A 56,931-nucleotide genomic window follows, 5' to 3' on the forward strand; every position below is an offset into this window, starting at 1 on the left:
GGGCTGTGACAAAAGTTAAATTTTGTCACAGCCCCTTAGTGTTTGCTTACAATATTAAGAATCAACTTGGAATGCTGGTGCAATTAGATACTTAAAGTTTTGCTGATTTTTGACTAGCTTTTCAGATTTAATATTTTCTAAATAACTTATCGATTGTCGCATAAATGTGGATATGCTAGAATATTCTTAAGACTACGTGGAGGTGGCGCTATATATGTCAGAAGATACTCATAGGCGGGGCAAAACAATTGATGAGTTAGCCGAAGGTGATTCGCTGACCGTAAATGAAAGCATTTCTGATCGGGATATTATGCTGTATTTGGGAATGACAAACGATAACAATCCGCTGTATACTCAAGACGAGTATGCTAAAAGAATGGATTATGAAGGGGCAGTTGTACCACAAATCCTTCTGATGGGAATCATCACCAGTTCAATTTCAAAATTACTGCCGGGGCCAGGCAGTCAAGTTGTTAATTCATCAGTTAATTTTGTTTTACCGGTGTATCACAATGAAGATGTCACGTTTAACTTTGAAGTGATCAAGGTCGATACCATGAAGGAAGTTATTACACTTTCTGTAACTGGTGTTAAGGGGAGTGACGAACGTATTATTGACGCGGTCTTGATGGTCAAGCCGCCTAAAGAATTTTCAGTAGTCAACGAAACAAAAAAAATAGGGGTGAGTAGTTAATGAATAACGAACGAAAAATTATTAATCAAGAGCGTTCCGGCGTAAACAGTTTTTTAGCAAAAATGTATGCTTTTATGGCTGGCGCAGTTGGAATCTCAGCATTCGTTGCTTATTTAATCAACAATGTTTATTATGAACAAACAATGACGTTTATTGCGCAAAATCGCTTTATGCTCTTTGTGCTAATCGGCTTGCAGTTCTTTATTGCACTTTCAATGTCTTTTAAAGCCAACCGTGCTCCTGCTATCACAGGTCTCGGGTTAGTAGTATTTGCTGCAATTCAAGGGTTATTCTTTGGCATTGTGCTCTCAGTTTATACCGCGGCAGATGTTACGATGGCATTTGTTGCAGCAGCAGCGGTCTTCCTTTCGATGGCTACAATTGGTACCGTGACTAAACGTGACTTGTCTAAAATCGGCACACAGGCTTTGGCTGCTTTGATTGGTTTGGTAGTTGTTTCGGTTATCAACATTTTCTTGCAAAGCACAATGATCCAATTTGTATTTTCATTTTTCGGGGTGCTTATTTTTACAGCTTTAACAGCTTGGGATGCACAGAAATTCAAGCTTCTTTATCAGCAGACTGGGGCTCAGGTTTCGGCAACCAACTTGGCACTAATGGGAGCCTTGCAGCTGTATTTAGATTTTGTTAACTTGTTTATCAGTTTACTGAATATCTTTACTGGCTTTAACAACAAATAATAATTTGTTCTGGGTGTTATAATTGAGTTCAACTTGCTAGAACGGTCAATCTGGGTAATGGACACGAACCGGTTTAGTTTAACAATGAGAGCGACTTTATTCCGTTAGGAAAGAGGTCGCTTTTTTAGTTCGTAATTAGCTACAGTTCGATTAAGAATAATTTTCACCTTAAACAGATTTAGTTTTGTAATTTGGTGTTCGTGCACATAGCCTAACCGATACCTGTCGGCACTTCTATATAACGTGTTCCAGGTATCAGGCTGATGCGCCTAACCTCAAATTACGCATCGTCATAGCCCAACGATTTTGTAATTTGGTGTTCGTGCACACAACCTAACCGATACCTGTCGGCACTTCTAGCTAGTTCCTACCTTCCAAGTAAAATGTTTGGTAGAATAAAGCAAGGTAGACAATCGTTAAAAGGAGTTCGAAAAATGAATAATAAAAAAAAGCTTTTATTAATCGATGGCAACAGCGTCGCTTTTAGAGCGTTCTTTGCTCTGCACCAATCGTTAGAACGCTTCGTTAATCACAGTGGATTGCATACCAATGCAATTTATGGATTTAATACGATGCTCGATAACATTATAGAAAAAACAGCTCCCACACATGCATTAGTTGCATTTGATGCCGGCAAGCAAACTTTTCGAACTGCCAAGTTTTCAGATTATAAAGGTGGACGTTCCAAAACACCTACCGAACTTTCTGAACAACTCCCATACTTGCAAAAATTATTAACAGCTTATGGAATGAAAAGCTATGAACTAAAGGAATATGAGGCCGATGATATCATTGGAACACTGGCCAAGAGGGCCGAAGAAGACGGTTTTGAAGTTGTCATCGTGACTGGTGATCGTGATCTGACACAGCTAGCAACTCCTAAGACAACAGTTGCAGTGACACAAAAGGGAGTCAGTGAAGTTGAAAACTATACCCCTGAACATGTCTTAGAAAAATATGGAATTACTCCCGCACAAATTGTTGACATGAAGGGATTAGTGGGCGATTCATCTGATAATTATCCTGGAGTTGCCAAAGTGGGTGAAAAAACGGCGCTCAAACTTTTAAAACAGTTTGGTTCGTTGGAAGCATTGTACGAAAATCTCGATCAGTTAAAACCTTCGAAAATGAAGGAACACTTGGAAGAAGATCGTGAGACCGCCTTTTTATGTAAAGATTTGGCACGTATCCGGCAGAACGCACCGGTTAGTCTTGAACTCGCTGAGCTGGCATGGGCAGGGGAAAATGATGAACAGCTAACGTCTTTTTATGAAGAAATGGACTTTAAAAGTTTCTTACGTAAACGCGCGGCTAAAAATCCTGCAGAACAGCCAGAAAGAAGCATAAAAAAATTTGCTTACACAGTACTTGACGAGCAAACTATCACAAAGAGCAATTTTCAAGCGCAACAGGGCATTTCTTTTTACCTTGAAATGAGTGGCGCTAACTATCATCAAGCACCTTTGGTGGGGTTTGTACTCGTGTTGGGTGCTCAATACTTTGTTTCGCGAGACTGCAAATTATTACAGCATCCCAAGCTACGTCAATTACTGGCTGATCCCAAGGTGAAAGTGGACCTCTTTGATGGTAAGAGAACTTTTGTAGGGTTAGCACGGCTTGGAATTAATTTAACTGCAATTGATTTTGATCTTTTACTTGTTTCTTATCTTTTGAATACTAGTGAAAACAGTAATGATTTGGGTAAATTGGCACAGTTACATGGCTATGAAGACGTGCGCTCCGATGAAGAGATCTATGGGAAAGGAGCTAAGTATCAAATCCCGACAGATGATAAAATCTTTTTCGGTCATTTGTGCAGTAAGGCACACGCGATTACAACGCTAAAGGCACCCTTATTGCTGAAATTAAAAGAAAATCAGCAAGAAGAGCTCTATTTGAAGATGGAACGACCACTCTCACTAGTTCTAGGCGCGATGGAATTGGCAGGTATCAAAGTTGATCAGGCGCGGCTTGAACAAATGGGAAGTGAGTTCAAGGAAAGAATTAAAGAAGTTGAGCTGGAAATTTATAATGAAGCTGGTGAAGAGTTCAACTTGAATTCTCCAAAACAATTGGGAGTAATTCTGTTTGAGAAGCTGAAACTTCCGGTAATTAAAAAAACTAAGACCGGTTATTCAACTGCTGTCGGAGTACTTGAACAATTGCGGGGAATGGCACCGATTGTCGATAATATCTTAAAGTATCGTCAGATTGCTAAAATTCAGTCGACTTATGTGGAAGGCTTATTAAAATATATCTCACCTAAGGATAGTAAAGTGCATACAAGATATACACAAACTTTGACTGCAACTGGAAGATTATCGTCAGTTGATCCTAATTTGCAAAATATTCCGATTAGATTACCTGAAGGCAAGAAGATTAGACAGGTATTTGTGCCACGCAAAGCGGGCTGGGAAATCTTTTCTTCTGATTATTCGCAGATTGAGCTGCGCGTACTAGCGCATATTTCACATGACGAGAATATGCAAACGGCCTTTAAAGCTGGTGCTGATATTCATGCCAATACGGCAATGCAGATTTTCGGGTTAGATGCTCCCACACAGGTGACACCTAACATGCGGCGGCAAGCGAAGGCTGTTAATTTTGGAATTGTTTACGGAATCAGCGACTATGGTCTGGCACAAAATATTGGAATTACACGCAAACAAGCCAAGGCGTTTATTGAGAGATATTTTGAAATCTTTCCAGGAGTCCACGAGTACATGAAACGGATTGTTGAGCAGGCACATGCCAAAGGATACGTTGAAACACTTTTCAAACGGCGTCGCTATCTACCGGACATTAAGAGCAAGAACTATAATCTACGCTCTTTTTCAGAAAGAACAGCGATGAATACCCCAATTCAAGGAAGTGCGGCTGATATTATTAAAGTCGCAATGATTAATATGCAAAAAATGCTGCAGCAAGAAAAACTTCAGGCAGTCATGCTACTACAAGTGCATGATGAACTGATCTTTGAGGCGCCCGATGATGAGATTGAACGTTTGGAAAAACTTGTGCCGCAAGTGATGGATCAAGCTGTTTCGTTAGAAGTTCCGCTTAAAGTAGAGAGTTCTCATGGCAGCACGTGGTTTGATACTAAGTAAGATTGTGATGGAAGGAAGAAAAGCAGATGCCGGAATTGCCAGAAGTAGAAACGGTGCGTCGCGGGCTTGAAAAATTAGTACTTGGCGCCCAGATTGAGAATGTGAAAATTTATTACCCCAAAATTATCAATGGGGATCCCCAGAGCTTTCAACAAGAATTGCGTGGACGGACGATTGAAAGTATTACACGGCGCGGAAAATATTTGATCTTTAATTTCGATACTGGGATATCGTTTGTCTCCCATTTACGGATGGAAGGAAAGTACTTTGTTGAAAATCCTAAAACTCCACTTGAAAAACATACGCACATTGTTTTTACACTTTCTGATGGTCAGCAATTAAGATACAATGATGTGCGCAAATTTGGCAGGATGCATTTGGTGAAAACGGCGCAGGTCCAACAACTTCCAGGGTTAAAGAAGCTAGGTCCCGAGCCGACAGCAGCTTTATTTGACAAGCAACTTTTTTATGAAAGATTGAAACATAAGAAAAAAATGATTAAGCCTGCCTTACTAGATCAAACGATTGTTGCGGGGTTGGGAAATATTTATACAGACGAAGTTTTATGGTCTAGTAAAATAAATCCGCAGACACCTGCTGCACACCTCAGCAAAAGTGAGGCTGATCGCTTACATGATGAAATTATCACTGAGTTAGCACGAGCAACTAGCCAAGGAGGGACAACTGTCTTTACGTATACTGATACGTTTGGGCACGCAGGTTCTTTTCAAAAACAACTACATGCTTACGGCAGAAAAGGACAGCCTTGCGAACGCTGTGCAACACCACTGAAAAAAATAGTGGTCGGGCAGCGTGGGACCACCTTTTGCCCGCAATGTCAGAAGGTGAAATAATTGACATATGTTTTGGGGTTGACTGGCGGCATTGCAGCTGGCAAAACAACTGTCAGCGACTACCTAAAAAAAGCAGGTGCAGTCGTGATCGATGCAGATGTAATCGCACGCACGGTGGTATGTCCTGGAACTCCGGGCTTAAAGCAGATCGTGGCGGTCTTTGGCACGGAGATCCTCACCTCTAAGGGACAGTTAGCCCGTCAAAAATTGGGAAATCTTGTTTTTGCGGATCAGCATAAGCTGGCGAGCTTGAATCGCATTATGGGACCGTTGATTCACGCAGAGATTTATCGGCAACTAAAGGTTTATAAAGAAAAAAAAGTAAAGCTACTTGTGTTGGCAATTCCTTTATTATTTGAGGGCGGATATGCAAAATACTGTGATAGTGTAATGACGATTTCAAGCAGCAAAACATTGCAGCTTCAACGTTTAATGAACCGCGATGGATTAACGCAACAGCAGGCCAAGGAACGTCTTGAAGCACAAATGTCCGAAAAAGAGCGCAACCAACGTGCTGACATTGTGATTGATAATACTAAAGAAGTTGAAGAAACCCTGTCACAAGTGCTAAAATGGCTTATAACGAATGGGTTTGCAGAAAAAGCATAGTATTTTAACGAGGTGAAAAATATGAAATGTCCCCGCTGCCATCATAATGGTTCGCGCGTGGTTGATAGCCGACCTGCTGATGGCGGACATGTAATCAGGCGCCGACGCGAGTGTGAGGCCTGTGGGTTTCGCTTTACTACTTTTGAACGAGTTGAAGCGACACCGTTACTTGTCATTAAAAAGAATGGAACACGTGAGGAGTTTAACCGCGAGAAAATTCTACGTGGAATTGTCCGTGCTGCAGAAAAACGTCCGGTAGGTATGGATGAAATCACACGCATCGTTGATGACGTTGAAAATAAGGTCCGGTCATTAGGCGAAAATGAAGTTTCCAGTCAACTGATTGGTGAATATGTAATGGGCTTATTGGCGGATGTTGATGAAATTTCTTACATCCGTTTTGCGAGTGTTTATCGCCAATTTAAGGACATGAAAGTTTTCTTGAAAGAACTCAAGGAAATGATGGCACGTGATAAAAAAAATAAAAATAAAAATGAGAATGAATCCGATGATCAGTAAGGGGGAGTGACCAGCTTGACGATGGTTAACGATAGTTTTTCACCCAAAGATGGATTCATTGTTTTTTCTCGGCAGAAGTTGCTTGCAGGTGATCCTGAAATAGTCATTAAACTATATCAACCCCTGATTGGAGCAGCTTCATTCAGTCTTTATATGCTATTGCGCACGTTTGTTGCACAGAGGGTTTCGCTCTCTGAACGCAGAATGCACACAACTCTGTTAGAGCTATTGGATATGGGAGCAAATACGCTATATGAGGCACGGTGTAAGTTAGAAGCAATTGGACTGTTACGGACGTATGAACAAGAAGATGAATTGGGGAAAGTTGTTCTTTACGAATTACAGGCACCCCAACTTCCACGTGCATTTTTTGAAGATGATCTTTTGCGGACACTCTTGCTTGAGACTGTTGGAGAGCAGCAATTTAAAGCGCTGCAGCACTACTTTTTTAACCCGCTTTTTGAGCACCCACAAGCAGTTGAGACGACTAAACATTTCTTGGAAGTTTTCAATATTCAACCGCGCACACTGCAACAAAAGACTCGATTAGCAAGTCTTTTCGAGAGCTCTGCGACGAAAAAACCTGAGATGAGTTGGAAAGAGACTGGACTTGATCGTACTTTCGTAGTTGCGCTGCTTGAACATTCATTTATAGATACCAAGCAGGTGTTGGAGCATGAAAAAAAATTATTAGTAGCACACGTAGTTTATGGACTTGATGAGCTTACGCTAGTTAATCTTTTGGAGCAAGCCGCAAATGTAGCAACTAACAAAGTTGATTTTGCACTTTTTGAAAAGTTAGTACAACAGCAAAAACCACAAGGTGCGCTTACAAAACAGGTGAACCAGCCACAGGCTGAAGCTGTTACCAGCCAAGATGTTCCTCAGTTGCGACAAGAAGATCAAGGACTCTTAGATGCGTGTCGCGCCTATGCACCGGCAGACTTTCTGCGCGTCTTGAAAAAGGAAAAAGGGAGCTTTGCGACAGCTTCTGAATTGCATACTTTAGAATGGGTTGGACAAAAGAAACTTTTTCACCCTGCTGTGATTAATGTTTTGATTCATTACATGATGATTGACAGAGAAATGGCATTGTTGAATCGAAATTTTTTTGAAGCGGTGATTTCCGATTGGAGTCAAAAAAAGATCGCGACTCCTGAAGAAGCAATGCAGCAGGTACGCAGTTTCAATTCACTTAAGAAGCAACAAAAAACGCCGACTTCGAAAACACGACCGCGCAGACGCACGCAGGTAATTCAAAAAGAAAAGTTACCTGATTGGGCAAAGGATGGAGCACAGTTAACACCGCAATCTAAATTCAGCGAAGCAGACCGGCAGAAGTTAAAAGCGCGTCTTAGCAAATTTAAAAAGAAACAGTAAGAAGGGGGCGAAAAAATGAAGAACGTCGGTGATGAACTTGCGCAACAGTTAAAAAAGCACAACTGGACCAAAAATTATCAACAACTGATTCGACAAGCTTTTGCTGATCAAGAAGTTGCACGGTTTATTAAAGAAAATCAAACTGAGTTATCAAAAGAGGATCTCGTCCGCAGTGCAAGTAAGGTTTACGAATTTGTGACAATTAAAAAAAAGTTGGCAAATGGAGAAGAAGTTCCAGTACCAGGATATCGGCCCCAGCTGATTTTGAATAATCATCTAATTGAGGTTGCGTATGTCCCAAGTGAACAATTACTGCTTGCTAGAAAGCAACAGGCTGTGCGTGCACGTGTCCGTTCTTTGAATATGCCTAAAAGTGTTAAAGCTGCACAATTGTCGGATTATGATTTAGAAGGACGTGAAGAAGTTGCGGCTGCGGCTGGGAACTTTATTGAGCAATATATTGCGCAACCGCAAACATTTATTCCAGGGATGTATCTGGAAGGCAGCTTCGGTGTAGGTAAAACTTTCTTGCTAGGAGCGATTGCAAATGGCTTAGCCGAAGAAGGATACCAGTCGACGCTTCTTCATTTTCCTTCTTTTGCTGTTGAACTTAAAAATGCAATTAGTGGCGGCGGTACACTGGCAATGATTGAAAGTGTTAAAAAAGCTCCGATTTTAATGCTCGATGATTTAGGTGCTGATCAACTGTCAAGCTGGTTACGAGATGATGTCTTGGGCGTTATTTTACAATATCGAATGCAAGAAGAGTTGTCGACCTTTTTTAGTTCAAATCTATCAATGAAAGAGTTGCAGGAGCAGTATTTAACAATTAATAATCGCGGTGAGGCGGAGCCACTTAAGGCACGCCGTATCATGGAACGCATTCGCTTTTTAGCTCGAGAATACACAGTCATTGGGCGTAATAGAAGGCATTCTTAAAATCTAAAGTTAGTCTTGAATTAACAAAAAGATAGTGGTTTAATAATAGATGTTAACCGTGGAAGATAAAGAGCTTATCCTTGCAGGGATGGACGGTACTAACTGAAAACTGTCCAGTTGATATAGCTGACCACTTCCATTTGTTTTTCCAATGAAAAGTTGGAACGATTCGTTTCGTTAGCAACGTCTTGAGGAAGTTATGCTAAGCATGACTTTAAATTTTGGGTGGAACCGCGTTCTTAACGTCCCTAATGTGCAAGCGCACGTTAGGGGCTTTTTTTATTTATTTTTACGGGGAGGTATTGAGAATTATGGAAAAAATTAAGCTTGAATTTCCAGATGGAACGGTCAAAGAATTTGCAAAAGAAATAACAACGGAAGAGATTGCGAAGTCAATTAGTACTAGTTTAGCTAAAAAGGCAGTAGCTGGGCGTCTTAATGGTGAGCTGATTGACTACGAGTTTCCGCTTGTAGAAGACGGAAAAATTGAAATCATTACGAAAGAAACAGCAGAGGGTTTGCGGATCTTATGGCACACCGCAGCACTTGTTTTAGGTGCTGCACTGCAAGAACTTTATCCGACAATGAATTTTGGAGAAGTGCAGGAGACTGCGCACGGATTTTATCTTGATACTGATAATGCTCAGGGCCAGGTTGCTGAGACTGATTTTGAAAAAATTACGCAAAAGATGAAAGCAATTGTGAAACAAAATGTTCCGGTTAAAGCAGCCGTATTGTCACAAGCAGCGGCACTTAAATTAGTTGCAGATGATCCTTATACAACTGAACTTATTAAAGAAACAGGAAAAGATCAGGTACTCGTACATCGTTTGGGCGATTTTGTAGATGTTTCGCAAACACCGACACTTTCACAGACAAGTTCAATCAAGGTTTTCCAATTGCTGTCAGTCGCAGGTGCCTATTGGAAGGGTGCTTCAAGTAATCCAATGCTGCAACGTGTTTACGGAACTGCATTCTTTAAACAAAAAGAATTGGAAACAGAGCTGCAAAGAAGGCAAGAAGCCCGTGAACGCGACCATCGTGTGATTGGAAATGAACTTGATTTGTTCTTTGTTGATCCTAAAGTTGGTGCAGGATTACCTTACTGGATGCCTAAGGGTGCCACAATCCGCCGGACAATTGAACGTTATATTATTGATAAAGAAGTTTCGCGTGGTTATGAACATGTCTATACTCCTGTGTTAGCTAACCTTGATCTTTATAAGCAATCAGGTCATTGGGATCATTACCGTGAAGATATGTTTCCTCCAATGGATATGGGCGACGGTGAAATGTTGGAATTACGTCCAATGAACTGTCCATCGCATATTCAAATTTACAATCATCACATTCGTTCTTACCGCGACCTTCCTTTAAGGATTGCAGAACTTGGAATGATGCATCGCTATGAAAAATCGGGTGCTTTGACAGGACTTTCGCGTGTAAGGGAAATGACTTTGAATGACGGTCATACCTTTGTAGCACCTGATCAAATCGAAGAAGAGTTTAAGCAAACGTTGCAGTTAATGGTTTCTGTATATGCTGATTTTGATATCAAGGATTATCGTTTCCGGTTAAGCTATCGTGATCCTAAGAATACCCATAAGTATTTTGATGATGATGAAATGTGGGAAAAGTCACAAAAGATGCTGAAGTCGGCGATGGACGACCTTGGTCTTGATTACTTTGAAGCAGAAGGCGAAGCAGCGTTTTATGGTCCCAAACTTGATGTCCAGACCAAAACAGCACTCGGCGGTGAAGAAACACTTTCAACTATCCAACTTGATTTCTTATTGCCTGAGAAATTTGATCTGCACTACATTGGTGCTGACGGTGAAGAACATCGTCCTGTTATGATTCATCGTGGAATTGTTTCAACCATGGAACGATTCACTGCCTATTTGACAGAAATCTATAAGGGTGCGTTCCCAACATGGCTTGCACCACAGCAGGTCACGATAATCCCTGTTAAAAATGAATTGCATGAAGAATATTGCAAACAGTTGCGTGACCGTCTAGTTGCTCATCAAATTCGAATTGAAATTGATAGCAGAAATGAAAAGATGGGTTATAAAGTAAGACAGGCACAGGTTAACAAAGTACCTTATACTTTAGTAGTCGGTGATAAAGAAGTAGCAGAAAATGGAGTCTCTGTTCGTCGATATGGTGAAAAACAAATGACAAACGCAACTGCTGCCGGTTTTATCAATGAGATTTTAGCAGATATTGAAAGCTACAGTCGGCCTAACAAATAAAAATGGGCATTCATCCTTGACATGAAGCTTGATAGTTGCTACAATTAAACGGTTGAGAAAAGCAGAAGCACCCGCTTCTCGCCTAGCAAACGTGTTAGTTTACGGGCTATGAGTAATTAATTTCGAATTATGAAATAACGGTTTGCGGGTAGTTTTTGTTAACTACCCGCATTTTTTCTGTGTTTTCTCTTAATTTTAATGGAGGTGAAATACCATAGCAGTTGATAAAATGGTAAACGAAGGCATTCGTGCACGTGAAGTACGGTTGATTGCCAATGATGGTTCCCAGCTTGGGGTAAAAACCAAACAAGAAGCACTGCGGTTAGCAGAACAGGCTAATCTTGATCTCGTTTTAGTTGCACCAAAAGCGAAACCACCTGTTGCCAGGGTTATGGATTACGGAAAGTATCGTTTTGAACTGCAAAAGAAACAGCGTGAGGCCAGAAAGAACCAAAAGATTGTGAATGTTAAAGAAGTGCGTTTAAGTCCAACAATTGACGTCAATGACTTTAATACAAAAATGAAAAACGCGCGCAAGTTTCTTTCAAAAGGGGACAAAGTTAAAGTCTCTATTCGTTTCAAAGGACGAGCAATCACGCATAAAGAGATCGGCTATGATGTCTTAAATCGCTTTGCAAAGGAAACCGACGAAGTTGCGACTGTTGAATCCAGAGCAAAGATGGATGGACGCAGCATGTTTATGATGCTAGCACCTAAAGCTGAATAGCTAGTTTTTTTAACACTAGGAGGAAGAGTATTATGCCAAAACAAAAAACACATCGTGCATCAGCAAAACGTTTCAAACGGACAGGAAACGGCGGTTTAAAGCGTGCTAATGCTTTTACAAGCCATCGCTTTCATGGCAAGACGAAGAAGCAACGTCGTCAATTAAGCAAGCCATCTATGGTGTCAAGTTCTGATATGAAACGTATCAAACAAATGTTATCTCAAGTTAAATAATATTTGTCCGGGTTTCAATTAATTTTGATGAGGGTCTCAAGAAGACCTATATGCAGGTCAGCCTCAGATGAGAGCTGCTTGGATAAGATAAGGGAGGAATTTTCATGCCACGTGTTAAGGGTGGAACAGTTACGCGCCAACGCCGTAAGAGAATGATTAAATTAGCAAAAGGATATCGTGGAGCAAAGCATATCCAATTTAAAGTCGCAAAACAACAGGTAATGAAGTCTTACCAATATGCTTTTCGTGATCGCCGCAAGACGAAAACTAATTTCCGTAAATTGTGGATTGCACGTATTAACGCTGCAGCACGGATGAACGATATTAGTTACAGCAAATTGATGCATGGATTAAAGCTTGCGCAAATCGATGTTAACCGTAAGATGTTAGCTGACTTAGCAATCACTGACGGTGCAGCATTTACAGCAATTGTTGATGAAGCAAAAAAAGCATTAGCAAAATAGTTGTAGTAAAAAGCAAGAGGGTTGTGCCAAAAGTAGATTTTTGGCATAGCCCTTTTTTTAAAGTTAGGTGGACGTATTCAGGAAAAACGATCTGGGGCTCAGCCTGTGCCTAAGCCTAAATTACGCGTAACCAAATACGGGTTACTTTGTAATTCATTGCTTAGTCCATGGAGGTTAAGCGCTGATGGTCGCACTTTTGTTTTAATTTTTTGCCACCTAAGTGCTTTTTAGCATATAATTAACTGATTGATAAGTAAATTGTTAGGAGTTGTCATCAATGTTTACACGTTTCAAACCAACTTGGGCACTGAGTTCGATTTACGAACTGACTCCTGAAGAACTTAAAAAACACGGAATCAAGGTAATCTTGACTGATCTGGACAATACCTTGATTGCCTGGGACAACCCTGAAGGTACGCCTGAGCTGAGAAGTTGGCTTGATAGGATGCAAGCAGCGGCGGTTCCTGTCATTGTGGTTTCAAATAATAGTAAAAAAAGAGTGGCACATGCGGTTGCACCGTTAAATTTGCCTTTCATTGCGCGTGCCCTAAAGCCATTTTCTCGCGGAGTAAATCAGGCTAAAAGAATGTTAAACTTAAGTGACAGCGAATTGGTGTTAGTGGGTGATCAATTGGTCACAGACATAGCTGCGGCAAACGCAGCCCAAATTAGGAGTATTCTGGTGAAACCAATTGTTGAGACAGATGCATGGAATACTAAGATTAATCGCTTTTTTGAAGGAATAATTAAAAACTATCTTAAAAAAAACAATGAATTAAAGGCATGGGGGCATTCATTAGATGACTGAAACCGAAGAGTTATATTGTATAGGGTGCGGTGCTTTGCTGCAGAGTACAGATCGTGAAGGATTAGGTTTCGTACCTGCCGCATCACTACAGAACAGAGAGGATCATAAGGAATTATATTGCAGACGCTGTTTTCGTTTACGCCATTACAATGAACTAGCGACGGTGTCATTGACTGATGATGATTTTTTGCGGGTTTTGTCTAAGATTGGAGAAACAGATGCTTTGGTGGTCAACGTGGTCGATATTTTTGACTTCAGCGGATCACTTATTCCTGGGCTCCAGCGGTTTGTAGGCGATAATCCAATTTTGATGGTTGGCAACAAAGAAGATTTGCTGCCTAAATCTTTAAAACGTTCTAAACTAAAAGATTGGATGCGGCAAGAAGCTAACAAAGTGGGATTGCGCCCAGTAGCAGTTTCGCTGGTAAGTGCCAAAAAGAACCATGCTTTAGCTGACCTGATGACCACTATTGAAAAGTACAGCAAGGGAAGAGATGTTTACGTGGTTGGGGTTACAAATGTTGGTAAATCAACCTTGATTAATCAGATCATTAAGAAGCAATTAGGAGTCGCGGAATTGATTACAACTTCACGGTTTCCTGGTACGACGCTTGACAAGATTGAAATTCCTTTAGATGATGACCATTTTATGATTGACACACCGGGAATTATTCATGCCCAGCAAATGGCGCATTACTTGACTGGCAAAGATTTGGCGCTCGTCGCACCGCAAAAGGAGATTAAACCGAAAGTTTATCAGCTTACAGGAGGTCAAACTCTTTTTCTAGGAGCACTGGCACGCTTTGATTATCTTACCGGTGGAAAAAGCGGCGTTGTGGTGTATACCGATAATAACTTGCCGCTTCATAGAACCAAAACCGAAAATGCAGTTTCTTTCTATGAAAGACATGCGGGTGAACTTTTACAGCCACCGGCAAAAGAAAATTTGGAGCAGATCTTACCATGGGAACGCTTTGAATTTAAAACAGAACAAAAAAGTGATTTAGTTTTTGCAGGTTTAGGCTGGATTACCGTTCCGGCAGATGCGGTAGTTGCCGGGTGGGTTCCTCAAGGAGTAGGGGTCACACTCAGACGCACGATGATATAAGGAGAAAAAATGATAACTGGAAAACAAAAAAGATATTTGAAAGCACAGGCACATAGTATGCGCCCTGTTTTTCAGATTGGTAAAGAGGGCTTGACAGACGAATGGTTTGAACAAGTGGGACATGCCCTCGAAAAAAGAGAATTGTTAAAAGTCAACGTACTTCAAGGAGCAATGCTTGAGGCTAAAGAAGCTGCAGCAGCAATTACCGCTAACTCTGAAATTACAGTTGTGCAGGTAATCGGACATGTATTGGTGCTTTACCGTCAAGCTCAAGATCCAAAGAATCGACAAATTTCAACTTCACTCCAAAAGATTACACAGCACAAGAGGTGAAAAAGGTTGGCTGTTAAAACGCTTAAAGAAACAGATGTGCAGGTTATGCCTGAATTGAAGAGTAGTCATGAAAAGAAAAGGGTTGGGATTTTGGGAGGAACTTTTAATCCCCCTCACTTAGGTCATTTGATGATTGCCGAGCAAGTGGCGGATCAGCTTGGATTAAATAAAGTGTTTTTCATGCCTGATGCAAATCCGCCACATGTTGACCACAAAGACGCTATTGCCGCAGATCAGCGAAAAGCAATGGTGGAATTGAGCATTGCACATAATCCACTTTTTGAACTTGAGACTTGCGAACTTGACCGCGGTGGAATTAGTTACACATATGACACAATTAAAGAGTTGCGTCTGCGTCATCCAGATTGGGAATATTATTTCATTATTGGTGGAGATATGGTTGCGTATTTACCAAAATGGCATCGAATATCTGAACTAGTCAAATTGGTTCACTTTGTCGGAGTTGGACGTTCAGGCTACTCACGCAAAAGCCGTTTCCCCATTTTATGGGTTGATGTCCCCTTGATAGAAATTAGCTCGACTAACATTCGCTGGCGTGTACGCAACCACTGTTCCATCAAGTATCTTGTTACGGACAATGTTATGGATTACATTCGGGAAGAAGGGCTTTATCGTGAGTGAAATCGTATATCAAAAGCTGTATTATCCTAAAAGTAGGAAAAAGCTCTTAGCTGTTTTGAAAAAGAGTGTGTCTCCTAAGCGTTACCAACATTTGCTGGGAGTTGAACAAGCGGCATTGCGGCTGGCTGAGTTGAATCAGGTTGACCTTGAAAAAGCTAGTATAGCAGCACTTGTGCATGATTATGCGAAGGAAAGAAGTGCTGCAGACTTTCGGAGTGTTATTACTAAAAGCAACCTTGATCCAGATCTGTTGAATTGGAATAATGTGATTTGGCATGGGGTTGTTGGAGCACAAATGATTAAAGATGAACTTGGAATTCAAGATGAGGAGATTTTAGATGCTGTACGCAAACATACAGTGGGCGCTCCACAAATGACGCTACTTGATAAAATAATTTATGTTGCTGATTTTATTGAAGAAGGTAGAGTATTTCCAGATGCGCAGTTGGCACGAACCATTGCATATGCAGATCTTGACAGCGCAGTTGCGTTTGAGACCAAGCATACATTGCAATATTTAATGTCAGCAAATAAAGTCATTTATCCAGCAGCCATCTTAACATATAACAAATGGGTTGTAGAAAATTGAAATAAAGGAGAATTAGATGGAAAGTAAAGAAATTTTAAAAAATGTGGTTGAGGCTGCAGATAATAAAAAAGCAGAAGAAATCGTGGCACTTGATGTACATGAACTCAGCTACTTGGCAGATTATTTTGTAATTATGCAAGCCGATTCTGCGCGTCAGGTAAAAGCAATTGCTGATAACATTGAAGAAGCAGTTGAAGAGGCAGGAATTAAAATCAAACAGATTGAGGGTAAAAACAGTGGCAACTGGATTTTGATTGATCTGTATGATGTGGTAGTCCATGTCTTTAAAACAGAGACACGGCAATTTTACAATTTGGAAAAACTGTGGGCAGACGCACCACTGGTTGAACTTTCCAATTGGATTACGGAGTAGTCGATGATTTATGCAAGTTTTGCGGAACTCTATGATAAATTAATGGATCCGAGTATTTATGAAGATTGGGCCAATTTTATTATGCGGCTTGTTCCATCAAAGCGGCAGACAATTCTTGATTTGGCGTGTGGAACGGGACGGCTGGCGGTGAAGCTTGTGCAAGCTGGTTATGCAGTTAGCGGGGTAGATCTTTCGCCAGAAATGCTTTCTTTAGCAGAGTTGAATGCGCGTATGCAAAAAGTAACCCTTCCCTTGATACAGGCTGATATGACAGCTTTAGACGGTTTGGAACGCTTTGATGTTGTCGTGAGTTGTTTGGATTCACTGTGTTATTTGCAAAATCCTGCTGATTTAAAGAAAACTTTTGTGCAAGTAAGGGAACATTTAGAAGATGAGGGAACCTTTATCTTTGATGTGATTTCTCCATATCAGACGGATACTGTCTATCCCGGATATACGTACGCACATACAACAGAGCAGCAAGCATTTACTTGGGAGAGTTATGCTGGAGAACAAGCACACAGCGTGATCCATGACCTAAATTTTTTTATAAAAGAGCAGCAGACACAACAATATCGGCGTGTCACAGAAATTCATCAAGAGCGGACTTATCCGGTTGCAGACTATCTGAAATTCCTTTCTGAAGCTGGATTTGCACGAGTTGCAGTTTTCAGTGACTTTGGCAGGCAAGACGTCACAGCAACAACAACGCGGTATTTCTTTGTTTGCCATAAAGAGTAGGAGGAACCAAGATGGTTGTTGTGGGCATCATTGCTGAATATAATCCGTTTCACAATGGACATCTATATCAAATCAGACAAACACGCAAACGATTTCCAACAGCAACACTTGTTGTTGTGATGAGTGGTAATTTCTTGGAACGTGGCGAACCAGCTATTGTTGATAAGTGGACACGTGCTAATGAAGCGCTGCATTGTGGTGTCGATCTTGTCATTGAACTTCCGGTTGCTTTTTGTGTCCAGCCGGCGGATCGATTTGCTGCGGGGGCGGTTTTATTACTACGTGAAATGGGAGTTCAAAAACTCGTTTTCGGAGCTGAACATGCAGATTATGATTTTGCAGCTTTAGCTGAAAAGGTTGGGACCGTGCATGGTGATTTTTCACGCTACAATGAATCTTTTGCAGCCGCTTATCAAAGAGTGATAGCCGAAAAAATCGGACATCGAGTAGACCAGCCCAATGATATGTTGGGACTGGCATATGCAAAGGCCAACCGGGAAATGGGTAATTTTCTTGAACTGGTACCGTTGCAACGCATGGGAGCGGCGCATCATGCGACTGTGCTAGCACCTGGAAAAAATATTGCGAGTGCCTCAGCGATTAGAGCACAATTAATGCAAGCTAAGACTGCTAGTGTTAATAATTATGTACCGCAACAAACTTTGAATGATTTGGCTAAACAACAGCTTGTTAGCTGGGCAGATTTTTGGCCATTACTGCGTTACCAATTGTTGACTGCCACACACGAGCAATTACGGAATTTTTATGACGTGACTGAAGGATTGGAGTTTCGCATGAAAGAAAAGTTAGAACGATTGCCACAGACTGCAGATTTTGAAACTTGGTTGCAGGCGGTCAAGTCTAAGCGTTATACTTATACCCACCTTGCGCGGCTTGCGGTCATTATCTTATTGCAGGTGACAGCTGCAGAAGTCAAGCATGTCTCAGAAAAACCTTATTTACGACTTCTCGGGTTTACCCCTGCTGGACAACAGCTGCTTAATCAACGTAAGAAAAAGGTTGCATTTCCGCTAATCACACGGGTTACACAGCAGATTAGAAAAGAGCAATTGCAAGTGGATTATCGTGCCGGTTTGATTTATGAACTGGCGAGTCTTAGAGTTCAAGATCATGGAAGGGCTCCACTACGTGTAGGTTACTCACTGTCAAGGGAAAGCCATTGACATTGTATTTTACGACAGGTATAATCAAGTTTGTTGCATTAGGGGGAAGTACTCAATGAAATGGTCTTTAAATGAATTGCGTCAAACAGGTGCAGCACCATTTGAAGTTGACGAAACTATTGATCTTTCTGAGTCCATCCGGAGGCGTAATGAAAATATTATTGCAATTTCTCCGGTGCATGTGAAGGGCTTTTTGGTAGTTGATAGTTTAGGTCTGTTGGGCTCTTTTCAGATCAGTGCTAAACTGACAGTACCTTCTACAAGGTCACTGAATGAAGTTGAGCTTCCGTTGAATTTTGATGTCAGCGAGTATTATGTAGATCCGCGTGAAGGCAATTTAGCACGTTTTGCCGCCGATGATGTGGTAATCAACGTGGAGGATGGATTGCTTGACCTTGCACAGGTTGCTGAGGACAATATTTTATTACAGATTCCAATGCGGGTGTTGACTCCGACAGAGCAACAAGGAGAGGCGCCTTTACCTCAAGGTCAAAGTTGGACGGTTACTGAAGATGATCAGCAGACTGACAATGATGACCATTCTCAAATTGATCCACGTTTGGCTAAGTTGAAGGATTTCTTCAAAAAGGATGATTGAGTCTGTCTGGGCGGGTTGCTATATTCGCAAACAACAAGTACAATTTCTCTTGTTGATTAAATTAATATGAAGGGGGTGTTTGTTGATGGCAGTACCAGCACGTAAAACATCAAAAATGCGTAAAAGATTACGCCGTACACATTATAAGCTGCAAGTACCTGGAATGAGTGCATGTCCTAATTGTGGTGAATTGAGAAGATCTCATCGTGTATGCTCAAGTTGTGGTTACTATGGTGACAAAGAAGTTGTGAAAATCAAAAAGTAAGCAGCGATGATACTTTATTATTAAAACAGCTAAGACGAGTGTTCTGGACAGGTGGTTCGGAATACTCTTTTTTTGTAATGTTTTTTTCTGTTTGAGTAGTGTGATCAGGGCGGATATGTTAAAATTTATCAGGACAGAAGGGAAGTTACAAAATGAAAGTGCATAACGTCAGTTTGAAGATCAGCGCAGTCGGTGCTGCTCAGTATCCGCTAGAAGGGTATCCGGAGATTGCATTGGTAGGGCGTTCTAATGTTGGAAAGTCTTCATTGGTCAATACGCTGATTAATCGCCGAAGCTATGCGCGGACTTCGAGCCAACCGGGAAAGACGCAAACACTTAACTTTTATGAGGTTGAGTCGCAGCTTTTTTTGGTCGATGTTCCGGGTTACGGCTATGCGAAGGTTTCAAAAAAAGATCGGCAAAAGTGGGGTAGAATGATAGAAGAATACTTAACGCAAAGGCAGACTTTGCGTGGAGTTATTATTCTGTTAGATGGCAGACACGCACCAATGCAACTTGATTTGCAAATGATTGATTTTTTGCATTATTACAAGCTCCCTCTTTTGATAGTGGCGACTAAGGTTGATAAGGTTCCCCGTAGTAAGTGGAACAAGATTGAAAAGGAGATTAAGCAAAACGCTGATTTACAACCACAAGACCAGCTAGTGCTTTTTTCGGCCACTACCAAAGCTGGGGCGCCAGTAGTTTGGGATTGGATCGAAAAAAAGACAAAAATCAATGAGGGGATGTTGGATGATGGAGTTCAATGAATATCAAAAGGCAGCAACAAGGACGTTATATGGTAACGAGCAGGTACTAACTAACTGTGCACTTGGTCTAGCGGGTGAAAGCGGTCAGTTAATTGATTTAGTCAAGAATTATACATTTAAGGGTAAAGATCTTAATCGTGAGGAAATGATTCATGAAATGGGCGATGTTTTATGGTATCTTTCTCAGATTGCTGCTTGGGCTGATATTCCCTTTGATGAAGTTGCTCGTGATAACATCGAAACACTGAATAAGCGGTATCCGCACGGTTTTGCCCAAGATAAATAAGTATTCATCCTTTAAAATCGGCAAAAAAAGGGTATTAAAAAAGCTCTTAACGAGCTTATTTTTTTTGATCTTTGGGATCCTTTTTGTTTTTCGGTTTTTGTTCTTCCCGTGGTTTTTTAGGATCGAGTGCGAATTTTCCAAAAAGTTCATCCACTTTATTTTGGTTGTTTACGGTTAGTCCCATGAACGTTCCTCCTAACATGGTTTAATCGATACTACCCAAAGGATAACAATTTTCCAGACCTTTTTCAAATACAATGATTACTGTGAATTCTTTTTTGGTTATTTTATGCATAAAAACAATAAATTAGCGATTTATATTGCATAATAATTCTTTTACTAGTATAATTTCTTACATAAGCAAGGAAAGTCAGGGAGATAGTGAAATGAAGACAAAAAGTTTATGGCTCTTTTTATGTGTTTTTGTGTGTGCACTTTTTATTCCATTCCAACAGACACAAGCAGCGACTGATGGATATTTACAAAAGGTTAAGGATCAAGGAACTTTAGTAGTCGGAACCAGTGCCGATTATCCACCTTACGAATTTACGGTTAAGCAAAATGGAGAGACTAAGTATGTTGGGCTTGACATGGAGATTGCCCAAAAATTTGCTGATAATTTGGGAGTAAAATTAGTAGTCAAGAATATGAATTTTGATTCTCTATTAGTTGCACTTGAGACGCATAAAGTTGATATGGTAATTTCAGGAATGAACCCAACTCCTGAACGGCAGCAGAGTGTTGATTTCTCAAAAGTATACTATTCTGGAGATCAATATATGTTGATTAATAAAAAAGATCTTGCTCGTTTTAAGACCATCAAGAGTTTTAAGAACAAAACGATTGGGGCACAAACAGGTTCACTGCAATATACACTTGTTAAACAACAGATGAAAAACAATGAGATTAAAGGGCTTGCCAAATTAAACGATCTTGTGATTGCGCTGCAGTCCGGTAAAGTCAACGCAGTTGCGATGGAAGAACCGACAGCAAGGGCTTTTGCAGAAAATAATTCAGGATTAGTGGCTATCAATCCGAAATTTAAAGTTGATGCAGGGCAAACAGGTGCGGCAATCGCCTTTCCTAAGGGAGCAACTTCTTTAGTGAATGCGGCTAATAAAACGATTACCCAAATTAAACAGCAGAATTTAATTAATAAAAAATATATTCCACAGGCTGGGAAATACATGGCTGGAAATACGAAGAGTAATTCAATTCTGAATTACTGGACGTACTTTGCAAAAGGAATTGAATATACGCTTATAATCACTGTTGTTTCAGTTTTCTTCGGATTTGCCTTGGGTGTCTTGTTTGCGCTGATGCGGTTGTCACGCAATAAATTGTTTCATTGGTTAGCAGTTGCCTATATTGAATTTGTGCGGGGAACTCCGCTCATGGTGCAGGTAATGTTTGTCTATTTTGGAATTGGAGCGGTCATTCAATCTTTACCAGCCCTTGTTGCTGGAATCATAGCTGTGTCCTTAAATTCAACAGCGTATGTGGCTGAAGTTATTCGTTCAGGGATCGAATCAATTCCGGCAGGTCAGACAGAAGCAGCTCGGAGCCTAGGCATGTCACAGAAATTGACTTATCGGTATGTAATTATTCCACAGGCTTTAAAGAACATTTGGCCTGCGCTAGGCAATGAATTCATTACCTTAATTAAGGAAAGTTCAATTGTTTCAATTATTGGTGTCACCGATTTAATTTACCAGATGCAACTGGTCCAGTCTGCAACTTACAAAGGCGTTGTTCCAATCTTCATTGCAATGGTAATCTATTTTGTAATGACATTCAGTTTATCCAAGGTTTTGGGTTATTTTGAAGGGAGAATGAAACATGCCTAGTCTGATAGAAGTGAAAGAACTTGAAAAAGCTTTTGGTGAAAATGTTGTTTTGAAAAATATTAGCGAGACGGTCAAAAAAGGAGAGGTTATCTGTGTAATTGGTCCTTCAGGATCGGGAAAAAGTACTTTTCTGAGATGTTTAAACGTGTTGGAAAAACCTACCAGCGGACAAGTTTTGTTTGAAGGTAAAGAGTTAACTCATCTGAATGAAGAAGAGCTGAATTTATTGCGTGAACGGATGGGAATGGTTTTTCAGGGCTTCAACTTATTTCCAAATATGAGTGTCTTGGATAATCTAAAGTTGGCTCCATTGCATGTCAGAAAAGTTACTGAAGAAGCAGCTACGACCACGGCCCAACGCCTGTTAGCGCAGGTTGGGTTGGAAGACAAGGCCAAGCAGTACCCAGAGAGCCTCTCAGGTGGACAGAAGCAGCGTGTAGCCATTGCGCGTGCTTTGGCAATGGATCCAGAGGTCATGTTGTTTGATGAGCCGACATCGGCGCTTGATCCTGAGATGGTTGGTGAGGTATTGAAGGTGATGCGTGATCTTGCAGATTCCGGAATGACAATGGTTGTTGTTACTCATGAGATGGGCTTTGCTAAAGAAGTTGCCGATCAGATCTGGTTTATGGATGGCGGCTATATTCAGGAAAAAGGCAAACCGCAAGAATTCTTTGCTGCACCTAAAACTGAACGTGCACGGCTGTTTTTGTCGAAGATCTTGCCAGAATAAGGCGTTGATAATTAGGGCTTTATTCTAGGATTGGCTGGCTTGAAAGCTCACAATTAGCCTTACTGATTTGACTCATACTTATTAAGTACCCCAAAATTGCATGGCTGTTTGGCCCAATTTTTGGAGGTGCTTTTTTATTCTATAAAGTTGTGGCAGACTGTACTATAATATTAGAAGTGTTTTATTAATAGACGAGGTGAAATTAAAAATGGCAACAAAACATATTGAAAATAAATTAAAGTTGCTGCCAGATTTACCGGGATGCTACCTTATGAAGGATCTTAATAGCAAAATTATTTACGTGGGCAAAGCAAAAAATCTAAAGAATCGGGTGCGCTCTTATTTTAAAAGTGCGCATGTTGGTAAAACGGCTAAATTAGTTTCCGAAATCCGTGATTTTGAAACAATCATCACTTCGACAGATAAGGAAGCCTTTTTGCTTGAAATTACACTGATTCAAAAGCATAGTCCCTACTATAACATTCGGTTAAAAAGAGGGACGGGTTATCCGTATATCAAAATTACTAATGAAAAAGATCCGCAACTTAAAATTGTCAGTCAAATCAAAAAAGACGGTGGTTCATATTTTGGACCATATCCCAATGTATATGCAGCTGAAGAAACAATTCAACTACTGCAAAAGGTATACCCTCTACGGCGTTGCAATGGTTACCAAAAACGTCCATGCCTCTATTATCATATGGGCCAATGTTTAGGCGCATGTTTTAAAGAGGTACCACAGGAAAAATATCAAAGACAGATTAGGAAAATTAAGTCCTTTCTGAATGGAAATGTGGGTCACATCAAAAGAACACTTGAAGCTAAGATGAGTGATGCTTCGGCTAAGCTGGAATTTGAAAGAGCTGCAGAAGTACGCGACCAGATCCACTATATTGAGGTCACAGTTGAGCGACAAAAGATTATCTCGAATGATAATACGCCGCGTGATCTTTTCAACTTTTATATGGATAAGGGCTGGCTTTCGCTTCAGATCTTCTTTATCCGGCAAGCGCGGTTAATTAAACGTGAAAAAAGACTTTTTCCATGCATTGATAAGCCTGAAGCTGAACTGGAATCCTTTATTTTACAGTTTTACAATCAAAAAAATAGAATCTTGCCCAAAGAAATTTTGGTTCCTACCGGCGTTTCACAAGATGTGCTGGCAGAGATTCTCAAGATTCCGGTGAAGACTCCGCAACGAGGCGCTAAACGGGATCTAATGCAATTAGCCCAGCAAAACGCTAAGCTGATTTTAGATGAAAAATTTCGCTTACTTGAACTTGATGACCGCAAGACGACCGGTGCAATGGATGAGCTAACACAGGCCCTCCATTTGCCGCAAGGCCATCGAATTGAAGCTTTTGACCACTCTCACTTGCAAGGGACAGATCCAGTTTCAGCAATGATTTGTTTTATTGATGGGCGTCCTGAAAAAGATCAGTATCGTAAATACAAACTTAAAACAGTTACACATGCAGACGAGGCCGCAAGTACACGTGAGGTAATCAGACGGCGCTATAGTCGTTTGCTAAAGGAACATGCGCAGCTCCCGGATTTAATCTTGATGGATGGGGGAATTGTCCAGGTTGAAGCGGTAATTGATGTGTTACAAAATGAATTGAACCTCTCAATTCCTGTTGCTGGGATGGTTAAAGATGAACATCACAAAACAGCGGCGTTGATGAATGCTGCTTTCCAAAAAGTTCCGTTAGATCCCAAAAGTGAGGGCTTTTACTTGCTGCAACGGATTCAAGATGAGGTGCACCGCTTTGCGATTACTTTTCATCGTAAAGCACACTCCAAAAACTCGCTTTCATCAAGGCTGGATCTGATTCCGGGTGTAGGTCCTAAGTCACGGACTAAGCTGTTGCGCAAATTTGGGTCAATGAAAAAGATCACCGAGGCTCCTGTTAATGAGATTCAATCGTTAGGAATCTCAAAAAAAGTTGCCCAGATGATCAAGCTGAGTCTTAAATAGTTTTTTTAGTGACTATTAAGTTCGTTTGGAAGTTGTGGTTCGTAGTCGATGTCCCACGGTTCAACATGTACATCTGTGTCAAAGACCCCATATTTGCGACGCAATAGACTTTCTATTTTCTCAGTAATGTGATGACTGCGTCTGACTGTCATCTGCGGGTCAACCCAAATGATAATGTCAACAAAGATATTTGCACCATAAGAACGGCCTTGAATATTATGAACAAGTTCCACTCCATCAATTTTTTGAACAGCGGCCGTATACTCATCCAGTAGATCATCATCGAATCCATCAGAAAGTGAAAAAGCACTTGCTGAAAAAATATTGTAGGCGGTCTTTAAAATTAAAAGGCCGATAATGAGTGCGGCGGCGCCATCTAGCCAAGGCATGTGGAAGTTTGCACCGATAATGGCAGCTGAAGTGCTGAAACTAGTCCAGGCATCGTTGCGGCTATCTTTTGCAATCGCGCCCAGCGCTTCGGAATTGATTAATGCCGCCCGCTTTTTATTGCGCAGATAGATTATAAACATGACAATTCCACTAAAGAGACCCACAAAAAGAGCATGGATATCGGGGGTTGTACTCTTTTGAAAGAGCAGATCCTGAACGGACGAGTAAAGGACACTCAAGCCTACAAGCAGCATGATAAAGGAGACAAGCAAAGTGGCAATTGTTTCTGCTTTCCAATGGCCGTATTGGTGATGTTCATCAGGTGGACGCTGAGCTAAGCGTAAACCGACCATAATGGCACAAGACGAGAAGACGTCTGTCAGATTGTTAGAACCATCGGCAATTAGGGTTGCAGAATGGCTAAGCTGTCCTACAACCAGTTTTAAAAGTGTGAGTACAATATATGCACTGATATTTAAGAGAACGCCTCTTTGTGCTATTTTTAAGTTTTGATAACGTTCTTGCATGGTAGACACTCCTCGGGCAAAAAACACTATTTTTAATCATTAGCTACAATAGATAAATTATAAATGATTTTTGTATTAAAGCAAATGAAGGCGTTTTTCATTTCTTTGACCAGCTGCAAAAAAACTGGTATAGTGAGGCTTGGTAGTTTTCAGAACGGATGAGAGAAGTTCATTTTTTCTTTTTTCTTGGAAGTTAATGAAGCTGTGTATTAATTAATGAAGTTTTGTATTTTTATTTTAGGTCTGAAAAGAAAGAAAGGTGAGCAGAAGTGGCATTTGTTGATCAAGTTAAGATCAATGTCAAGGCCGGAAACGGCGGCAATGGAATGGTGGCATTCCGTAGAGAAAAGTATGTTCCAAATGGCGGACCTGCCGGCGGTGACGGTGGCAAGGGCGGCAGTGTAGTTTTAAAGGTAGATGAAGGATTACGCACCCTGATGGATTTTCGTTACCATCGGCATTTTAAAGCTAAAAGCGGCGGCAACGGAATGATTAAAGGGATGTATGGCAGAGGTGCTGATGATCTGTATATTGCTGTTCCTGAAGGTACAACGGTCTCTGATGAAGAAACTGGTGAAGTTCTAGGTGATCTCTTGCATGAAGGAGACGAATTGGTAGTCGCTAAAGGTGGTCGTGGCGGCCGTGGCAATATTCACTTTGCAAGTCCTCGCAATCCAGCACCTGAGATTGCTGAAAACGGTGAACCCGGCGGTGAGCGCATTTTGAAACTTGAGCTAAAAGTCTTAGCTGATGTTGGCTTGGTCGGATTTCCATCTGTTGGAAAATCAACCTTGTTAGCGACAGTTACAAGTGCAAAGCCAAAAGTTGCTGCTTATCATTTCACCACACTTGTGCCTAACCTAGGAATGGTGCGTCTAGAAAATGGCAGTGATTTTGTGATGGCTGACTTACCGGGGCTAATCGAAGGGGCTTCCCAAGGTGTTGGACTTGGAATTCAATTTTTGCGGCATGTTGAAAGGACCCGGGTTATTCTGCATTTGATAGATATGAGCGGTTTTGATGGCCGCGATCCTTACGATGATTTTATCAAAATCAACCAAGAATTGGAAAGTTACGATGAACTACTTTTAGAGCGACCACAGATTGTGGTTGCTAGTAAGATGGATCTTCCAGAAGCAGCAGCTAATTTGCGTCAATTCAGGGAAAAAATGCAAAAACAACAAATTTTGGCACAACAACCTGAAATTATTGAAATCTCATCCGTTACACGTCAAGGACTGCAGGAACTTTTGCTTAAGACTGCTGCATTGTTAGATAAGACACCGGCCTTTCCCACTCTGGCACAGCGGCAAACAACTAGCGATGAACAGCTTTATCAATTTGAAGATGGAGAGCAGCCAGATTTTGAGATTACACGTGATCCAGATGCAACTTGGGTTCTTGGGGGATCTAAGCTAGAGAAGCTCTTTAAGATGACTAACTTTGATCACGATGAAAGCATAATGCGTTTTGCTAGACAGCTTCGTGGGATGGGTGTCGATGATGCATTGCGTGCGCGTGGTGCTAAACCAGGCGATCATGTCAGAATTGATAAATTCACTTTTGAATTCGTAGAATAAAAGGCAGTTGGATGTTTTTGAGGTTAAGATAAATGGGAGTAAATACAAAAAAACGTCGGTATATCACTGGATTTGACGGCATCCGGACGTTAGCCGTTCTTGGGGTAATTCTATATCACTTATTTCCGTATAATATTCAAGGCGGGTATCTTGGGGTGCCTATCTTTTTTGTACTTTCTGGATATCTGATTACGGATATTTTGAATGAAGAGATTGAAAAATACGGAAAAGTTCACGTTTGGGAATTTTATCAAAGACGGATGAGACGTCTTTATCCGGCTCTGGTAGCAATGGTAATCGGGACAAGTGCCTATATAACGCTCTTTCAGCGGGATATGTTAGTTCATATTCGGAGAACGATCATTGCTAATTTGTTATATGTATATAACTGGGTACAACTTGGACAGGGACAGTCCTATTTTGATCGCTTTGGAGCACAGTCGCCTTTTACGCATCTCTGGTCGCTTTCAATTGAGGGACAGTTTTATTTCTTTTGGCCCCTGATTTTAACAGTCTTGTGGGTCTTATTACGCAAAAAGCAGCCGGTTTTTGATGTTATTTTTGTGGCAGCCTTTGTGTCGGCGTTGATGATGGCAGTGTTATATCGGCAAGGACAAGACCCTTCACGAATTTACTTTGGCACCGACACCCGGATGTTTGCAATTCTTCTGGGAGCAGCCTTGTCGGTTATTTGGCCAAGCAAGAGTTTAAAAGAACGGCTCAGCACTCAAGCACGTTGGTTTTTGGATGCTGCCGGGATCTGTGCACTGCTGTTAATTGTTATTTTGTTCTTCAAGATGCCAGGTGAAAGTGATCTGACTTATCATGGTGGGATGTTCTTCTTTACACTCTTGTCTGCTGTCCTAGTGGCAACTGTGGTTCATCCGGGAGCAGATTTAAATCGAATTATGTCCAATCCTGTTTTCAGCTGGGTAGGTAAGCGAAGTTATGGGATCTATTTATATCAATTTCCTGTAATGATTTTTTATGAAACCCGAGTTGCGAATGTAGCAGCACATCCCGTTTTGCATAGTTTGGTAGAAATTGCGCTCATTATTGGAATTAGTCATTTATCTTATGTTTATCTTGAGTTACCACTTCAGCACTTTGACTATCGCCGGACTGGTGAAGTTATCAGTGAGTTTTTTCAGCGAAATTCACGCTATGGTTGGCGCCGTTTATGGGTCTGTGCCGGGGTGCTCTTGAGTGTTCTTGCGTTAGTGGGAGCCATTGCGCAACCATCTTCAGCTTCAAATAGTTCCGCGCAACAATTGAAAAAAGTGATCGAAAGTAATCAGCGCAAGGTTGCAAGTGGAAATGCACGTGAACAAAAGAAAGCTGCTACTAAGCAAAGTGCAGCACAAAGTTCGCAGGTGCAAAGCTCTTCAGCTGACACGGCGCACAGTAAGCAACAGTCACAGCAGTCTGAAGAACTGACTGATCGTCAAAAACAGCAAGCTCAAAACTTGAACGTGACGGCAGTTGGAGATTCAGTTATGGCTGATGGAGCAGTTAAGTTACAAGGAATTTTTCCGCGAATGTATGTTGATGCGCAGGTTGGCCGCCAGCCGCGCGATGCGATTGGAATTCTACAAGGACTTGCTCAAAATGGAAAATTGGCGGATACTGTCTTGTTGAGCCTTGGAACAAATGGACCTTTTTCAGATGATGAATTAGATCAGATTATGGCGGCAGTTGGGAAAAGACAAGTCTTTTGGATTAACACACATGTTCCTACGCGTCGTTGGCAAAATCAGGTAAACGACTCTTTAAAGGCTGCGGCGTCTAGGTATCATAATCTGAAAATTATTGACTGGTATGATTACAGCAATCGTCATCCAGAGTGGTTTTACGCAGATAATGTGCATCCCAACGAGTATGGCCTTAATTATTACAGCGGCTTTATTGCAAAGGAAATGTTAAGTTCTTCTAAGTAAATCTGCGTTTACCTTGTGAAGACCAATAAAAAGGCTCAGCGTCACTTTGTTGGCGGCTGAGATCTTTTTGTCTTAACTACGAACTTTGAAGTGCCAACCCATTAAAAACAAGACCATTGGCGATAATGCGATAGCCTAAGACTGGATAGTTATGACCTGCATACTGGATGAAAACTGTAACAGGGGCTGCTGAATCATGAAATAAAACCGGGACTTCACCTAGCTTGAGCGCCTTTTGTTTACCCAAGGCGGTGCTGAAGACTAGTCCAGTAGTGGGTACCATGTTAAAATTTGTGATTGGAGTTTTGGTGTTTTTTTCGATTTCGAAGAATAAGCGTAATTCTTTGTTTAAGTCTGCAGTGAGAGTACAAAGGTCAGACAGATACATAGTTAACCTCCTTTCAAGGTTTACTGTATATTATAATGTGGGTTGTTTTAGCAAACAAGGCAATCATTTTTAAATTAAGATGGTGACAGCTTATTTTTTGATGTTAAAATAAAAAAAGGTATTATTAATTTTAAGCTGTCTTGTGGCTTAATAGATTGGATAAGTTTATGGAAATTGAATTTTTAGGAACAGGAGCCGGTTCACCGGCAAAAGCACGCAATGTTACGAGCATTGCTTTGAAGCTGCTTGAAGAAATTAATGAAATTTGGCTTTTCGATGTAGGTGAAGGGACGCAGCATCAGATTTTGCGTACGACGATTAAGCCGCGCAAAATTGCGCGCATCTTTATCACTCATTTGCATGGGGACCATATCTTTGGCCTTCCGGGTTTTTTGAGCAGCCGCTCATTTCAGGGAGCTGAAAAGTTAGGTCAATTGGTAATCTATGGTCCAAAAGGTATTCAAGAGTACGTGCAAACAAGTTTACGTCTTTCACAGTCAAAACTGACGTACAAGATTAAATACGTTGAAATTGATGAAGAAGGGTTGTTATTCGAGAATTCAAAGTTTCAAGTGTTTGCAGCTCGGCTGGATCATCGAATTGAGTGCTTTGGTTTTCGTATTGTGGAGCGTGACTATCCTGGTGAATTACAGGTTGACCGTTTACGGGCAGAAAAAGTACCTTCTGGGCCGCTATATGGAAAGCTTAAAGCTGGTGAGAAGGTTGTTTTGCCGGATGGACGTACGCTCAACGGTAAGGACTACTTAGGCCAACCTAAGCGCGGAAGAATTGTAACTATTTTGGGGGACACGCGACAAACCCCTAACGTGCTTGCATTGGCACAGCACGCAAATGCGCTTGTTCATGAAAGTACGTTTGGCAAAGATGAAAGTCAGCTAGCATTCAGTTATTATCATTCCACAAACATTCAAGCTGCCAAAGTTGCTCAAAAGGCGCAAGTCGGTAAATTATTTTTGACGCATATTTCAGCTCGTTACGTGGGATTAAAGTCGCTGCAGCTTGAAAAAGATGCACGGACAGTTTTTAAGCAAACGACGCTGGCTAACGATTTTGACACTTTTTTCATTCCATTTTCGCGGAAGTAGGAGGATAGATAATGAGGGGTTATAAGCAGCTGAAAGATTTACGCAATCGAATTGCAGTTGTTACCGGAGCTTCTTCAGGTCTTGGGGAACAAATCGCATATGAACTTGCACGTCAAGGTGCTATTGTGGTTGTTTGTGCACGCAGGTTAAAAAAACTCGAAGAAGTCAGTGAAAAGTGCCAGCAACTTTCAGGGCGCATTTCAATTCCCAAAGAGTTGGATGTTGCCCAACCTAAGAAGATCGAACGATTGGTAGCTCAAGTTGAAAGTGAACTTGGACCGATTGATATTTTGGTTAACAATGCTGGCTTTGGTTTAATGGAAGATGCTTTGTCCTTTGAAATGGAGATCGCTGAAAAAATGTTTCGAGTTAATGTTTTGGGGACGATGTATCTTTCAAAGTATGTTGCGCTCAAAATGGCACGTAGACAGCGGGGGGCGATTATTAATGTCGCTTCCGTGGCCGGAAAGATCGCAACCCCTAAGTCAGCGGTTTATTCTGCTACTAAAGCTGCGGTGCTAGGATATTCCAATGCACTGCGGCTTGAATTAAAAGCCTTGGGAATTTCAGTTTTAACAGTTAATCCGGGACCAATTAAGACTAACTTTTTTAACTTGGCCGACAAATCAGGCGAGTATTTAAAAAAAGTCGGTTTTTTGGTGCTCGAACCTGATGAACTTGCTCAAAAAATAGTCAGCACTGTAGGAACGAACCGCAGAGAATTGACTTTACCATTTATTTTTGAAGTTGCACATCACTTTTATGAACTTTTTCCGCATGTGGGGGATTATTTAGCAGGAGATTTGTTTAATAAGAAGTAGGGGAGCAGATAACATGAAGAATCAGTGGAGAATGATCTTAGCTTTGGTATTAGCATTAATTGTCATTATTTTTGCACTACTTAATACACAGGATGTGGCAGTTAATTTTATTTTTGGTAAATTCAGTTTACCGTTAGTCTTACTGTTGGTGATCTCACTTTTAGTGGGAGCCTTAGTAGCTGCACTTTTTTCAACTGTCACAATTATGGGACTGAAAAAGCAACTTAAAGACAAAGAAACTCAGCGTCAGGAAGAAAAGCTTACCGCTGAAAAAGAGTATCAACAAAAATTAGCAGAGACACAGTCTAAATATCAACGCAGATTGAACGGAAAGACGGCTGCTGCTGTAAAAAGTGAAGATAATCGTTAGTTAAGTAGGAGCTGATTATGCTTGTTTGAGTCACGTTATGTGTGGAAACAGAACCAGGTTACCCATGATCCTGAAAAAATAGCACAAATTGAACAACAATTCGCCGTGGGTCCCTTTGTTGCAGGGCTTTTATTAGAACGCGGGTTGGGAAGTAAAGAAGAGCTCGATTCTTTTTTGCACCCGCGTCCAGAAAATCTTGTAGATCCCTTTTTAATGCATGACATGCACAAAGCGGTTGATAGAATTCAAACTGCAATTATTGAAGGGCAAAAGATTACGATCTATGGTGATTATGATGCTGATGGGATCACGAGTACTGCTGTGATGTATGAGACCCTCGTCCAACTAGGGGCAGATGTTCATTATTATCTTCCGGACCGCTTTATTGATGGCTATGGGCCTAATCAAGCGGCTTACCAAAAAATTATTACAGCGGGGACACAACTAATTATAACGGTGGATAATGGAGTTAGCGGAATGGCTGCAATTACGGCGGCACAGACTGCGGGGGTTGATGTAATTATTACTGACCATCATGAACTGCCGTTGAATTTGCCAAAAGCCTTCGCAATTGTGCACCCACGTCATCCGGCACAACCCTATCCAACTGCAGAATTAGCAGGTGTAGGAGTGGCTTTTAAAGTTGCGTGTGCTCTTTTGGATGAAGTTCCGCAAGAACTCTTAGATTTGGTTGCAATTGGAACGGTGGCTGACCTTGTGCCACTGACTGGTGAAAATCGGATGCTTGTCCAATTTGGCTTGCAGGCCTTACAGCAGACCCAACGTTTGGGCTTGCAAGCGCTGATGCGTGCTGCTCAAATTACGCCACAAACAGTTAATGAACAAAAGATCGGGTTTACAATTGCGCCGCGGCTGAATTCACTTGGCCGGCTTGAAAGTGCTACTCCGGGAGTACGCTTGCTGACTACTTTGGATGAAACCGAAGCTACACAGATTGCTGCTCAGACAGAAAAATTGAACCAAAAAAGGCAAAAACTGGTGGAAAAAATCACAGCTGCGGCACTTGAAAAGCTGGATGCTGTTTCTGAGACACACTTGGTGAATGTGATTGCTGCTCCAGATTGGCATGAAGGTGTTTTAGGGATTGTGGCTTCACGCCTGGTTGAGAAAACAGGTAAGCCAACACTTGTACTCAGAATTGATGCTGACCGCAAGTCGGCAAAGGGCTCAGGGCGTTCAGTTGAAGCTTTCCACCTCTTCAAAGCACTGGATGTGCACCGCAAACTATTTCAGAGTTTTGGTGGGCATCACATGGCGTGTGGGCTTTCATTAGACCCAGAACAATTACCAATGTTGCAAACCGCTCTTGATGAAGAGGCACAAAAGCAAAAGCTTGAGCTCGATCAAAAAGGGACATTGGAGATCGCCGCTCAACTCTCACTTGATGAAATTGATGAGAATTTACTTGCTGATTTAAAAAAACTGGCACCTTTTGGTCCGGAAAATCCGCAACCGGTTTTTGCATTTAAAGACTATCAGCTTCACGGCTTACGTTTATTAGGGCAAAAACAGAATCACGTCAAATTAACATTAACTGGAAAAAAGACACAGATTGAGGCACTTGCGTTTTCAATTGAAGATCAGCGTGCGGATCTCTTGCAAGATGCTGCCAGCATAGAGTTTGTAGGAAAAATAGAAGAAAATACTTGGCGAGGCCAGACCAAACCACAGATTTTAATCTGCGATCTAGCGGATCGGCAGCCTGCCTTTCTAGATCTACGGACAAAACGTCTTACACCACAACTTTTCACGAAAAATGGAACTTATTTTTTCTTTAATCAAAGAATTCAACAAAAATTGGCCGGATATTTGCCTCCCGCTGCGGTTCAGGTCACCGGTTTGGAGTCTTTACCGGCTGAGGCTGAGTTTAGTGAGTTGATTGTTGTTGATTGTCCGCCGTCGTTGACAGAACTTGAGCAGCTTTTACAGACAGTTTCGTATACACGTCTTACCGCTATTTTCTACCCGTATAAACCGGTATATGAAGTGGGGATGCCTACACGCGCGCAGTTGGCACGTGTTTACCGCTTTGCAATCACGCATGAAAATATTGACCTGAAAAATCAACTGCAAGAAGTTGCAGATTATCTTAAAATAAGAAAAGAGTTACTGACGTTTACATTGCAGGTGTTTTTTGAAGTCGGATTTGTTAAAATAGAAAAAGGTTTGATGACAGGATGTCCTGCTCATCAAACGGTCAACCTAAAAGAAGCACCCAGTTATCGTTCAAGACAACAACTGCTTCAGGCTGAAAAGGTATTATTGACTAGCAAAACAGCCGATTTGAAAAAGTGGCTTTTTCAGCTTTCGGCAGTCTAATTTAAAGGAGCGTTTAAAAAAATGGCATTAGATTTGACAGAGTATGTGGCAAGTATTCCGGATTACCCGGAGAAGGGAATTATTTTCCGTGATATCTCGCCACTGATGGCTGATGGAGAGGCCTATAAACAAGCAACCGCTCAAATTGTCCAATTTGCACGCGATAAGGGTGTTGAGATGATTGTTGGTCCTGAAGCCCGTGGCTTTATCGTGGGTTGTCCGGTTGCCTATGAACTGGGTGTTGGTTTTGCACCTGCACGCAAGAAGGGCAAACTTCCACGTGCAACAGTTAAGGCGGAATATCAATTGGAGTATGGCACTTCTGCGCTCTACATGCATAAAGATGCTGTTAAACCGGGACAGCGGGTACTAGTCACTGATGATTTGCTTGCAACTGGTGGAACAATTGGGGCAACAATTGATTTGGTAAAACAGCTTGGCGGTGTCGTGGTTGGATGTGCTTTTATTATTGAATTGAACGCTTTAAAGGGCCGCGAAAAGATTAAGGACTATGATGTTTTGAGTTTAATGAATTACTAAAATGAAGTGTCGACAAGCAGTGGGAGACTTTGAGCACTAACAGCAAATTGCAAAGTAGTCGATTTTTGACTATGTGCAATTTGTAGTTAGGCACAAAAGGCTGGTGGTTGGAGCACGTTAAAGGAGAAGTGTCGACAAGCAGTGGGAGACTTTGAGCACTAACAGCAAATAGAAAAAACACAAGAGGGGCTGTGACAAAAGTTAAATTTTGTCAAAGTCCCTCTTTGTATTCCGGATAAACGTATTCCATAAGTCAAAATTCTCCGTCTAACTTCGAATTACTCATAGCAAAGTACTCGCTATGTTCGTAATTTCGAGTTAGCACTCAAAAGTTTCCCGACTTATGTCACACACACTCTCTTTTATTTCGTATAAACGTCTTCCATAAGTCAAAATTTTCCGTCTAACTCCGAATTACTCATAGCAAAGTACTCGCTATGAGTAATTTCGAGTTAACACTCAAATTTTCCCGACTTATGGAACACTCTCTTGTATTTTTATAATCTCTATATCAATAGAAATGGTGCTTTGGTGATAAGAAGGCCCAACCGCAACATGTGCTTTGCTCCCATTTTTACGTTATTAGAGGTATAAATAGACATAGAGATTGGAGCTGAACAAATGACTAAACAAAATTATGCAATTATTGGCCTAGGCAGATTTGGTGGAAGTATCTGTCAAACCTTGATCGCTGGTGGTGCCGAGGTGCTCGTGATTGATAAGGATGAAGCTCGTGTTAATGATTACAAAGAGATTGCAACTCAAGCTGTGATCGCAGACGCTCAAGATGAGCACACATTGAAAGCACTCGGAATTCGCAATTTTGATCATGTTGTGATTGCCATCGGTGAGGATATCCAAGCTAGTATTTTAGTAACCTTAATGGTTAAAGAATTAGGTGTTAAGTATGTAACAGCCAAGGCTCAAAATGAGTACCACGCACGCGTATTGACTAAATTGGGAGCGGATAAAGTTGTCCACCCAGAACGCGACATGGGTATCAGAATTGGGCGTAACCTGCTTTCCAAGAACATGCTGGATTACTTAGACCTTTCTCCTGAGATCAAAGTGGCAGAGATTAAAATTACGCAAAAGACCTTAATTGGAAAATCCTTGAGCGAGCTTAACTTTCGTAAAAATTTTGCGTTGAACGTAATTGCTGTCCGGCGTAAAGAAGAAGTGGAAATTTCACCAGCTCCGAGTGAAGCCCTTAAGTTAAATGACAGCTTATTAGTCGTCGGTTACAAAAAAGATGTTGAACGGTTCAGTCAGTTAATGGACCGTTAACGTGCCAAAAATTTGCAAGCAACTTGCTCGGCACACGGCGTTGTTTTAGTTTATTTCAGGATACATTTTTAAACTAGAGGTCTTTTTCGGACCAGCGTCGTCTTTTATTAAACCGAGGCCTGATAGACAAATACACTACAATTAAGATTGAGAGTCCGGAAATTAGACAGCCAATCACAAAATAAGGTGGGGTAAAGGTAAGCTTGAGTGTATGTCTGCCTTTAACCGCTTTAATTGCCAAGAAAGTATTTTGCACTTTAAAAGTTGGAACGCTCTTCCCGTCAACTAGAACATGCCAGCCCTTACTATATGGAATAGTGGTGGCTAACAGCAGTCGGTTGTTTTTAGCTTCATAATAGCCTTCAAACTTTCTTTGCGATTTCTGGGTTAATTTGACTGTTCGATTTTTGAGTGTCGCAAGTTTTTGCGAGACAACCGCATTGTTCATGCGGTAAAGCACGAAGTTATTTAACCACAGCGACGATTTTTTTAATTTAGCCGTTAACACGATTTCCTGGCCTTTTGCATGGTTTGCAAGGTTAACCACAACAGCATGACGGAAGGTTCCGTATTGATTTAACTGACGGTTATTGAGGTACCAAGTAACGTTATCTTCATCTAATGATGGTCCTAGCGTCAGATAATAGGAATCATTTGTAGTCGGGGTGAACTTAAAAATAATTTGGCCATCTTTTGTAAGATCTTTGCGGCGGAAAATTGTATTAGTCAGCTTTGTCTGCTGACTGATATTTTGAAAGACAACCTCGTTGAAGTTCTGAGCTGTAAAGTACGCCAATCCCTTGGTACCAGTGGCATTATTTAACCATTGAGTTTGGTATTCGAGTGGGTTGTCATAAAAACCAGAGAAAGATTTTAAGCTGGTATCAGCAAGATAGGCATAACCAAGTGCTGATTTATTTTGGTAAAGACGTGTTAAAGAATTACTCTTAATCATTTTGTATGCTTTCAAGTCGGGCTTTTCAGTTAGTTGCTGCAATGGTTGCCCATTCTTAAGTTCTGAAAATGCCTTGGGTGCGCTAAAATACTTCATGTTAAGCAAAGAATCTGTGATCATTGTTCCATTTGAATAAGTTACGTAATTATCGCCATCGGGATTCCCGATCATGCCGTAAAAATCAGGAATACTTTTTTCAAGCGCAGAACTGAAATATGAACCAGTGTTTAACGAATTAGCAATCCCATCATTTTTAGTTCTGCTATATACTTGTCCAGTTCTGTATGCAGCGTGATCTCGTTTATTCAAATAACTGCTGTCTTGCATGAGTGCGGTCGTGGGTTGCGTGTATTCCTTGGCCGTCAGATAACTCAGGTTATTGAGTGATAAACATGCATTTAAAGTAATCTCGGTTGTTACAAGTACAAACAGCCAAAGAAACTTGACGCGTGCATATTTAGGCTTTGGGGTGAAGGCCAGTGTTGCGAGCGTTAAAGTGGCAAAAACTGCCGTAAAAAGCAAGGTTTCATTTGAAATAAAACTGAATTTTTTAATGTTCAACAAAAGATACGTTAAGGATGAAGCAAACAGAAGAAAACACAGCCAGACTTTCCAAGCCTCTAAGTGCAATGTCGCGCGCAAAGAGCGTGCTGCCAGCAAAAGCATCCAAAAACTAACGATAAACGAAAAACGATAAGGGTACCAAACTGGAAACTGCATTCCATGCCAGAATAGATCAAGGGGTTCAAAACAAAGTGAAAGAAATAAAAAGATACTAATAAGCAAGGCCGCGAGCCGCTCGCGTAAGCCAATTTTTGCATTTAAAAAATAGGTTAAGAAGCCGATCAAAGCTAGCGAACCAATAAATAAATTAGGATAACCAGAAGGCATCTGTTGGAAATTAAACGCACCTACAATAAATTTGGAAAGCATTTTTAAAGGAGCATATTCAAATTTGAAGTGGATGAAGTTTTGGGTATACTGCCCCTTACTTTCAATTAAAGAAAAGGCAGTTGGTAGTAAAATAATAGCTGCCAGACCGACTCCGAGCAGTGAATTGAGTGCAAAACGCAGGAAAAGAGCAGCATTTTCGCGCAGGGTCAGGCGCTTGGTTGTCAGATACCAGAAAAAGTAAGCAACTAAGAAGATGCAGACCATATATCCCATGTAGTAATTGTCAATCAATAAAACTGCAAGCAAAACAGGATAATGCCAATTGTTTTGCTGCTGCAACAATGAATCAAGTGCAAGAATGACTAAAGGCAAAAAGATTGCTGCATCCAGCCAAAGCAAGTTAAGTTGGTTAGCGACAAACCAGCCCATCAGTGCGTAGCAGGTTGAAAAAAGCAGGGGGGTAACTTTTTGTGTGGGCATTTTTTTCCTAAGTAAGGCACAAAAAGTTAAACCAACACACCCGTATTTGACTAAAGTGACAAGCATAATGCCTGCTGGTAATGTTTTTTGAGGGAAAAATAAGAAGATCAGGTTAAAAGGACTCATTAGATAATATGCCCATTCACCAATCATACTTCCGCCAATTTCTTTTGAAAAAGAGTAAAAGAAGCTGCTGGGATCATGTAGCAAAGCTCTGCGGAAGTAAGCAAAAAAATCAATGTACTGCTGACCTAAATCGACTGTCAGCAGACTGCTCTTTCCAAAAGGAGACATTCCGCGTGAGATAAAGTACGTTAGCATAATAATTACTGGGATAAAGAAGCTTAAAAATAAAGGATATTTAGTTTGCCAAAACTGCGTTAATTTTGTTCTCATTTTGCACCCCTAAAAACGTTTTTAAAGTTCATAGTTAATAACTCTATTATACAGACTTGTTTTTGGATTTGTACAAGCGCATAATTTTTATTAAAGTTTAACAAGTAGTCTAAGAAACTTATGATTTGTATGGTAACATGAATAATGTTACGTGAGTATCTGAAGTCTAGGATAACACGATCAAGTTTTTTGAGTGATGTGAGGTTAGTAATTTTGAAATATCTAAGAAAAAGAAACAAACCCAAAAGAGTAAAGTCGCAAATTCCGTTTCGGCTGAATTTTTTATTTTTGGTGGTCTTTTTGCTGTTTGCGGCTCTATTAGGACAACTTGCATATTTGCAGATTGTGCATGGAACCAAGTTCGAGTCTGAAGTCAGCAGTACTGATACCAAAACGGAAACGAAAAGTGTACAAAGGGGTATGATCTATGATTCGACCGGCAAAGCACTGGTTTCAAATAGTGCTTCGCGCGCGATTACATACACTAAGCCACTGACGGTGACTGCTACGCAAATGTATCGGATCGCAAATGATTTAGTTAAGTATGTTTCAATTGATACCTCAAACATTACACCGGCAAATGAGGCAGATTATTATTTGGCTTTACCGGCGCATCTTACAAGTGTGCAAAAAAAGATCCCGGGCTACGCCAAGCTCAGTACTAGTGTTCTTTATCAGCGTGAAGTGGCATATGTGAAGGCTAAAGGGCTCGCAAATGGGCTTTCAGATAAACAAAAAGAAGCAGCAATTGTCTATTCAAAGATGAATGGTGCCTACTCACTTTCGACAGTCTATCTTAAGTATGCAGATGTTAGTGACACTGAAATGGCTAAAGTGGGTGAGAACTTGTCCTTGATGCCGGGAATCAAGATCGGGACAAGCTGGTCGCGCAGCTATCCGAATGGGGATTCGGTTAAAAGTGTAATTGGAACAGTGACAAGTCGTAGCCAAGGATTACCCAGCGACGAAATTAACAGTTTGCTCGCACAGGGTTATTCACGCGATGACAGTGTGGGTTCGAGCTACATTGAATCACAGTATGAAAATGTGTTGAAGGGTACAAAGTCAATTACCACATTAGAAACTCAAAACGATAAGATTACCAAAGAGATTAAGACTTATGGCGGTAAAAAGGGCGATAACGTTGTTTTAACAATTAATTCTGAATTTCAGAATAAAGTTCAAGATATTATGAAGAGTTCAGTTGAGAGTGTGGCAGGCAGTAATCCATATCTGCCAGGTGCGTATGCAGTTGTAATGAATCCTAATACTGGAGCGATCTATGCTTTGGCAGGAGTCAACCGCAATCTTCAAACCGGTAAGATTAGTGAAAATGCTTTAGGTGCAATTAATCAGACCTATGTTATGGGATCGGTCGTAAAGGGTGCAACTGTGATGGGTGCATTATTGTCAAATGTGATTACTCCTAGCAGTAGTACGTTGACTGATAAACCCATTAAATTGCAAGCAACTGCAACCAAGTCATCTTGGTTCAATAAAACAGGGAGCGCGGATGTAGCCTTAACCGCTTCTGATGCACTAATGGTTTCATCTAACTCCTATATGATGCAATTGGCGATGCTTGAAGGTGGCTTTAAGTATAGTGACAATGCAGCTTTAAGTTTGCCAACCTCGATTTTTTCTAAGTTACGAGGATACTTTAACCAGTTTGGCTTAGGTGTGAAAACAGGGATTGATATTCCGGGAGAGGCTACTGGATTTGAGGGACCTTCTAACCAGTCGAGTATTGGTAAAGCGCTGGATTTGTCCTTTGGGAACTACGACTCTTATACTACTATTCAATTGGCACAGTATATGTCGACTGTTGCCAATGGTGGTTATCGCCTGCAGCCGCACATTTTACAGTCGATTCGCGGAACTAACAAGGATGGTACGTTGGGTGCAGTTAAGTATGAATTTACCCCAAATGTTTTGAATGTTGTTAGTGCTACTGACAGCCAGTGGAACGTTGTAAAAACCGGCTTTTGGAATGTTGTGCATGGTTCAAGCTCATTACGGACAGGGAGTGCTTTAGCAAATGTAAAGCCCTCAGTAGTCGCTAAAACAGGGACAGCGCAAACTTTCCATGGAAGTACTGAAACAGAAACCTTGAGTGCAGTCTCATACGCGCCCGCAAAGAATCCGCAGGTAGTGGTCGCAATTGCATTCCCAGGAATGGCCGGGGAAACAACAAGTAAGATTAATTCACAGGCAGTCAGCCAGATTTACTCGGCGTATTGGAAATATGTTGAGTCTAGCGATGGGCATCAATAGTTGGCAGAAGACTCTGTCAAGGTGTTTTACTTAACAAATTACAAAAAACGCTAGCTTCACTGAAAAAAAGATGGTATCATAGTAACGTTGAAGATTAAATATTTTCGAAATTAGCAAAGTTTGGAGGGTTAGGAATGCGTGTACACATCACATTAGAATGCACAGAATGTCATGAACGGACATATCTCTCAAGCAAAAATAAGCGTAACAACCCTGATCGCTTAGAGTTAAATAAATATTGTCCACGTGATAGAAAGGTTACATTGCATCGCGAAACAAAATAGTGTTGACAGATGCTATTTTGGTATAACATCTGCTCGTCTCTATCAGCGGCAGGTGTTATTTTTAAAAACAGCTATCACTGAATTTAAAAACGTGTTGCTATTCATTAAAAAAGACTGGGCAGATTATAAGTCTCCCGGTCTCTTTTACTATCTAAACAGTCTAAGCAAGGGGGACGGCGGCAGTGAACAAAGCAGAGATTCGCCAAGCTCAGTTAGCTAAGTTGGTACGAGCAGATAATAGCTGGGAAAAAGAAGCGCAGGAACTTTGTTTATATGAACAGCTATTTGCACTTTCGTGTTGGAAAAAAGCACAAACAATTGGGCTTACGTTGAGCCAAAAGGGCGAAATAGACACGAAACCGTTAATTTTACAGGCACGGCTGCAGCATAAACGAATCTGCCTTCCGCGGACTTTACCCCAGCGACAACTGCAGTTTTTTGAACTTCAAAAAACAAGCAAACTTGAAAAAAGTTCGTTTGGTATCTGGCAACCTGCTCTAACGGAAAGAAAAGTTGCCAAAAACGCATTAGATTTGTTGATTATTCCTGGGCTGGCATTTACCGCACAAGGTCAGCGGATCGGATATGGCGGGGGATATTATGATAGATTTTTGGCAGGTTTTACAGGAGATACAGTCGCACTTGCTGAAAGACAGCGCTTTTTTACGACTGCTGCTTGGCAGACAGCAACAACAGATCAAATTGTGCAGCAAGTTTTGACTATCTAGAAAAAGGAGAAGTACAATGGCTTTGATCCGTAAACCGGTAGTGACATATGCGTTGCTTGCCGTGAATGTTTTTATCTTTTTATTGATGACATTATTAGGCGGCAGTCAGCAGATTTCAATTTTGGTCGCATTTGGCGCCAAAGTAAACAGTTTAATTCTAGCAGGTCAATGGTGGCGCTTAGTAACCCCAATGTTTCTGCACATCGGTTTTGAACATTTGATTTTAAATATGGTAACCCTTTATTTTATCGGCAGTCAGCTGGAGTTAATTTTAGGACACGGTAGATTTTTACTGGTGTACTTTATCAGTGGCATTATGGGAAATATTGCGAGTTTTGCATTTAATCCAAATGCCTTATCGGCAGGTGCTAGTACCGCATTATTTGGGTTATTTGGGGTCTTCCTGATGATGGGCGAATCTTTTTGGGAAAACACCTATATTCGTCTGATGGCGCGCCAATTTCTGCTTCTTGTCGGAATAAATATTATTTTCGGATTTTTTGGGAATGTTGACTTAGCAGGCCATTTAGGCGGCTTGTTTGGTGGCTTTTTGGCAGGTTACTGTGTTGGCGTACCGGCTGTTGGACGTGTACCGCTGGTAAAAAGAGTTCTCAGCTTGGTTACCTTGTTGATTTTATGTGTGTTGATGCTATCAGTGGGTTTTAAAAGCTGAGAGTTTCCTTTATAATTAATTGGAGGTGTTTTCGTGAAGACACTTTATGATGTGCAGCAACTCTTAAAGCGTTTCGGGATTTTTGTTTATGTGGGGAAACGGATCTGGGACATTGAACTGATGGCCTTAGAACTTGATCATTTGCATAAAGCTGGCGTAATCGATGATCCAACTTTTATTACGGCAAAGCTGGTCCTGACAAGAGAACACAGATTTGAAGAAAAACATCAAAATGAATTAACGGATTTTTAGTGGAGGTTTTTTAATGGATAAAAAGCTAATTGGAGTTGACCTTGGTGGCACGACAATCAAGTTTGCAATTTTAACCACAGAAGGTGAAATTCAGCAAAAATGGAGTATTGAAACCAATATTTTAGATGAAGGGACACATATCGTTCCAGACATTGTCTCTTCAATTAATCATCATATTGCCCTTTATAACATGCAAGTGGAACAATTTGTCGGAATTGGTATGGGTTCCCCAGGCACGGTTGATCTGGATGCCGGAACTGTAATTGGTGCTTATAATTTAAATTGGAAGACCCTGCAGCAGGTAAAAAAAGTAGTTGAACAGGAAACGGGGATTCCATTTGCAATTGACAATGATGCGAATGTGGCGGCTTTAGGTGAACGTTGGAAAGGTGCTGGCGAAAATAATGGTGAAGTTGCATTTATCACTCTTGGAACCGGGGTCGGTGGCGGCTTAGTCTCAAACGGCAAGCTTCTCCATGGTGTTCGGGCTGCTGGTGAAGTTGGACATATGATTGTGCAACCGCAGGGCTATTTATGTACTTGTGGCAATCATGGTTGTTTGGAAACTTATGCCTCTGCAACTGGAATCGTCAGAGTGGCACGTGATATGGCAGAAGAATTTGCCGGCAACTCAAAGCTAAAGCAGATGCTTGATGATGGGCAAGAAATCACGTCTAAGATTGTGTTTGACTTAGCCAAAAAAGAGGATTTACTTGGTAAAATGGTGGTTGAACGTGTCTGTTACTATCTCGGGTTAGCCTGTGCAAATTTAGCTAATCTTTTGAATCCTTCATTCGTAGTAATCGGTGGGGGAGTTTCGGCAGCCGGTGAGTATCTACTAAAACGAGTAAATAAATATTTTCAAGAATTTGCTTTTCCGGTTGTTGAGAAAACGACAACGCTTAAGTTAGCTCAACTTGGAAATGAAGCAGGTGTAATTGGAGCTGCCTCACTTGCATTGACTTTTAAGTAGTCTGTGTGAAAGGAGAAAGTCAAATGTTTTTACAAGCAATCTCAATTTGGGGAATTATTGACATTATTTTGATTGTCGTCATGCTTTATATTTTGGGCAATCAGTTATACTTATGGTATCAAGGGCGCAGAGTAGCTCATTTTCTTGAGAACCAGGAATTTCGTCACGGGATGCATGTTGCACAGATTATCGACTTGCGTGATAAGGATAATTTTGATGCAGGACATATTATGGGAGCGCGAAATGTCCCTTACGCGCAGTTTAAAATTATGAAAGAATCAATTCGCAAAGATATGCCAGTTTACCTTTATGATCAAGGAAAGTCGCTTAGTACACGAATTGCTGTTAGGCTGCATAAAGATGGATACACGGACATTTATATTCTGAAAAACGGTTTTGATAAATGGGATGGACGGGTAAAAAAAAGAAGTTAAGTTTTTTATCCAAATAGATCTGGTTTATTAAAACGAAAAAAAAGAGGCTAACAATAAAATGTCAGAGCCTCTTTTTTGCTGTTAGCCTTGATGTGATGAGTGCATTTTACGAATAGCACGTCTGCGATGCTCAGCGATCATTTCTTCTTTTTCTTCGATCGGTTCGACCACTGTACGCTTAAAAGCGTAAAAGCAACCTGCTGCAGCACTAATGGTCGTTGCTACTCCGAGTATAAATCCTCTGCTAAATGGTTTCATTGGGGTGACCTCCTTTACCTGCTTCTACTCTCAATTATGCAGGTTTTGGGGTTGGATTTCCAGTTTTAAGCGTGTAATTCATGAATAAAAATTAATAGTAAGGATGGAAAATTGAAATGGCGACTAAAATCGTATTGATAGTAGGACCGACTGCAGTTGGCAAGACAGCCCTTTCAGTTGCTTTGGCCCGCCAGTTCAACGGAGAAATTATTTCGGGTGATTCAATGCAGGTTTACCGCGGGTTAAACATTGGAACTGCTAAAGTAACTCCTTCAGAAAAAAAGGGGATTCCGCATCATTTAATTGATATTAGACAGATTAATGAACGTTTTTCCGTCGCAGACTTTGTTACAGCTTGTCGGGCACAGATTCAGGCAATTACAGCCAGAGGTGCACTCCCATTTATTGTCGGTGGAACCGGTTTTTATTTGCAAGCGTTACTGGATAATTTCAAATTAGGAAATGACCAGTACGAACAAAACGAAAAAATCAGAGAAAAATGGCGAAATTTTTCGCAGCAATATGGCAAGGAGCAGTTGTGGCAACATTTAGCGCAAATTGATCCTGTGGCTGCCAAGAAAATTCCACAGAATAATGAACGTCGTGTTATCCGGGCACTTGAAGTTTTTGAAAAAACAGGTCACTTGTTTTCTGAACAAAATGATATGGCAAGTTCTGAGTTTGAACCGCTGATCATTGGCTTAAATACAGAGCGCAAATTACTGTATGAAAGAATTGAAAAACGGGTCGACCTGATGCTCGCTGCTGGGTTAGTGGAAGAAGCGCACACGCTTTACGTTGCTGGAGGCGAACAATTGCAAGCCGGTCATGGAATTGGCTATCAGGAATTCTTCCCTTATTTTAGAGGTGAGATTTCATTGGCACAGGCCGTGGCAGCTTTGAAGAAGAACTCGCGGCACTATGCAAAACGGCAATTAACTTGGTTTCGCAATAAAATGGATGTTAACTGGTTTGATCTTGTCACAAAAGATGATGAAAGCGATAAAATAAAGACTTTAATCAAAAATTGGCGGTAGAAAAGGGGTAGATATTGATGAAGCTCTCATGGAAAAATGAATTACCACAAGATTTACAGGCAAAGGTGGCCGCTGTCGAACGCCAAATTGCGCCGCGGATAGCTGAAATTGATGAACAGGTGACTTATAATCAGATGCGTGTTTTGGAGTGTTTTAGAAAGCATCATGTCGCTGAAGAAGATTTTGCGGGGTCGACTGGTTACGGATATGACGATGTTGGTCGCGATAAGTTGGATGCGATTTATGCCGATTATTTTCATACGGAAGATGCAATGGTGCGGCCCCAATTAATTTCTGGAACACATGCAATTGCCACTGCACTTTTTAGCATTTTACGCGCGCAAGATACTCTCTTTTACATGACTGGAATGCCGTATGATACTATTCAGCATGTGATTGGAATAGTTGGTGATGAACCAGGGACAATGCTGGATTACGGGATCAATTTTGATTATGCAAAACTTTTAAAAACTGGAAAAGTCGATTATAAGACAGTTGCTGCTAAGCTGCAAAAAAATGACAGTATCAAAGTTGTAGCGATTCAACGTTCACGCGGATATGCGCTGCGAGACAGCTTTACGGTAGCTGAAATTAAAGAGATGATTGCATTTGTGCGCGCAAGACTGCCACATGCCATTATTTTTATCGATAATTGTTATGGTGAATTTTCTGAGATCCATGAACCAACGGAAGATGGTGCTGACCTCATGGCGGGTTCTCTGTATAAGAATGCAGGTGCAGGCATCGTCAAAACGGGTGCATATCTTGTTGGAAGGAAAGCTTTAATTAAAAAAGCGGGCAATCGCTTAAATGTTCCTGGGGCCGGAAAGCATGAAGGTGCAACTATCGGACACATACGTGACATGTACCAAGGCTTTTTCTTGGGACCACATGTTACGGGAGAAGCGATTAAAGGAGCAATTTTTACTAGCGCGCTGCTCGAAAAAATCGGTCTGACTGTTTCACCGCGCTGGGATGCACCACGGACTGATTTAGTCCAAACGGTTAATTTTGGTGACCCCACCGCAATGATCGGTTTTTGCCAAGCAATCCAGCATTATTCACCCGTTAATTCATATGTTGACCCTGTTCCAAGCGTGATGGATGGCTACGAGGATCCTGAAATTATGGCTTCTGGAAGTTTTACAGAAGGTTCAACCATTGAACTGTCATCGGATGGCCCGATGAGACCTCCATATACGCTGTATATTCAGGGTGGATTAACTTATTCCCATGTGAAAGTTGCGATTAGTAAGGCAGTTGCAGAAATTTTTTACGAAAAGAAAGACATGTAATAAAATATAACATTCACTGTTGACATTTAAAATTCGCCTTGCTATTATTAGTGCGTGAGTTAGGAGGGTTGTTATGAAAGAAAAGGAACTCAGACGTTCTCTTGCCGTTTTACCGATTGGGACCGTCATGAAGTTAACAAACTTGTCGGCGCGACAGATCAGGTATTATGAGGAGCAAGAGCTGGTAAAACCCGAACGCAATGAAGGAAATCGCAGGATGTATTCTCTCAATGATGTTGATCGTTTATTAGAGATTAAAGATTATCTTGATGAAGGCATTAACATGGCTGGGATTAAGCATATTTACGTTGAAAATGAACGTAAGCGTGCTGCAAAAGAAGCACAGTTGGCTAAACCATTAACTGATTCAGATGTTCGTAAAATTTTACGGGATGAATTTATCTCTGTCAGCGGTTTGGGCAAGAGAGAAGAGTTTCCTTTCAAACATAATAAGAACCTCTAAATTTTAAAAAGGAGCGATTTATATGGGAAAGCCTAGCTACACCAAGGATGACATCCGCAAGATTTCTAAGGAAGAAAATGTTAAGTTTTTACGCTTAATGTTCACAGATTTATATGGCGTGATTAAGAACGTTGAAGTTCCAATTAGCCAATTGGATAAGTTGCTTGATAACAAGTTGATGTTTGATGGCTCCTCGATTGATGGTTTTGTGCGTATCGAGGAAAGTGATATGATTCTGTATCCGGATTTATCGACGTGGATGATCTTCCCTTGGGGGAGTGAACATGGAAAAGTCGCACGGATTATTTGTGAAGTTTACAATGCAGATCGCACACCTTTCATTGGGGATCCGCGCAATAATCTGATTCGTGTTTTGAAAGAAATGAAGGAGTTAGGCTTTACAGACTTCAACATTGGGCCAGAACCTGAGTTTTTCTTGTTCAAATTGGATCCTCAAACTGGCAAACCAACGATGAGCCTGAATGACAAGGGGAGTTACTTTGATCTTGCCCCTGTAGATTTGGGTGAAAATTGCCGACGTGATATCGTGCTTGAGCTTGAAAATATGGGCTTTGACGTTGAAGCCTCCCATCATGAAGTCGCCCCTGGGCAACATGAAATTGATTTCAAGTATGCAGATGCATTGCACGCTTGTGATAACATTCAAACCTTTAAGCTGGTTGTTAAGACAGTTGCACGCAAACATGGATTACACGCAACATTTATGCCAAAGCCACTTGATCGGATTAATGGCTCTGGGATGCACATCAACATGTCACTTTTCACGGCCGATGGGAATGCTTTCTTTGATGAAAAAGGAGAGATGCAGCTTTCACAAGAAGCACATTACTTCTTAGGTGGCTTGTTGAAACATGCTCGTGGATTCACAGCTGTTACTAACCCAACTGTTAACTCCTACAAGCGACTTGTTCCAGGATATGAAGCACCTGTTTATGTTGCATGGTCAGGTCGCAACCGTTCTCCACTTGTACGTGTGCCGATTGCACGTGGACTATCAACCCGTCTCGAATTACGAAGTGTTGACCCTAGTGCTAATCCTTATCTTGCAATTGCAGCTATTCTGGAAGCTGGGCTTGATGGTTTGCGTAATAAAATCGAAGCTCCTAAGCCAATTGACCGGAATATCTATGTAATGGACGATGAAGAGCGCAAGGCAAATGGAATTTCTGACTTGCCTTCGACTTTGCATAATGCTTTGAAGTCACTTGAAGCTGATGAAGTGATTGCCAAGGCAATGGGTCCTCATTTGTATCAAAACTTCATTGAAGGTAAGAAGCTCGAATGGGGCGCTTATCGTCAAGAAGTTTCACAATGGGAACGTGATCAGTACTTAGAATTATATTAAAAAGCAAGTGTATTTTGTAGCCTGAGACTGGTAATCAAAGTACATTAATAACAGTATTGTAAATAAGGCTATCAGACTGGACAAAACATAAGTTTTGAGCCAGCCTGATAGCCTTATTTAGGTACTTGAACTGTTATAAAGAAATGTAACCCAACAATAAGGCATCAACATTTCTGGAATTAGCAGGACATTAAAATAGCTGCCTATGAAAAATTAACGATTTTTACATATTTAATCTGTGCAAACATTATGAGGTGGGAGATCCCACCATAAAGATCAGCGACAGTGAAGATTTGGTCATTATTCTTATTTTTACTAATAAATCCCGTTGCAACGAACTCGTGGCCTTCAAGATCTGTTAAGCAAAGGCTAAGCGGCTTGTGTTTTTGAATTGCTTGCTCAATAAAGAGTTTTAGTTGAAAAGCCGGCATCTGTTGATAATGTGTATTCTCAGCTTGTGCACTAAGATTGAATTTGGCTTGGATACTTTCGATAATTTGCTGTAAAGTAGTTTTTTTAAGTGCCATAACAAGTCGCTCCTTTTTAAGAACATTTGTTCGATAAATTCATTATAGAACATTTGTTCGCAATTGCAAGCGTGATTTTATTTTTTTATCCGAGAATAATTATTTTTTGAAGAGAGAGGCTTGAAAAAAGATTCAAAAAAGTACATTATTGAGTTAATACATTATTTTAGAGGAGAATTTGCAGACATGTCTAAACGCGGAATGCTGATCGTATTATCTGGACCTTCTGGAGTAGGTAAAGGAACCATTAGGAAGGCCATTTTTGAACAAGATGATAACAAATTCCATTATTCGATCTCGATGACCACCAGAAAGAAGAGACCAGGAGAAGTAGACGGAAAGGATTATTTCTTTGTTTCCAAAGATGAATTTGAAAAAGAAATCGCAACCGGAGGCATGCTGGAGTATGCGCGTTATGTTGACAATTATTACGGGACACCGTTAAAATATGTTAATGAGATGCTTGATAGTGGTAAAGACGTTTTCCTTGAAATTGAAGTCAGAGGGGCAATGCAGGTTCGTGAAAAATGTACTGACGGCTTGTTTATTTTCTTAACCCCCCCAGATTTGATGGAGTTGAGGCATCGGATTATCGAGCGCGGCACCGATGATTTAGCAACGATTGATAAGCGGATGAAAAAAGCTGTTGGCGAGATTGAAATGATGCAAAACTACGATTATGCGGTAGTCAACGATGAAATCCCGGCAGCAGTCGAAAAGATCAAAACTATCATTCGTGCTGAACGTTGGCGTGTGAAAAGATTTTTACCAGATTACAAGAAACAGTTAGGAGATGTTTTGAAATGATTTTATATCCTTCAGTCGATGATCTATTGAAAAGAGTCGATTCGCGTTACTCATTGGTAATGCTTGCAAGTAAACGTGCGCACGAACTTGATGGCGGCGCTGTTCCAATGCTGAATAAGTATGAATCAGTTAAAAATGTTGGGAAAGCACTAGAGGAAGTCGTTGCGGATGATTTGATAATTGATCCGAACGAACACGAAAAAGTTTAATTGGTTGCGTAAAAACGCATAAGATAACTGGAGATCCTGGTTGAGCACAGAGACAACTTTATTACGGTTGTGAAGTGTAATCTAGCTGATCTCTTTTTTGTTGTGTTTTTTGCTGCTAAAATTGTTACAATATGATTATTAGATACTGGAGGCGACACAGTGAAAAATCAACATGTGGCAGTCTATGTGACTGGTGGGATTGCAGCCTATAAAGCGGCATTCTTTGTGCGCGAAATGATTAAAAAGGGAGCACAAGTCAAGGTAGCACTGACTAAGAGTGCATGTGCCTTTGTGACCCCCTTGACCTTTCAAACTCTTAGTCAAAATCCGGTCTATATTGATGGGGAAAATAGTGCTGAAATTGTCCCGCATATTGAACTGGCAGTGTGGTCTGATCTAGCAGTCGTTATCCCTGCAACGGCTAATCTGATTGCAAAAATGGCCACTGGAATTGCAGATGACTTTGTCAGTTCGGCGCTTTTAGCTTCAGCTTGTCCGAAGTTTGTTGTTCCTGCAATGAATGATCAAATGTACTACAATCCTGCAACTCAAAGGAATCTGAAACAACTTATGGAAGACGGCATTTGTGTATTAGAGCCAGCGACTGGTTTTTTGGCTGAAGGATATACGGGCAAGGGTAGGTTACCAGAAATCGAACAGGTAGTTGAGTGGCTCACATTTAACTACACGCGAATAAGCCAAAAACAGGACCTGAAGAATAAACAGGTGCTCATTACTGCCGGTGGGACAATTGAGCCATTAGACCCTGTCCGCTATCTTACGAATCGTTCATCCGGGAAAATGGGCTATGCGCTCGCTGAGAATGCGCTTTTACGTGGTGCGACGGTGATCTTGATCTCCGCCCCTACACAGTTAAAGCCACCTTTTGGGGCCAAAGTTATTGCAGTTCAAACAGCGCTAGAAATGGCTAAGGCAGTTGAGACTTATTATTCAAAAATGGATATCGTGATTATGGCAGCAGCTGTCTCGGATTACCGCGCAGCAAAACCGGCAGCACAAAAAATCAAAAAAAGGGACACAACTTTGGCATTACAATTGGTCGAAAATCCAGATATTCTTTTAGGACTTGGAGCTAAAAAGAAACAGCAGTTGTTAGTCGGGTTTGCGGCAGAAACGCAGCAGTTAGTGCAAAATGCAGCCAAAAAAATGGTTAAAAAACGGGTTGATTTGCTAGTTGCTAATGATGTTTCGCGTAGCGACATCGGTTTTGGAAGTAACCAAAATGAAGTAACTTTTCTGCGACCGCACCAAAAGCCGTTATTAGTTAAAAAAACTACCAAAGAAGAAATCGCCGCACAGATTTTTGATGTGCTACTTTCACAATAAAAGGAGGTGCTGGCAATCGCACAGTATGCGGAAGTGATTGTTGATGTTCCAACAATGCAAACTAATCAGCCTTATACTTATAAAGTGAAGCACAATTTTGAAAATGAATTGAGTCCTGGAATGCGCGTAATTGTGCCATTTGGACGCGGCAGTCGGTTGGTACAAGGTTTTGTAATGCGTGTTTTTTCACAGGCTTCTTTTGCAGGAGAACTCAAAGAGATTGAGGCCTTAACTGATCTTGAACCGGTTTTAGACGCTGAAGCGCTTGCCTTGGGACCGTGGTTGGCACAGACGACTTTTTCATTTTTAATCAGTTGTTTGCAGGTGATGATTCCCAGCGCACTCCGAGCTAAATATAGCAAAGAGCTAGAGTTGACTAATAAGTTCAATGTTCCAGAAGCTGTACGCGCTTTTTTTGGGGCGCACACCAAAAAACTTTTTGATGAGCAAAAGGTTGCAGAACCATTACGCTCACAACTGCTAACTGCACGGCGGACTGGCATGCTTAAATTAAACTATGTGGTAAATGATCGTCTGCAGGCTAAACAGGTCAGCTTTATCAAAGCTGCGCTTGATAAAGCTGAATTGGAGCAGGCGGTCAGCAAGCTGCGTGCAAATGCACGTAACTTACACACACTTCTAACTTATTTATCGCAGCATCCACAAGCGATGCAGCAAGGACTACTGGAAAAGAAGCTGGCACTTTCTCCTGAAACTTTCCGGAATGCTGAAAAAAAAGGCTGGATCACCCGTTTTAAGCAGGTTCAATATCGCAATCCAGTTAGGCAATTGAACGTTAAACGCACAGTTCCGCGACATCTAACCCCAGCACAAGCAGCCGCGGTTGCTGCAGTTATTGCGCAAATTGACCAACAGCAACCAACTACTTTTTTACTTGAAGGCGTCACTGGAAGCGGCAAAACAGAAGTTTACCTGCAGATCATTGCGCATGCGCTTGCCCAAAAGAAAACAGCCTTGATGCTGGTTCCGGAAATTTCGTTGACTCCGCAAATGGTTAAGCGAGTCGTGGGACGCTTTGGGACGCAGGTTGCACTTTTGCATAGCGGCCTTTCAGATGGCGAACGTTTTGATGAATGGCGTAGAATCAAAGAAGGACAAGCAACCGTCGTGGTGGGGGCCCGTTCTGCGGTCTTTGCACCTTTAAAAAGGCTTGGGGTGATCATCATAGATGAAGAGCATGAATCTAGTTATAAGCAGGAAAAAATGCCGCGTTATCATGCACGCGATGTGGCAAAATGGCGTGCTGATTTTCACAGTTGTCCTGTAGTTTTGGGGAGTGCTACACCCTCGCTTGAATCGCGTGCTCGTGCGCAAAAGGGTGTCTATCGCTGGTTGAAGCTGCCGCAGCGGATTAATAATAAGCCGCTGCCCCAAGTGTCACTGATAGATATGCGGCAAGAAGCCAAGAAAACTCGTTTCCCGGATTTTTCGCAAGCTTTGATTGATGCGGTCGAAATACGACTTGCCAAAAAGGAACAGGTTATTTTAATGCTTAACCGGCGCGGATATTCTTCGTTTATGATGTGCCGGGATTGCGGTTATGTACTGAATTGTCCCAACTGTGATATTTCGTTGACTTTTCATCTTGACACACACTCAATGAAGTGCCATTATTGCGGACATGAAGAAGCAATTCCGCATGTTTGTCCGTCTTGTGGTAGTCGCCAAATTAGATACTATGGGACGGGAACCCAGAAAGTTGAACAAGAATTGACACAGCTTTTTCCACAGGCCAGAATCTTAAGAATGGATGTTGATACAACCAAAAGAAAAGGGGCGCATGCCCGAATCCTCAGAGAATTTGGTGAACGAAAAGCGGATATTTTGCTAGGAACACAGATGATTGCAAAGGGGCTTGACTATCCGGATGTTACTTTAGTAGGGGTCTTAAATGCGGATACTGCTCTGGGGCTTGCCGATTTTCGTGCAAGTGAACGAACCTTTCAACTACTTACACAAGTCAGTGGAAGAGCAGGGCGTGCACAAAAAGAAGGCAAGGTTATTATTCAGACATATAATCCTGAACACTATGCTTTATTGTTGGCACAAAAGCAAGATTATGAACAGTTTTTTATGCGTGAGATGGATATTCGGCATCGGGGAGGCTATCCGCCATATTATTTTACGATTCAAGTAACTGCCAGTGCACCAGCTGAAAGTCAAGCAGCTAAGAAAATTTTTGAGACTTATAAAACCCTTAAAACGGCGCTCAGTAGTAGTGCAGTTATTCTAGGACCAACCCCTAAAGCAATCATGCGTATTAATAAGCGCTATTATTATCAATTGATTATTAAGTATAAAAAAGAACCTGGGCTGGCAGCATGTCTTAGTGAATTATTGCAAAAGAGTCAACGTTCCGAAAGAACTGGCGTGCTGCTGACGATTGATCGCGAACCACTGAATTTTATTTAAGAAAAGGAATGATGATATCGATGACCTCTGTTGTTTTTATGGGAACCCCGCAGTTTGCAGCAACTATCTTGGAAGGACTAGTGGAAGCTGATTATGATATTAAGGCGGTGGTCACTCAACCTGATCGATTGACTGGCCGCAAGCGTGTTTTAACACATCCCCCAGTTAAAGCAGTTGCATTGAAACATGGAATTCGAGTACTACAACCACAAAAAATTAGTGGTAGTCCAGAAATGGCAGCAGTTATTGAACTTGCTCCAGATTTAATCATTACGGCTGCATTTGGACAATTTCTACCTGACGCACTCATTGCTGCAGCCAAAGTTGGAGCAGTGAATGTTCATGGTTCACTGTTACCCAAGTATCGCGGTGGTGCGCCGGTTCAATATGCAATCATGAATGGGGATTCGCTGACTGGGGTGACCTTAATTTATATGGTTAAGAAAATGGACGCAGGTGCAATGTTGGCGCAAGCAAAATTGCCAATTGGTGCCACAGATGATACTGGAACAATTTTTGCCAAAATGAGTGTGCTAGGTCGGACGCTTTTGCTGGAAACTCTGCCTAAGTTATTGCAGGGGGAAATTGAGGCCGTGCCTCAAGCTGAAGATCAGGTTACTTTTTCTCCTGTGATTAGACCAGAACAAGAAACACTGAGTTTGCAACAAACAGCAGTTGAGTTAGATTGGAAAATCCGGGCACTTCGGCCACAACCAGGGGCATATTTTAAGCAATTCCTAGGGAAACGAACAAAGCTTTGGCAAATTAAACCACTGACTGAAAAAACAACACTGGCCGCGGGTTTTGTAGTTGAAGTTGATAAGAAGCACTTAAAAGTGGCAGCGGCTAAAGGAACAGTTTATCAACTTGAAGTTTTGCAACCGGCAGGCAAACCCAAAATGAATATCAGCGCTTACTTGAATGGTCAGGGTCAAGGAATCAAGACTGGTCAGAGGATAATTACAGATGAATAATAAGCCCTTAAAAAGAATAACAAAACCAACGGCCCGTTTATTAGCCGTTGAAATTTTAACACGGATTGTACGTGAAAATGCCTATTCAAATATCTTATTGAATCAGGCACTGCAAAAAAAACAGTTGTCACGAGTTGACGGTAATTTGCTGACTAGGCTGGTTTATGGTGTCCTACAGCATCGGTTGACGCTTGAATATTGGCTTGAACCTTTTATTAAAGGTAAAAAACTGGAGCCTTGGGTACAACAGCTTTTGCTGGTTTCTTTGTACCAATTGCAATATTTGGATAAAATCCCTGCACGTGCAGTTTTGAATGAAGCCATTGAAATTGCCAAAAGCAAGGGACACGATGGTGTGCGAAAATTTGTGACAGGTGTTTTGCATGCAATTTTGCGGACAGGTGTACGCAATTTTGAGGAGCTACAGCAACCTACAAAGCGACTTAGCATCGTTTATAGTGTTCCAGAATGGATAATTAACCGTTTGCAGCAGCAGGTTGGAGACAAGAAGACTATTAAAATTTTATCTTCGTTGGCGCAAATTCCGCATGGTGCTGTGCGAGTTAATCAGTCACGGATCACTGTCGCGGCAGCAAAAAAACAGCTTATGGCAGCGGGCTTTGAAGTTGAACAAAGCGCAGTTTTTACAGGAAGTTTGCTGCTAAAAAAAGGGCATGTACTTGATAGTCCTCTTTTTCAGACAGGCAAGCTCATGCTGCAAGACGAAAGTGCAGCTTTGGTTGTTGATTCCATGCAACTATCAGGAACGGAGCAGGTTCTAGACGCCTGTGCCGCTCCCGGTGGTAAAACGATGCAGATTGCTGATGAGTTAACTACCGGACAGGTCACAGCGCTTGATATTCATCGGCATAAAGTTGAATTAATTAAAGAAAATGCCAAAAAATGTGATTTTTCTGCTAAAGTAAAAGCAGTGACACTCGATGCACGTGCGGCTGGAACAAGATTTGCGGCACAAAGTTTTGCACAGGTTTTAGTGGATGCACCATGTTCTGGGATAGGTCTGCTACGACGCAAACCTGAGATTCGGTATGAAAAAAGCCCACAAGATTCAGTTAACCTGCAGCAGATCCAGCTTGAAATTTTGGAAAGCGTCGCACCTTTAGTAGCAGCAGGGGGTAAGCTTACCTACAGTACATGTACTATTTTAAAAACTGAAAACCAAGATGTGATCACGCTCTTTTTGAAAAAACATCCTGAATTTGAACAGCTTGAGACAACGACTAGTCTGCCTGTAAAAAAGGCTGGGCAGTTGGCATTGACGATTTATCCGGATGAGTACAATTCCGATGGTTTCTTTATTGCAACATTGCGCAGGAAAAAGACGGTGGAGATGAACTAAATGATTTTTGCATATCAAAGCGACATTGGGAAAATTCGTAAGCGTAATGAAGATTATGTCGGCGTTTTCCAAAATAAGCAAGAAATTCAGTTTGCAGTCGTTGCAGACGGACTTGGGGGCCATAAAGGAGGCGATGTGGCTTCTGAAATGGCTGTTTCACATCTAGGTTTCAGATTCGAAGAAACGACCTTTTCCACTCTCCAAGAAGGTGCCCGCTGGTTGGTTGAAGAAGTCAATCGTGAAAACACACTGATTTTGGAACGTGCCCAGCAATATGAGGATTTGAACGGCATGGGAACCACACTGGTTTGTGCTCTTTTTTTCGGTACAGAATTTTTGTTAGCTAATATTGGGGACAGCCGGGGGTATTTGCTGCGCAAAAATGAGCTGATCCAAGTTACAGAAGATCATTCATTAGTCAATGAACTGCTTAAACGCGGACAAATCAGTTCAGAAGAAGCAAAACATCATCCGCAAAAAAACATTGTA

At 41.3% G+C, this 56,931-nt stretch carries 59 protein-coding genes and 1 other annotated feature (1 of these 60 running past the window's edge); of the genes, 53 read left to right on the top strand and 6 right to left on the bottom strand.

Annotation, left to right across the window (positions count from 1 at the left end; translation table 11 throughout):
- Positions 1-214 precede the first annotated feature (214 nt).
- From FD50_RS01840 to FD50_RS01955, 24 genes are all read left to right on the top strand, one after another.
- A complete protein-coding gene (locus FD50_RS01840) occupies positions 215-694 on the top strand; it encodes a MaoC/PaaZ C-terminal domain-containing protein (protein WP_056959881.1) in 480 nt (159 codons plus the stop codon).
- On the top strand, positions 694-1,395 hold the full coding sequence (locus FD50_RS01845; RefSeq protein ID WP_056959883.1) for a Bax inhibitor-1/YccA family protein: 702 nt from the start codon (positions 694-696) through the stop codon (positions 1,393-1,395). Before FD50_RS01840 ends, FD50_RS01845 begins: the two co-directional genes overlap by 1 nt.
- A 434-nt stretch (positions 1,396-1,829) precedes the next feature.
- Positions 1,830-4,502, top strand: coding sequence for a DNA polymerase I (gene polA / locus FD50_RS01850; protein ID WP_056959885.1), 2,673 nt, complete (start codon positions 1,830-1,832; stop codon positions 4,500-4,502).
- A 26-nt stretch (positions 4,503-4,528) separates the two neighbouring features.
- Entirely contained in the window at positions 4,529-5,356 is an 828-nt protein-coding gene (mutM, locus tag FD50_RS01855) for a DNA-formamidopyrimidine glycosylase (protein WP_056959887.1), read from the top strand.
- Entirely contained in the window at positions 5,357-5,965 is a 609-nt protein-coding gene (gene coaE, locus FD50_RS01860; RefSeq protein WP_056959889.1) for a dephospho-CoA kinase, read from the top strand. It abuts the gene before it with no gap.
- 21 nt (positions 5,966-5,986) lie between these two features.
- Positions 5,987-6,484, top strand: a complete 498-nt coding sequence (gene nrdR, locus FD50_RS01865; RefSeq protein ID WP_056959890.1) for a transcriptional regulator NrdR — start codon at positions 5,987-5,989, stop codon at positions 6,482-6,484.
- A 21-nt stretch (positions 6,485-6,505) separates the two neighbouring features.
- Complete coding sequence (locus FD50_RS01870) at positions 6,506-7,864, top strand: replication initiation and membrane attachment family protein (protein ID WP_056960105.1); 1,359 nt, start codon at positions 6,506-6,508, stop codon at positions 7,862-7,864.
- Positions 7,865-7,879: 15 nt separating this feature from the next.
- The gene (gene dnaI / locus FD50_RS01875) at positions 7,880-8,803 is read left to right on the top strand and encodes a primosomal protein DnaI (RefSeq protein ID WP_056959893.1); all 924 of its coding nucleotides are present in this window, start codon (positions 7,880-7,882) and stop codon (positions 8,801-8,803) included.
- Positions 8,804-9,114: 311 nt separating this feature from the next.
- Positions 9,115-11,058: a threonine--tRNA ligase gene (thrS, locus tag FD50_RS01880; protein WP_054757052.1), complete on the top strand. Its 1,944-nt coding sequence runs from the start codon at positions 9,115-9,117 to the stop codon at positions 11,056-11,058.
- 53 nt (positions 11,059-11,111) lie between these two features.
- Positions 11,112-11,242, top strand: a sequence feature (ribosomal protein L20 leader region).
- 45 nt (positions 11,243-11,287) lie between these two features.
- Positions 11,288-11,785: a translation initiation factor IF-3 gene (infC, locus tag FD50_RS01885; protein WP_056959895.1), complete on the top strand. Its 498-nt coding sequence runs from the start codon at positions 11,288-11,290 to the stop codon at positions 11,783-11,785.
- Positions 11,786-11,817: 32 nt separating this feature from the next.
- Complete coding sequence (gene rpmI, locus FD50_RS01890; protein WP_054757056.1) at positions 11,818-12,018, top strand: 50S ribosomal protein L35; 201 nt, start codon at positions 11,818-11,820, stop codon at positions 12,016-12,018.
- A 104-nt stretch (positions 12,019-12,122) separates the two neighbouring features.
- Positions 12,123-12,482, top strand: coding sequence for a 50S ribosomal protein L20 (gene rplT / locus FD50_RS01895; protein ID WP_054757059.1), 360 nt, complete (start codon positions 12,123-12,125; stop codon positions 12,480-12,482).
- Between the two features lie 277 nt (positions 12,483-12,759).
- Entirely contained in the window at positions 12,760-13,290 is a 531-nt protein-coding gene (locus FD50_RS01900) for a YqeG family HAD IIIA-type phosphatase (protein ID WP_056959897.1), read from the top strand.
- Positions 13,283-14,398: a ribosome biogenesis GTPase YqeH gene (gene yqeH / locus FD50_RS01905; RefSeq protein ID WP_056959899.1), complete on the top strand. Its 1,116-nt coding sequence runs from the start codon at positions 13,283-13,285 to the stop codon at positions 14,396-14,398. Before FD50_RS01900 ends, yqeH begins: the two co-directional genes overlap by 8 nt.
- Before the next feature lie 9 nt (positions 14,399-14,407).
- The gene (gene yhbY, locus FD50_RS01910; RefSeq protein WP_054757063.1) at positions 14,408-14,731 is read left to right on the top strand and encodes a ribosome assembly RNA-binding protein YhbY; all 324 of its coding nucleotides are present in this window, start codon (positions 14,408-14,410) and stop codon (positions 14,729-14,731) included.
- 45 nt (positions 14,732-14,776) lie between these two features.
- The gene (locus tag FD50_RS01915) at positions 14,777-15,373 is read left to right on the top strand and encodes a nicotinate-nucleotide adenylyltransferase (protein WP_056960106.1); all 597 of its coding nucleotides are present in this window, start codon (positions 14,777-14,779) and stop codon (positions 15,371-15,373) included.
- Positions 15,366-15,962: a bis(5'-nucleosyl)-tetraphosphatase (symmetrical) YqeK gene (gene yqeK, locus FD50_RS01920; protein WP_228887791.1), complete on the top strand. Its 597-nt coding sequence runs from the start codon at positions 15,366-15,368 to the stop codon at positions 15,960-15,962. The genes FD50_RS01915 and yqeK overlap by 8 nt, the downstream gene beginning before the upstream one ends.
- Before the next feature lie 16 nt (positions 15,963-15,978).
- A complete protein-coding gene (gene rsfS / locus FD50_RS01925) occupies positions 15,979-16,335 on the top strand; it encodes a ribosome silencing factor (protein WP_054757067.1) in 357 nt (118 codons plus the stop codon).
- 3 nt (positions 16,336-16,338) lie between these two features.
- Complete coding sequence (locus FD50_RS01930; RefSeq protein WP_056959901.1) at positions 16,339-17,076, top strand: class I SAM-dependent DNA methyltransferase; 738 nt, start codon at positions 16,339-16,341, stop codon at positions 17,074-17,076.
- 11 nt (positions 17,077-17,087) lie between these two features.
- Positions 17,088-18,260, top strand: a complete 1,173-nt coding sequence (locus tag FD50_RS01935) for a nucleotidyltransferase (protein WP_056959903.1) — start codon at positions 17,088-17,090, stop codon at positions 18,258-18,260.
- A 55-nt stretch (positions 18,261-18,315) separates the two neighbouring features.
- Entirely contained in the window at positions 18,316-18,858 is a 543-nt protein-coding gene (locus FD50_RS01940) for a YceD family protein (protein ID WP_054757071.1), read from the top strand.
- 85 nt (positions 18,859-18,943) lie between these two features.
- A complete protein-coding gene (gene rpmF, locus FD50_RS01945) occupies positions 18,944-19,123 on the top strand; it encodes a 50S ribosomal protein L32 (RefSeq protein WP_056959905.1) in 180 nt (59 codons plus the stop codon).
- Between the two features lie 152 nt (positions 19,124-19,275).
- Positions 19,276-19,893 carry a ribosome biogenesis GTP-binding protein YihA/YsxC gene (yihA, locus tag FD50_RS01950; protein WP_056959907.1) on the top strand — a complete coding sequence of 206 codons (618 nt, stop codon included), beginning with the start codon at positions 19,276-19,278 and terminating at the stop codon, positions 19,891-19,893.
- Positions 19,880-20,179, top strand: a complete 300-nt coding sequence (locus FD50_RS01955) for a nucleoside triphosphate pyrophosphohydrolase family protein (RefSeq protein WP_054757084.1) — start codon at positions 19,880-19,882, stop codon at positions 20,177-20,179. The genes yihA and FD50_RS01955 overlap by 14 nt, the downstream gene beginning before the upstream one ends.
- Positions 20,180-20,234: 55 nt before the next feature.
- On the opposite strand, the gene FD50_RS12975 is transcribed toward FD50_RS01955, so the two are convergent.
- A complete protein-coding gene (locus tag FD50_RS12975) occupies positions 20,235-20,363 on the bottom strand; it encodes an SPJ_0845 family protein (RefSeq protein WP_252894950.1) in 129 nt (42 codons plus the stop codon).
- A 202-nt stretch (positions 20,364-20,565) separates the two neighbouring features.
- Here FD50_RS12975 and FD50_RS01960 point away from each other — a divergent pair, with 202 nt between their 5' ends.
- The 3 genes from FD50_RS01960 (at position 20,566) to uvrC (ending at position 24,737) form a co-directional block, all read left to right on the top strand.
- The gene (locus tag FD50_RS01960; protein ID WP_056959909.1) at positions 20,566-22,026 is read left to right on the top strand and encodes an ABC transporter substrate-binding protein/permease; all 1,461 of its coding nucleotides are present in this window, start codon (positions 20,566-20,568) and stop codon (positions 22,024-22,026) included.
- Complete coding sequence (locus FD50_RS01965; protein WP_054757073.1) at positions 22,019-22,759, top strand: amino acid ABC transporter ATP-binding protein; 741 nt, start codon at positions 22,019-22,021, stop codon at positions 22,757-22,759. Before FD50_RS01960 ends, FD50_RS01965 begins: the two co-directional genes overlap by 8 nt.
- A 208-nt stretch (positions 22,760-22,967) precedes the next feature.
- Positions 22,968-24,737 (top strand): excinuclease ABC subunit UvrC, encoded by a 1,770-nt coding sequence (gene uvrC / locus FD50_RS01970; protein WP_056959910.1) that lies wholly within the window; start codon positions 22,968-22,970, stop codon positions 24,735-24,737.
- 5 nt (positions 24,738-24,742) lie between these two features.
- Here the strand turns inward: uvrC and FD50_RS01975 are convergent, their stop codons facing one another.
- Positions 24,743-25,654, bottom strand: coding sequence for a cation diffusion facilitator family transporter (locus FD50_RS01975; RefSeq protein ID WP_056959912.1), 912 nt, complete (start codon positions 25,652-25,654; stop codon positions 24,743-24,745).
- A 326-nt stretch (positions 25,655-25,980) separates the two neighbouring features.
- On the opposite strand from FD50_RS01975, the gene obgE reads away from it, so the two are divergent.
- Positions 25,981-27,234: a GTPase ObgE gene (obgE, locus tag FD50_RS01980; RefSeq protein WP_056960108.1), complete on the top strand. Its 1,254-nt coding sequence runs from the start codon at positions 25,981-25,983 to the stop codon at positions 27,232-27,234.
- A gap of 32 nt (positions 27,235-27,266) precedes the next feature.
- On the top strand, positions 27,267-29,171 hold the full coding sequence (locus FD50_RS01985) for an acyltransferase family protein (protein ID WP_056959914.1): 1,905 nt from the start codon (positions 27,267-27,269) through the stop codon (positions 29,169-29,171).
- Positions 29,172-29,247: 76 nt separating this feature from the next.
- Here the strand turns inward: FD50_RS01985 and FD50_RS01990 are convergent, their stop codons facing one another.
- Positions 29,248-29,559 carry a hypothetical protein gene (locus FD50_RS01990; protein WP_054757077.1) on the bottom strand — a complete coding sequence of 104 codons (312 nt, stop codon included), beginning with the start codon at positions 29,557-29,559 and terminating at the stop codon, positions 29,248-29,250.
- 167 nt (positions 29,560-29,726) lie between these two features.
- Between FD50_RS01990 and rnz the strand changes: the two genes are divergently transcribed.
- The 6 genes from rnz (at position 29,727) to FD50_RS02020 (ending at position 36,023) form a co-directional block, all read left to right on the top strand.
- Positions 29,727-30,665 (top strand): ribonuclease Z, encoded by a 939-nt coding sequence (rnz, locus tag FD50_RS01995; RefSeq protein WP_056960111.1) that lies wholly within the window; start codon positions 29,727-29,729, stop codon positions 30,663-30,665.
- Between the two features lie 11 nt (positions 30,666-30,676).
- Positions 30,677-31,486, top strand: coding sequence for an SDR family NAD(P)-dependent oxidoreductase (locus FD50_RS02000; protein WP_056959916.1), 810 nt, complete (start codon positions 30,677-30,679; stop codon positions 31,484-31,486).
- Positions 31,487-31,499: 13 nt separating this feature from the next.
- Complete coding sequence (locus tag FD50_RS02005; protein ID WP_056959918.1) at positions 31,500-31,856, top strand: LapA family protein; 357 nt, start codon at positions 31,500-31,502, stop codon at positions 31,854-31,856.
- A gap of 21 nt (positions 31,857-31,877) precedes the next feature.
- A complete protein-coding gene (gene recJ / locus FD50_RS02010; RefSeq protein WP_056959920.1) occupies positions 31,878-34,196 on the top strand; it encodes a single-stranded-DNA-specific exonuclease RecJ in 2,319 nt (772 codons plus the stop codon).
- 21 nt (positions 34,197-34,217) lie between these two features.
- Entirely contained in the window at positions 34,218-34,736 is a 519-nt protein-coding gene (locus FD50_RS02015) for an adenine phosphoribosyltransferase (RefSeq protein WP_054757079.1), read from the top strand.
- A gap of 621 nt (positions 34,737-35,357) precedes the next feature.
- Positions 35,358-36,023, top strand: coding sequence for a potassium channel family protein (locus FD50_RS02020; protein WP_054757304.1), 666 nt, complete (start codon positions 35,358-35,360; stop codon positions 36,021-36,023).
- Between the two features lie 73 nt (positions 36,024-36,096).
- On the opposite strand, the gene FD50_RS02025 is transcribed toward FD50_RS02020, so the two are convergent.
- Positions 36,097-38,748 (bottom strand): YfhO family protein, encoded by a 2,652-nt coding sequence (locus FD50_RS02025; protein ID WP_056959922.1) that lies wholly within the window; start codon positions 38,746-38,748, stop codon positions 36,097-36,099.
- Positions 38,749-38,961: 213 nt separating this feature from the next.
- On the opposite strand from FD50_RS02025, the gene FD50_RS02030 reads away from it, so the two are divergent.
- From FD50_RS02030 to FD50_RS02055, 7 genes are all read left to right on the top strand, one after another.
- A complete protein-coding gene (locus FD50_RS02030; protein WP_056959924.1) occupies positions 38,962-41,022 on the top strand; it encodes a peptidoglycan D,D-transpeptidase FtsI family protein in 2,061 nt (686 codons plus the stop codon).
- A gap of 134 nt (positions 41,023-41,156) precedes the next feature.
- A complete protein-coding gene (rpmG, locus tag FD50_RS12425) occupies positions 41,157-41,306 on the top strand; it encodes a 50S ribosomal protein L33 (RefSeq protein ID WP_082610395.1) in 150 nt (49 codons plus the stop codon).
- 182 nt (positions 41,307-41,488) lie between these two features.
- On the top strand, positions 41,489-42,034 hold the full coding sequence (locus FD50_RS02035; protein ID WP_056959926.1) for a 5-formyltetrahydrofolate cyclo-ligase: 546 nt from the start codon (positions 41,489-41,491) through the stop codon (positions 42,032-42,034).
- A gap of 16 nt (positions 42,035-42,050) precedes the next feature.
- Positions 42,051-42,707: a rhomboid family intramembrane serine protease gene (locus tag FD50_RS02040; protein ID WP_056959928.1), complete on the top strand. Its 657-nt coding sequence runs from the start codon at positions 42,051-42,053 to the stop codon at positions 42,705-42,707.
- A gap of 33 nt (positions 42,708-42,740) precedes the next feature.
- The gene (locus tag FD50_RS02045) at positions 42,741-42,959 is read left to right on the top strand and encodes a YqgQ family protein (protein ID WP_056959930.1); all 219 of its coding nucleotides are present in this window, start codon (positions 42,741-42,743) and stop codon (positions 42,957-42,959) included.
- A gap of 13 nt (positions 42,960-42,972) precedes the next feature.
- The gene (locus FD50_RS02050) at positions 42,973-43,932 is read left to right on the top strand and encodes an ROK family glucokinase (protein WP_054757309.1); all 960 of its coding nucleotides are present in this window, start codon (positions 42,973-42,975) and stop codon (positions 43,930-43,932) included.
- Positions 43,933-43,955: 23 nt separating this feature from the next.
- Positions 43,956-44,366 (top strand): rhodanese-like domain-containing protein, encoded by a 411-nt coding sequence (locus FD50_RS02055; RefSeq protein ID WP_056959931.1) that lies wholly within the window; start codon positions 43,956-43,958, stop codon positions 44,364-44,366.
- Positions 44,367-44,447: 81 nt separating this feature from the next.
- Here FD50_RS02055 and FD50_RS12430 read toward each other — a convergent pair whose 3' ends face one another.
- Complete coding sequence (locus tag FD50_RS12430) at positions 44,448-44,624, bottom strand: DUF3042 family protein (RefSeq protein ID WP_082610396.1); 177 nt, start codon at positions 44,622-44,624, stop codon at positions 44,448-44,450.
- A gap of 116 nt (positions 44,625-44,740) precedes the next feature.
- Here FD50_RS12430 and miaA point away from each other — a divergent pair, with 116 nt between their 5' ends.
- The 4 genes from miaA (at position 44,741) to glnA (ending at position 48,785) form a co-directional block, all read left to right on the top strand.
- A complete protein-coding gene (gene miaA, locus FD50_RS02060) occupies positions 44,741-45,661 on the top strand; it encodes a tRNA (adenosine(37)-N6)-dimethylallyltransferase MiaA (RefSeq protein WP_056959932.1) in 921 nt (306 codons plus the stop codon).
- 17 nt (positions 45,662-45,678) lie between these two features.
- Positions 45,679-46,956, top strand: a complete 1,278-nt coding sequence (locus FD50_RS02065; RefSeq protein ID WP_056959935.1) for a methionine gamma-lyase family protein — start codon at positions 45,679-45,681, stop codon at positions 46,954-46,956.
- A 73-nt stretch (positions 46,957-47,029) separates the two neighbouring features.
- Entirely contained in the window at positions 47,030-47,419 is a 390-nt protein-coding gene (locus tag FD50_RS02070; RefSeq protein ID WP_054757314.1) for a MerR family transcriptional regulator, read from the top strand.
- Between the two features lie 22 nt (positions 47,420-47,441).
- Positions 47,442-48,785: a type I glutamate--ammonia ligase gene (gene glnA / locus FD50_RS02075; RefSeq protein WP_056959936.1), complete on the top strand. Its 1,344-nt coding sequence runs from the start codon at positions 47,442-47,444 to the stop codon at positions 48,783-48,785.
- A gap of 203 nt (positions 48,786-48,988) precedes the next feature.
- On the opposite strand, the gene FD50_RS02080 is transcribed toward glnA, so the two are convergent.
- Entirely contained in the window at positions 48,989-49,312 is a 324-nt protein-coding gene (locus tag FD50_RS02080; RefSeq protein WP_054757315.1) for a hypothetical protein, read from the bottom strand.
- A 186-nt stretch (positions 49,313-49,498) separates the two neighbouring features.
- On the opposite strand from FD50_RS02080, the gene gmk reads away from it, so the two are divergent.
- The 7 genes from gmk to FD50_RS02115 form a co-directional block, all read left to right on the top strand.
- Positions 49,499-50,119, top strand: coding sequence for a guanylate kinase (gene gmk, locus FD50_RS02085; RefSeq protein WP_056959938.1), 621 nt, complete (start codon positions 49,499-49,501; stop codon positions 50,117-50,119).
- Positions 50,116-50,328, top strand: a complete 213-nt coding sequence (gene rpoZ / locus FD50_RS02090; RefSeq protein WP_054757316.1) for a DNA-directed RNA polymerase subunit omega — start codon at positions 50,116-50,118, stop codon at positions 50,326-50,328. The genes gmk and rpoZ overlap by 4 nt, the downstream gene beginning before the upstream one ends.
- A 159-nt stretch (positions 50,329-50,487) precedes the next feature.
- Positions 50,488-51,675, top strand: coding sequence for a bifunctional phosphopantothenoylcysteine decarboxylase/phosphopantothenate--cysteine ligase CoaBC (gene coaBC / locus FD50_RS02095; RefSeq protein WP_056959940.1), 1,188 nt, complete (start codon positions 50,488-50,490; stop codon positions 51,673-51,675).
- 15 nt (positions 51,676-51,690) lie between these two features.
- A complete protein-coding gene (gene priA, locus FD50_RS02100; protein ID WP_056960113.1) occupies positions 51,691-54,108 on the top strand; it encodes a primosomal protein N' in 2,418 nt (805 codons plus the stop codon).
- A 20-nt stretch (positions 54,109-54,128) separates the two neighbouring features.
- A complete protein-coding gene (gene fmt, locus FD50_RS02105) occupies positions 54,129-55,082 on the top strand; it encodes a methionyl-tRNA formyltransferase (RefSeq protein WP_056959942.1) in 954 nt (317 codons plus the stop codon).
- Entirely contained in the window at positions 55,075-56,442 is a 1,368-nt protein-coding gene (gene rsmB / locus FD50_RS02110; RefSeq protein ID WP_056959944.1) for a 16S rRNA (cytosine(967)-C(5))-methyltransferase RsmB, read from the top strand. Before fmt ends, rsmB begins: the two co-directional genes overlap by 8 nt.
- Positions 56,443-56,931: the 5' portion of a Stp1/IreP family PP2C-type Ser/Thr phosphatase gene (locus tag FD50_RS02115; protein WP_056959947.1), read on the top strand. Its footprint extends 264 nt past the window's final position; 489 of the gene's 753 nt are visible here — the first part of the coding sequence; it begins with the start codon at positions 56,443-56,445; its stop codon lies beyond the right edge, outside the window.

The sequence above is a fragment of the Liquorilactobacillus satsumensis DSM 16230 = JCM 12392 genome, from assembly GCF_001435195.1.
GTDB lineage: Bacteria > Bacillota > Bacilli > Lactobacillales > Lactobacillaceae > Liquorilactobacillus > Liquorilactobacillus satsumensis.

Bases quoted from the DNA above. Each gene is read 5' to 3' on its own strand.
- nrdR (WP_056959890.1), top strand. From the start codon at position 5,987: ATGAAATGTCCCCGCTGCCATCATAATGGTTCGCGCGTGGTTGATAGC.
- FD50_RS02020 (WP_054757304.1), top strand. From the start codon at position 35,358: ATGACTAAACAAAATTATGCAATTATTGGCCTAGGCAGATTTGGTGGA.
- FD50_RS02070 (WP_054757314.1), top strand. From the start codon at position 47,030: ATGAAAGAAAAGGAACTCAGACGTTCTCTTGCCGTTTTACCGATTGGG.
- FD50_RS02055 (WP_056959931.1), top strand. From the start codon at position 43,956: ATGTTTTTACAAGCAATCTCAATTTGGGGAATTATTGACATTATTTTG.
- FD50_RS02000 (WP_056959916.1), top strand. From the start codon at position 30,677: ATGAGGGGTTATAAGCAGCTGAAAGATTTACGCAATCGAATTGCAGTT.
- mutM (WP_056959887.1), top strand. From the start codon at position 4,529: ATGCCGGAATTGCCAGAAGTAGAAACGGTGCGTCGCGGGCTTGAAAAA.
- rplT (WP_054757059.1), top strand. From the start codon at position 12,123: ATGCCACGTGTTAAGGGTGGAACAGTTACGCGCCAACGCCGTAAGAGA.
- FD50_RS02050 (WP_054757309.1), top strand. From the start codon at position 42,973: ATGGATAAAAAGCTAATTGGAGTTGACCTTGGTGGCACGACAATCAAG.
- FD50_RS01840 (WP_056959881.1), top strand. From the start codon at position 215: ATGTCAGAAGATACTCATAGGCGGGGCAAAACAATTGATGAGTTAGCC.
- miaA (WP_056959932.1), top strand. From the start codon at position 44,741: ATGGCGACTAAAATCGTATTGATAGTAGGACCGACTGCAGTTGGCAAG.
- fmt (WP_056959942.1), top strand. From the start codon at position 54,129: ATGACCTCTGTTGTTTTTATGGGAACCCCGCAGTTTGCAGCAACTATC.
- FD50_RS01955 (WP_054757084.1), top strand. From the start codon at position 19,880: ATGGAGTTCAATGAATATCAAAAGGCAGCAACAAGGACGTTATATGGT.
- yhbY (WP_054757063.1), top strand. From the start codon at position 14,408: ATGATAACTGGAAAACAAAAAAGATATTTGAAAGCACAGGCACATAGT.
- infC (WP_056959895.1), top strand. From the start codon at position 11,288: ATGGTAAACGAAGGCATTCGTGCACGTGAAGTACGGTTGATTGCCAAT.
- FD50_RS01845 (WP_056959883.1), top strand. From the start codon at position 694: ATGAATAACGAACGAAAAATTATTAATCAAGAGCGTTCCGGCGTAAAC.
- FD50_RS01930 (WP_056959901.1), top strand. From the start codon at position 16,339: ATGATTTATGCAAGTTTTGCGGAACTCTATGATAAATTAATGGATCCG.
- rnz (WP_056960111.1), top strand. From the start codon at position 29,727: ATGGAAATTGAATTTTTAGGAACAGGAGCCGGTTCACCGGCAAAAGCA.
- gmk (WP_056959938.1), top strand. From the start codon at position 49,499: ATGTCTAAACGCGGAATGCTGATCGTATTATCTGGACCTTCTGGAGTA.
- FD50_RS01965 (WP_054757073.1), top strand. From the start codon at position 22,019: ATGCCTAGTCTGATAGAAGTGAAAGAACTTGAAAAAGCTTTTGGTGAA.
- rpmG (WP_082610395.1), top strand. From the start codon at position 41,157: ATGCGTGTACACATCACATTAGAATGCACAGAATGTCATGAACGGACA.
- FD50_RS02015 (WP_054757079.1), top strand. From the start codon at position 34,218: ATGGCATTAGATTTGACAGAGTATGTGGCAAGTATTCCGGATTACCCG.
- FD50_RS01990 (WP_054757077.1), bottom strand. From the start codon at position 29,559: ATGTATCTGTCTGACCTTTGTACTCTCACTGCAGACTTAAACAAAGAA.
- FD50_RS01975 (WP_056959912.1), bottom strand. From the start codon at position 25,654: ATGCAAGAACGTTATCAAAACTTAAAAATAGCACAAAGAGGCGTTCTC.
- FD50_RS01940 (WP_054757071.1), top strand. From the start codon at position 18,316: ATGAAATGGTCTTTAAATGAATTGCGTCAAACAGGTGCAGCACCATTT.
- FD50_RS02065 (WP_056959935.1), top strand. From the start codon at position 45,679: ATGAAGCTCTCATGGAAAAATGAATTACCACAAGATTTACAGGCAAAG.
- FD50_RS02025 (WP_056959922.1), bottom strand. From the start codon at position 38,748: ATGAGAACAAAATTAACGCAGTTTTGGCAAACTAAATATCCTTTATTT.
- rpmF (WP_056959905.1), top strand. From the start codon at position 18,944: ATGGCAGTACCAGCACGTAAAACATCAAAAATGCGTAAAAGATTACGC.
- glnA (WP_056959936.1), top strand. From the start codon at position 47,442: ATGGGAAAGCCTAGCTACACCAAGGATGACATCCGCAAGATTTCTAAG.
- FD50_RS01870 (WP_056960105.1), top strand. From the start codon at position 6,506: ATGGTTAACGATAGTTTTTCACCCAAAGATGGATTCATTGTTTTTTCT.
- FD50_RS12430 (WP_082610396.1), bottom strand. From the start codon at position 44,624: ATGAAACCATTTAGCAGAGGATTTATACTCGGAGTAGCAACGACCATT.
- FD50_RS01935 (WP_056959903.1), top strand. From the start codon at position 17,088: ATGGTTGTTGTGGGCATCATTGCTGAATATAATCCGTTTCACAATGGA.
- thrS (WP_054757052.1), top strand. From the start codon at position 9,115: ATGGAAAAAATTAAGCTTGAATTTCCAGATGGAACGGTCAAAGAATTT.
- obgE (WP_056960108.1), top strand. From the start codon at position 25,981: ATGGTGGCATTCCGTAGAGAAAAGTATGTTCCAAATGGCGGACCTGCC.
- uvrC (WP_056959910.1), top strand. From the start codon at position 22,968: ATGGCAACAAAACATATTGAAAATAAATTAAAGTTGCTGCCAGATTTA.
- FD50_RS02005 (WP_056959918.1), top strand. From the start codon at position 31,500: ATGAAGAATCAGTGGAGAATGATCTTAGCTTTGGTATTAGCATTAATT.
- yihA (WP_056959907.1), top strand. From the start codon at position 19,276: ATGAAAGTGCATAACGTCAGTTTGAAGATCAGCGCAGTCGGTGCTGCT.
- FD50_RS12975 (WP_252894950.1), bottom strand. From the start codon at position 20,363: ATGGGACTAACCGTAAACAACCAAAATAAAGTGGATGAACTTTTTGGA.
- polA (WP_056959885.1), top strand. From the start codon at position 1,830: ATGAATAATAAAAAAAAGCTTTTATTAATCGATGGCAACAGCGTCGCT.
- rpmI (WP_054757056.1), top strand. From the start codon at position 11,818: ATGCCAAAACAAAAAACACATCGTGCATCAGCAAAACGTTTCAAACGG.
- rpoZ (WP_054757316.1), top strand. From the start codon at position 50,116: ATGATTTTATATCCTTCAGTCGATGATCTATTGAAAAGAGTCGATTCG.
- FD50_RS01960 (WP_056959909.1), top strand. From the start codon at position 20,566: ATGAAGACAAAAAGTTTATGGCTCTTTTTATGTGTTTTTGTGTGTGCA.
- FD50_RS01985 (WP_056959914.1), top strand. From the start codon at position 27,267: ATGGGAGTAAATACAAAAAAACGTCGGTATATCACTGGATTTGACGGC.
- rsfS (WP_054757067.1), top strand. From the start codon at position 15,979: ATGGAAAGTAAAGAAATTTTAAAAAATGTGGTTGAGGCTGCAGATAAT.
- FD50_RS01915 (WP_056960106.1), top strand. From the start codon at position 14,777: ATGCCTGAATTGAAGAGTAGTCATGAAAAGAAAAGGGTTGGGATTTTG.
- yqeH (WP_056959899.1), top strand. From the start codon at position 13,283: ATGACTGAAACCGAAGAGTTATATTGTATAGGGTGCGGTGCTTTGCTG.
- FD50_RS01900 (WP_056959897.1), top strand. From the start codon at position 12,760: ATGTTTACACGTTTCAAACCAACTTGGGCACTGAGTTCGATTTACGAA.
- rsmB (WP_056959944.1), top strand. From the start codon at position 55,075: ATGAATAATAAGCCCTTAAAAAGAATAACAAAACCAACGGCCCGTTTA.
- dnaI (WP_056959893.1), top strand. From the start codon at position 7,880: ATGAAGAACGTCGGTGATGAACTTGCGCAACAGTTAAAAAAGCACAAC.
- FD50_RS02040 (WP_056959928.1), top strand. From the start codon at position 42,051: ATGGCTTTGATCCGTAAACCGGTAGTGACATATGCGTTGCTTGCCGTG.
- FD50_RS02080 (WP_054757315.1), bottom strand. From the start codon at position 49,312: ATGGCACTTAAAAAAACTACTTTACAGCAAATTATCGAAAGTATCCAA.